Annotated in this window: 46 protein-coding genes and 3 pseudogenes (1 of these 49 cut by a window edge); 33 read left to right on the plus strand and 16 right to left on the minus strand. The window is 63.4% G+C overall.

All coding sequences use genetic code 11. The features are described from left to right. From ACEN2S_RS05990 to ACEN2S_RS06055, 14 genes and pseudogenes are all read left to right on the plus strand, one after another. Positions 1-91 (plus strand): annotated as a pseudogene (locus ACEN2S_RS05990) (hypothetical protein); its annotated part reaches 115 nt to the left of the window's first position; the annotation flags it as partial. A gap of 274 nt (positions 92-365) precedes the next feature. Further along, on the plus strand, positions 366-1,175 hold the full coding sequence (locus ACEN2S_RS05995) for an IclR family transcriptional regulator domain-containing protein (protein WP_441863676.1): 810 nt from the start codon (positions 366-368) through the stop codon (positions 1,173-1,175). Positions 1,176-1,268: 93 nt separating this feature from the next. Further along, complete coding sequence (locus ACEN2S_RS06000) at positions 1,269-2,078, plus strand: citryl-CoA lyase (RefSeq protein ID WP_441863678.1); 810 nt, start codon at positions 1,269-1,271, stop codon at positions 2,076-2,078. Beyond that, positions 2,075-3,229: a CaiB/BaiF CoA transferase family protein gene (locus tag ACEN2S_RS06005; protein WP_441863680.1), complete on the plus strand. Its 1,155-nt coding sequence runs from the start codon at positions 2,075-2,077 to the stop codon at positions 3,227-3,229. Before ACEN2S_RS06000 ends, ACEN2S_RS06005 begins: the two co-directional genes overlap by 4 nt. A 22-nt stretch (positions 3,230-3,251) precedes the next feature. Further along, positions 3,252-4,115, plus strand: coding sequence for a dioxygenase family protein (locus ACEN2S_RS06010; RefSeq protein WP_441863682.1), 864 nt, complete (start codon positions 3,252-3,254; stop codon positions 4,113-4,115). A 22-nt stretch (positions 4,116-4,137) separates the two neighbouring features. After that, a complete protein-coding gene (locus tag ACEN2S_RS06015; protein ID WP_441863685.1) occupies positions 4,138-5,265 on the plus strand; it encodes an iron-containing alcohol dehydrogenase in 1,128 nt (375 codons plus the stop codon). A 9-nt stretch (positions 5,266-5,274) separates the two neighbouring features. Beyond that, positions 5,275-5,886 (plus strand): 3-isopropylmalate dehydratase small subunit, encoded by a 612-nt coding sequence (gene leuD, locus ACEN2S_RS06020; protein WP_441863688.1) that lies wholly within the window; start codon positions 5,275-5,277, stop codon positions 5,884-5,886. Positions 5,887-5,895: 9 nt separating this feature from the next. Continuing rightward, positions 5,896-7,020 (plus strand): 3-isopropylmalate dehydrogenase, encoded by a 1,125-nt coding sequence (gene leuB, locus ACEN2S_RS06025; protein ID WP_441863690.1) that lies wholly within the window; start codon positions 5,896-5,898, stop codon positions 7,018-7,020. Then, positions 7,017-8,423 carry a 3-isopropylmalate dehydratase large subunit gene (leuC, locus tag ACEN2S_RS06030; RefSeq protein ID WP_441863693.1) on the plus strand — a complete coding sequence of 469 codons (1,407 nt, stop codon included), beginning with the start codon at positions 7,017-7,019 and terminating at the stop codon, positions 8,421-8,423. Before leuB ends, leuC begins: the two co-directional genes overlap by 4 nt. Then, positions 8,420-8,980 (plus strand): NADPH-dependent FMN reductase, encoded by a 561-nt coding sequence (locus ACEN2S_RS06035; RefSeq protein ID WP_441863695.1) that lies wholly within the window; start codon positions 8,420-8,422, stop codon positions 8,978-8,980. Before leuC ends, ACEN2S_RS06035 begins: the two co-directional genes overlap by 4 nt. Positions 8,981-9,031: 51 nt before the next feature. Further along, positions 9,032-10,147, plus strand: a complete 1,116-nt coding sequence (locus ACEN2S_RS06040) for a C4-dicarboxylate TRAP transporter substrate-binding protein (protein ID WP_441863697.1) — start codon at positions 9,032-9,034, stop codon at positions 10,145-10,147. Between the two features lie 89 nt (positions 10,148-10,236). Further along, positions 10,237-10,809 carry a TRAP transporter small permease subunit gene (locus ACEN2S_RS06045; protein WP_441863700.1) on the plus strand — a complete coding sequence of 191 codons (573 nt, stop codon included), beginning with the start codon at positions 10,237-10,239 and terminating at the stop codon, positions 10,807-10,809. Continuing rightward, the gene (locus ACEN2S_RS06050; protein WP_441863703.1) at positions 10,809-12,137 is read left to right on the plus strand and encodes a TRAP transporter large permease; all 1,329 of its coding nucleotides are present in this window, start codon (positions 10,809-10,811) and stop codon (positions 12,135-12,137) included. Before ACEN2S_RS06045 ends, ACEN2S_RS06050 begins: the two co-directional genes overlap by 1 nt. A gap of 25 nt (positions 12,138-12,162) precedes the next feature. Then, entirely contained in the window at positions 12,163-12,555 is a 393-nt protein-coding gene (locus tag ACEN2S_RS06055) for a YciI family protein (protein ID WP_441863705.1), read from the plus strand. A gap of 168 nt (positions 12,556-12,723) precedes the next feature. On the opposite strand, the pseudogene ACEN2S_RS06060 reads toward ACEN2S_RS06055, so the two are convergent. Beyond that, positions 12,724-12,858: pseudogene (locus ACEN2S_RS06060) on the minus strand (transposase domain-containing protein); the annotation flags it as partial. A 585-nt stretch (positions 12,859-13,443) separates the two neighbouring features. On the opposite strand from ACEN2S_RS06060, the gene ACEN2S_RS06065 reads away from it, so the two are divergent. Then, positions 13,444-13,761: a transposase gene (locus ACEN2S_RS06065; protein WP_441863806.1), complete on the plus strand. Its 318-nt coding sequence runs from the start codon at positions 13,444-13,446 to the stop codon at positions 13,759-13,761. 39 nt (positions 13,762-13,800) lie between these two features. After that, positions 13,801-13,971: pseudogene (locus ACEN2S_RS06070) on the plus strand (IS6 family transposase); the annotation flags it as partial. Positions 13,972-14,159: 188 nt separating this feature from the next. Here the strand turns inward: ACEN2S_RS06070 and ACEN2S_RS06075 are convergent. The 3 genes from ACEN2S_RS06075 to ACEN2S_RS06085 form a co-directional block, all read right to left on the minus strand. Then, on the minus strand, positions 14,160-15,266 hold the full coding sequence (locus ACEN2S_RS06075) for an autotransporter outer membrane beta-barrel domain-containing protein (RefSeq protein WP_441863708.1): 1,107 nt from the start codon (positions 15,264-15,266) through the stop codon (positions 14,160-14,162). A gap of 80 nt (positions 15,267-15,346) precedes the next feature. Then, positions 15,347-16,504: an MFS transporter gene (locus ACEN2S_RS06080; RefSeq protein ID WP_441863711.1), complete on the minus strand. Its 1,158-nt coding sequence runs from the start codon at positions 16,502-16,504 to the stop codon at positions 15,347-15,349. A gap of 430 nt (positions 16,505-16,934) precedes the next feature. Next, the gene (locus ACEN2S_RS06085) at positions 16,935-17,579 is read right to left on the minus strand and encodes a TetR/AcrR family transcriptional regulator (RefSeq protein ID WP_441863714.1); all 645 of its coding nucleotides are present in this window, start codon (positions 17,577-17,579) and stop codon (positions 16,935-16,937) included. 99 nt (positions 17,580-17,678) lie between these two features. Between ACEN2S_RS06085 and ACEN2S_RS06090 the strand changes: the two genes are divergently transcribed. The 9 genes from ACEN2S_RS06090 (at position 17,679) to ACEN2S_RS06130 (ending at position 28,360) form a co-directional block, all read left to right on the plus strand. Continuing rightward, complete coding sequence (locus ACEN2S_RS06090) at positions 17,679-19,169, plus strand: carotenoid oxygenase family protein (protein WP_441863717.1); 1,491 nt, start codon at positions 17,679-17,681, stop codon at positions 19,167-19,169. Between the two features lie 506 nt (positions 19,170-19,675). Next, positions 19,676-20,527, plus strand: a complete 852-nt coding sequence (locus ACEN2S_RS06095) for a VOC family protein (RefSeq protein WP_441863720.1) — start codon at positions 19,676-19,678, stop codon at positions 20,525-20,527. A gap of 10 nt (positions 20,528-20,537) precedes the next feature. Beyond that, positions 20,538-21,389 carry a fumarylacetoacetate hydrolase family protein gene (locus ACEN2S_RS06100; RefSeq protein ID WP_441863723.1) on the plus strand — a complete coding sequence of 284 codons (852 nt, stop codon included), beginning with the start codon at positions 20,538-20,540 and terminating at the stop codon, positions 21,387-21,389. Position 21,390: 1 nt separating this feature from the next. Further along, positions 21,391-23,037: a bifunctional 3-(3-hydroxy-phenyl)propionate/3-hydroxycinnamic acid hydroxylase gene (locus tag ACEN2S_RS06105; RefSeq protein ID WP_441863726.1), complete on the plus strand. Its 1,647-nt coding sequence runs from the start codon at positions 21,391-21,393 to the stop codon at positions 23,035-23,037. 58 nt (positions 23,038-23,095) lie between these two features. Then, positions 23,096-24,064, plus strand: a complete 969-nt coding sequence (locus ACEN2S_RS06110; protein ID WP_441863729.1) for a TRAP transporter substrate-binding protein — start codon at positions 23,096-23,098, stop codon at positions 24,062-24,064. A 57-nt stretch (positions 24,065-24,121) separates the two neighbouring features. Beyond that, positions 24,122-24,619, plus strand: a complete 498-nt coding sequence (locus tag ACEN2S_RS06115) for a TRAP transporter small permease (protein WP_441863732.1) — start codon at positions 24,122-24,124, stop codon at positions 24,617-24,619. Further along, positions 24,616-25,887 (plus strand): TRAP transporter large permease, encoded by a 1,272-nt coding sequence (locus ACEN2S_RS06120; RefSeq protein ID WP_441863735.1) that lies wholly within the window; start codon positions 24,616-24,618, stop codon positions 25,885-25,887. The genes ACEN2S_RS06115 and ACEN2S_RS06120 overlap by 4 nt, the downstream gene beginning before the upstream one ends. Positions 25,888-25,903: 16 nt before the next feature. Beyond that, complete coding sequence (locus ACEN2S_RS06125; protein WP_441863737.1) at positions 25,904-27,367, plus strand: aldehyde dehydrogenase family protein; 1,464 nt, start codon at positions 25,904-25,906, stop codon at positions 27,365-27,367. A gap of 240 nt (positions 27,368-27,607) precedes the next feature. Next, a complete protein-coding gene (locus ACEN2S_RS06130) occupies positions 27,608-28,360 on the plus strand; it encodes an IclR family transcriptional regulator (protein WP_441863740.1) in 753 nt (250 codons plus the stop codon). A 52-nt stretch (positions 28,361-28,412) separates the two neighbouring features. Here ACEN2S_RS06130 and ACEN2S_RS06135 read toward each other — a convergent pair whose 3' ends face one another. Both ACEN2S_RS06135 and ACEN2S_RS06140 read right to left on the minus strand, forming a co-directional pair. Then, complete coding sequence (locus ACEN2S_RS06135) at positions 28,413-30,107, minus strand: FAD-dependent oxidoreductase (RefSeq protein ID WP_441863743.1); 1,695 nt, start codon at positions 30,105-30,107, stop codon at positions 28,413-28,415. Positions 30,108-30,282: 175 nt separating this feature from the next. Next, entirely contained in the window at positions 30,283-31,056 is a 774-nt protein-coding gene (locus ACEN2S_RS06140) for an SDR family NAD(P)-dependent oxidoreductase (protein WP_441863746.1), read from the minus strand. A gap of 179 nt (positions 31,057-31,235) precedes the next feature. Here ACEN2S_RS06140 and ACEN2S_RS06145 point away from each other — a divergent pair, with 179 nt between their 5' ends. Next, a complete protein-coding gene (locus ACEN2S_RS06145) occupies positions 31,236-31,991 on the plus strand; it encodes an SDR family NAD(P)-dependent oxidoreductase (RefSeq protein WP_441863749.1) in 756 nt (251 codons plus the stop codon). Here the strand turns inward: ACEN2S_RS06145 and ACEN2S_RS06150 are convergent. Together ACEN2S_RS06150 and ACEN2S_RS06155 are read right to left on the minus strand one after the other, a co-directional pair. Then, the gene (locus ACEN2S_RS06150; protein WP_441863752.1) at positions 31,988-32,554 is read right to left on the minus strand and encodes an NIPSNAP family protein; all 567 of its coding nucleotides are present in this window, start codon (positions 32,552-32,554) and stop codon (positions 31,988-31,990) included. The two genes, ACEN2S_RS06145 and ACEN2S_RS06150, sit on opposite strands and share 4 nt — an antisense overlap. 81 nt (positions 32,555-32,635) lie before the next feature. After that, positions 32,636-33,541 carry a helix-turn-helix domain-containing protein gene (locus tag ACEN2S_RS06155; protein ID WP_441863755.1) on the minus strand — a complete coding sequence of 302 codons (906 nt, stop codon included), beginning with the start codon at positions 33,539-33,541 and terminating at the stop codon, positions 32,636-32,638. 155 nt (positions 33,542-33,696) lie between these two features. Between ACEN2S_RS06155 and ACEN2S_RS06160 the strand changes: the two genes are divergently transcribed. Both ACEN2S_RS06160 and ACEN2S_RS06165 read left to right on the plus strand, forming a co-directional pair. Beyond that, positions 33,697-35,388, plus strand: a complete 1,692-nt coding sequence (locus tag ACEN2S_RS06160) for an FAD-dependent oxidoreductase (protein ID WP_441863758.1) — start codon at positions 33,697-33,699, stop codon at positions 35,386-35,388. Beyond that, on the plus strand, positions 35,389-36,165 hold the full coding sequence (locus ACEN2S_RS06165; RefSeq protein WP_441863761.1) for an SDR family NAD(P)-dependent oxidoreductase: 777 nt from the start codon (positions 35,389-35,391) through the stop codon (positions 36,163-36,165). Positions 36,166-36,186: 21 nt separating this feature from the next. Here the strand turns inward: ACEN2S_RS06165 and ACEN2S_RS06170 are convergent, their stop codons facing one another. From ACEN2S_RS06170 to ACEN2S_RS06205, 8 genes are all read right to left on the minus strand, one after another. Next, a complete protein-coding gene (locus tag ACEN2S_RS06170; RefSeq protein ID WP_441863763.1) occupies positions 36,187-36,918 on the minus strand; it encodes an ABC transporter ATP-binding protein in 732 nt (243 codons plus the stop codon). Position 36,919: 1 nt separating this feature from the next. After that, positions 36,920-37,669 carry an ABC transporter ATP-binding protein gene (locus ACEN2S_RS06175; protein WP_441863766.1) on the minus strand — a complete coding sequence of 250 codons (750 nt, stop codon included), beginning with the start codon at positions 37,667-37,669 and terminating at the stop codon, positions 36,920-36,922. Then, entirely contained in the window at positions 37,669-38,640 is a 972-nt protein-coding gene (locus ACEN2S_RS06180) for a branched-chain amino acid ABC transporter permease (RefSeq protein ID WP_441863768.1), read from the minus strand. The genes ACEN2S_RS06175 and ACEN2S_RS06180 overlap by 1 nt, the downstream gene beginning before the upstream one ends. Then, complete coding sequence (locus tag ACEN2S_RS06185; RefSeq protein WP_441863771.1) at positions 38,637-39,515, minus strand: branched-chain amino acid ABC transporter permease; 879 nt, start codon at positions 39,513-39,515, stop codon at positions 38,637-38,639. The genes ACEN2S_RS06180 and ACEN2S_RS06185 overlap by 4 nt, the downstream gene beginning before the upstream one ends. Positions 39,516-39,744: 229 nt before the next feature. Continuing rightward, on the minus strand, positions 39,745-40,872 hold the full coding sequence (locus ACEN2S_RS06190; RefSeq protein WP_441863774.1) for an ABC transporter substrate-binding protein: 1,128 nt from the start codon (positions 40,870-40,872) through the stop codon (positions 39,745-39,747). A gap of 48 nt (positions 40,873-40,920) precedes the next feature. Then, entirely contained in the window at positions 40,921-41,727 is an 807-nt protein-coding gene (locus ACEN2S_RS06195; protein WP_441863777.1) for a shikimate dehydrogenase family protein, read from the minus strand. A gap of 138 nt (positions 41,728-41,865) precedes the next feature. Continuing rightward, the gene (locus ACEN2S_RS06200; RefSeq protein ID WP_441863780.1) at positions 41,866-42,795 is read right to left on the minus strand and encodes an NAD-dependent epimerase/dehydratase family protein; all 930 of its coding nucleotides are present in this window, start codon (positions 42,793-42,795) and stop codon (positions 41,866-41,868) included. After that, entirely contained in the window at positions 42,792-44,552 is a 1,761-nt protein-coding gene (locus tag ACEN2S_RS06205; RefSeq protein ID WP_441863783.1) for an FAD-dependent oxidoreductase, read from the minus strand. Before ACEN2S_RS06205 ends, ACEN2S_RS06200 begins: the two co-directional genes overlap by 4 nt. Positions 44,553-44,739: 187 nt before the next feature. Between ACEN2S_RS06205 and ACEN2S_RS06210 the strand changes: the two genes are divergently transcribed. From ACEN2S_RS06210 to ACEN2S_RS06230, 5 genes are all read left to right on the plus strand, one after another. Beyond that, complete coding sequence (locus ACEN2S_RS06210; protein ID WP_441863786.1) at positions 44,740-45,822, plus strand: Gfo/Idh/MocA family protein; 1,083 nt, start codon at positions 44,740-44,742, stop codon at positions 45,820-45,822. Between the two features lie 3 nt (positions 45,823-45,825). Next, complete coding sequence (locus ACEN2S_RS06215; protein WP_441863788.1) at positions 45,826-46,653, plus strand: IclR family transcriptional regulator; 828 nt, start codon at positions 45,826-45,828, stop codon at positions 46,651-46,653. A 95-nt stretch (positions 46,654-46,748) separates the two neighbouring features. Beyond that, positions 46,749-48,602 carry an FAD-dependent oxidoreductase gene (locus ACEN2S_RS06220; protein WP_441863790.1) on the plus strand — a complete coding sequence of 618 codons (1,854 nt, stop codon included), beginning with the start codon at positions 46,749-46,751 and terminating at the stop codon, positions 48,600-48,602. 1 nt (position 48,603) lies between these two features. Next, positions 48,604-49,215 (plus strand): NIPSNAP family protein, encoded by a 612-nt coding sequence (locus ACEN2S_RS06225; protein WP_441863793.1) that lies wholly within the window; start codon positions 48,604-48,606, stop codon positions 49,213-49,215. Positions 49,216-49,220: 5 nt separating this feature from the next. Beyond that, positions 49,221-50,042 (plus strand): sugar phosphate isomerase/epimerase family protein, encoded by an 822-nt coding sequence (locus tag ACEN2S_RS06230; protein WP_441863795.1) that lies wholly within the window; start codon positions 49,221-49,223, stop codon positions 50,040-50,042. The last annotated feature ends 312 nt before the right edge of the window (positions 50,043-50,354 follow it).

The following is a 50,354-nucleotide window of genomic DNA, read 5'->3' on the forward strand; positions in this document are numbered from 1 at the left end:
CGACATACAGTCCGCTGAAATCCACGTCCGCTGCGCACCCATGAACCGCTTTAACGCCCTCGGCACCGACGGGATCATCCGCATGCCATGACGTCAGCGGGGTAACGGGCCGTCACGCCTCAAGCGCCAGTTACGCAACAACGCCTTTCCCCTGCGGCATCCGGAACGCTGCAGATCCCCACCCGTTGCAACAGGGCGAAGATTGTCGGTCCCGCGCCATTGCTCGTGCCGGTGTGATGGTTGGTGATCAAAAGGGCGTCCCCCAAAAGAAACCAGACAAATAGAGGCCCGCGTGTGCCGCTCCTCTGGCTACTCAACCCAGGAATTTGCTAAAGCTGTCGCCTGGGTAAGCGAAAGGGACTGGCATGAGTGGCAAGCAGGAGCGGAATCCGGATTTCGTGGAGGCCTTGGCACGCGGGCTGGAGGTGATACAGGCCTTCACCGAAGAGATGCCGGAAATGACCCTGTCCGAGATTGCCACGCAGACGGGACTAAGTCCGGCCACGGCGCGTCGGTCGCTGATCACCCTGCATGAGCTTGGCTATGTCGCGATGAACGGGAAACGCTTCATGTTGCGGGCCAAGATCCTGTCTCTGGGGGCGGCCTTTCTGAATTCGATGAATCTCAAGGACGTGGCCGATACCTATCTTGAGGACGTGGCGAAACAGTTCAAGGACGCATCCTCGCTGGCGGTGATGGAGGGCATGGATTCGCTCTATGTGTCGCATGTTGCGATTGAGCGTGATATCCGATTCAAAGCCCGGGTGGGCTACCGTTTGCCGCTTTATGCCACCTCTCTGGGGCGCGTGTTGCTTGCGTGGTGTGCTGCGCCGCAGCGTGATGCCTATCTCGCAAAGGCGCCGTTTGTTCGGTACACGCCGCGCACCCTTGTCGAGAATGTCGAGCTTCTGAGCGAGTTGGAAAAAACCCGGGAGCGCGGCTACGCTACGGCCCGCGATCAACTGGAATATGGGGTTATTTCCATCGCTGTGCCGGTGCGTGCTCCGGACGGCCAGGTGGTCGCCGCGATCAACTGTTCCAATCAGGTTTCCAGCGTTGACGAGGCGGATTTCGTGCCCAGCCGCCTGCCTGTGCTGAGCGATGCCGCCACGCGGATATCTGCTGCGATGCAGCAATATCCAGCCCTTCTGCACTCGATCACCAACAACCGCTGAGGCTCTGCAATTTTTACGAATTGACAGCGTTGCCGTCTCATGTTTATTTCGCTCTACGCATAAAATTTCGTACAGCGAAAAACGGAGAACGGGATGACAACCGCAAAAGCGTCGCCTCAGAGCGAAATCGCCATTGCAGAGCGGGCACGCGTCGTCGTGCGCGGCGCTGACCTTTGCAGGGATCTCATCGGGAAAGAGAGCTTTACGGCCTACTTTTTGCGTCTGTTGGGGGTGGAGGCCACGCCGAAACTCGTGGCGGTGGTGGATGCCACGCTGATGGCCATCGCCGAACACGGGCTGGTGCCCTCGGTGCAGGCGGCGCGGATGACATACGCGGCGGCCCCCGACGCGTTGCAAGGTGCTGTGGCGGCGGGCCTGCTCGGCTGCGGCTCGGTTGTGCTGGGGGCCTCGGAGGAGGCCGGATACTTCCTCGCGGGCATCATCGCTGCCGCAGGTGAAGATGGCGACTATCATGCCGCCGCGCTCGACGCCGTCTCTACGCGACGCGCTGAGCGCCGTGCGCTGCCCGGTTTTGGCCATCCTGTTCACCGCGACGGCGACCCCCGTGCCGAAAGACTGCTTGAACTGGCCGAGGAGCTGGAAGTTTCCGGGGCGCATGTCAGAGCACTGAATGCTGTGCGTTCGGTCGTGCCCGAGGTCTATGGCCGCGTGCTGCCGATGAATGTCTCGGCGGCCATCCCGGCACTGCTTTTGGATGCGGGCTATCCGATTGGCGCGCTCAAGGGCGTTCCCTTGGTTGCCCGCACCGCCGGACTGATTGCGCATCTGCTCGAAGAGCAGGCCAATCCCATCGGCTTCCGTCTGTCCGATGCGGCGGCCGAGGCTGTGGCCTATACCGGTGGCTATCCCGATGCGGAAGACACGGCGGGGGCCGCAGCATGAGCGGGATGCTGGAAGGCCTGCGCGTCATCGACCACGGCACCTTCATCACCGGCTCTTTCGCCACGATGCTGCTGGCGGATATGGGCGCCGAGGTCATCAAGGTTGAGCGCAAGGGCACGGGCGATCCCTATCGTAGCTTTGCAGGCGGGCTCTATGCGCCGCATTTTCAGGCCAACAACCGCAACAAGCAAAGTATCGCCATCGACCCGAAAGACCCCGAGGATCAGGCAGTGCTGATGGCGCTTCTCGACAGCGCGGACGTCTATGTACAGAACTTCCGTCCCGGCGTGGCAGAGAAGCTGGGTCTGGGTGCCGAGGTGCTGCAGGCCCGCAATCCCAAACTGATTTACTGCTCGATCTCGGGTTTTGGCGCACAGGGGCCGCTCTCGGGCCGGGCCACCTATGACACGGTGGCTCAGGCGATGTCGGGCCTGCTCAGCATGTATGTGGGTGGCGATAAACCCCGCGTTGTGGGCCCGGCCATCGCCGACACCTTGACCGGGCTTTATGCTGCCTATGGGATCCTTGGTGCGGTGGCCGGACGTGCCCGAACCGGCAAGGCGTCCAAGGTTGAGCTGTCGATGCTGGAAGCGATCATGCATTTCTCGGGCGAGCCTTTTGCCAACTTCTTCAATGACGGAAAGCCCTGGGGCCCCTATGACCGTGCGCGGATCTCGCAATCCTTTTCGCTGGAATGCGCGAGCGGCGATCTGATCGCGCTGCATCTGTCCTCGCCCGAAAAGTTCTGGACGGGGCTTCTGGATGCCACGGGGCGCGCGGATCTTGCCATTGATCCGCGGTTTGACACGCGAATGAAGCGGGTCGAGAACCAAGAAGCGCTGATCGAAGAGCTGCGTGCAGTTTTTCGCGGGCGGACTCGTGACGAATGGTCTGTCCTGCTCACAAAGCACGATGTGCCTTTTGCCCCGATCTACTCGTTGCCCGAAGCGCTGGAGGATGAACAGGCCCGCTTTCTCGAAATTGAGCAGACCGTCACCCATGGGGAGATGGGCGAGGTCCGGATGATCCGCAACCCGATCACCTTCGATGGCGACCGGCGGTTTGTGGCAGCACCGCCGCCGGTGCTGGATGAGCATGGGGCCGCGATCCGAAAACAGCTGAACGACATACGCGGCGCGGCCAAAGCCTGAGACGTTTCAGGGAGGAAAAGAAGTGACAACTGAGACCAGAACCAAGACCACGCCGGACCATGGCATTCCGCCGAACCGTCAGCTGCCCGCCGTGCTGGCCGCCATGTCTGCCGACAAACCCGGTGCCGATCCGGTCATGCAGCGCAAAATGGCTGTCGTCATCAAGCATTTGCACGCGATGATGGACGAATTGGCAGTGACTGAAACCGAGTTGCTGCAGGTGTATGAGTTCCTGGATCGCGTCGGCGCGAACAAGGACATGATGCTTTTGGGCGATCATCTGGGCCTGTCGGTGCGCGCGAATGACATTGAGAATTATCACCCCATCGGCACACCGCCGAATGTGATCGGTCCGCTCTACCGTGAAGAAGCACCCTTTATGGAGAACCCCGGTGCCATGGTCACTGAGGAAGAGCCGGGCCGTCATGTGATCGTGAAGGGGCAGGTGCGTGATGCGGAAACCGGGGCGCCGCTGGCGGATGCGCTGCTGGATTTCTGGCAATCCAATGCGGTTGGCTTCTATGAAGACCAGGACCCGGACATGCCGGATTACCATTTCCGCCGCCGCATCCGCACCGACGCCGAGGGGCGTTATGCGTTCCGTACCATCGTGCCGGGCGGTTACTACATCGCCAACCGCGACACGCCCATTGTCCCGCTGATGACCGCGCTTGGTCTGCACAGCTTCCGGCCGCCGCACATCCATCTGATGGCCGAACATGAAAACTACCGGCATCTGACGACGCTCATTTATTTCGAAGGCGAGCCGAGCAACGACTCTGACTGCATCTTCTCCTGCCGTCCCGAAAACATGGCGCGCATCGAACCCGGCGCACCCGGCAGTCTGGACCTGTGTGTCTATGACATCGAACTCGTCCGCACCTGAACCATAACAAAGGCTCCGCCCGATGGCACAATTTTCCTATCTGACCACTATCGAATTCGAGGCCGGTGCACTGCGCCGCTTGCCCGAGATGATCGCGGGACTGGGCCTCAAACGTCCGCTGCTGGTCAGCGACCGAGGGCTTGAAGCGACGGGCCTGGTCGCGAGGGTGGCGGGGCTTTGCCCTGCCGAAACCACCGTCTTTCTCGAAGTTCCCAGCAACCCGACCGAAGCGGCCACTCTCGAAGCGCTGAACGCCTATCGTGCGGGCCAATGCGACGGGGTGATCGCCTTGGGCGGTGGGTCTCCGATTGATCTGGCCAAGGGCGTGGCGCTGCTTGCGACCCATCCCGAGCCCCTGGCTCAGTATGCCGTGATCGCGGGAGGGCTGGCGCGCATCACCGCGAATGTGGCGCCTGTGATGGCGATCCCGACCACCGCAGGCACCGGGGCCGAGGTGGGCCGTGCTGCGCTGATCACCCTGAACGATGGCCGCAAGCTGGGTTTTATCAGCCCGTCGCTCTTCCCCAAACTGGCGCTGTGCGACCCTGAGCTGACGCTGGGCCTGCCGAAATGGCTGACCGCCGCCACGGGCCTTGATGCGCTGTCGCATTGCATCGAAACATTCCTGTCGCCCCGTTTTAACCCCGTGGCTGATGCCATTGCGCTGGATGGTGCGGGCCGGATCTGGAGCAACCTTGAAAGAGTCATGGCCGATGGCAGCGACCTCGCGGGCCGGTCTGAGCTGATGCTGGGCTCGCTCATGGGCGGGTTGACCTTCCAAAAGGGGTTGGGTGCCATTCACGCGCTCTCGCATGCGTTGGGCGGACTGAAAGAGCCGGCCCTGCATCATGGCACGCTCAATGCAGTCCTGTTGCCGGTGGTTGTGCGTTTCAACAATGTTATCGTGCCGGAAAAGGTAAGCCGTCTGAAAACCGCCATGGGTCTCGCCCCGGATGCCGATCTGGCGGAGGCGCTTGACGCTTTGAACCGCCGTCTTGGCATCCCGGCCGGTTTGAGGACACTGGGCCTGCGCGAAGAGCAGTTCGACCATGTCATCGAGCGGGCGCTGGCCGATCACAGCCATGCCACCAATCCGCGTGCGGCGACGGCAGAGGAATACCGCGCCATGCTCAATGCGGTCTGGATCTGAGGCAAGCCCATGCAACCTTTGCGCACCGTCACCGGCATTTCGGCTCCGCTGCGGCTGATCAACATCGACACAGACATGATCAGCCCGAAACAATACCTCAAAAAGGTCAGCCGCGAGGGGCTTGCCGAGGGCTTCATGCTCGAGCGCCGCTTCGATAAGAATGGCCGCCCCGACCCCGAGTTTTCGCTGAACCAGCCCCGCTATCAGGGGGCTTCGGTCCTGATCGCGGGCGATAACTTCGGCTGCGGCTCGTCGCGCGAACAGGCTCCCTGGGCTTTGCTCGATGCAGGCTATCGCTGTGTGATCTCGACCAGTTTCGGCGACATCTTCCACAACAATTGCTTCAAGAACGCGCTTTTGCCGGTGCGGGTCACGCCTGAGCAGTTGGAGCTTCTTTTTACCCATGCCGAAACCGCCGCAGATCCCCGCCTGACGATCGATCTCGAGGCGCAGGAAATCCGCCTTGCGGGCCATCCCGCGATTTCCTTCACCGTCGACGCCTATCAGCGGCGCCTGCTGCTGCAAGGGCTTGATGAAGTCTCGCTGACCGAACAGCGCAGCGCTTTGATCGATAACTTCGAAATTCGCCGGAGGGCCGCGTGCCCCTGGATCTTTGCCTGAGAGAAAGACATGAAAACTCATAAGATTCTGACACTCGCCGGCGATGGTATCGGGCCGGAGGTTCTGGCCGAGGCAGTGCGCTTCCTCAAGCGTCTTGAGGCACTCGGCCTGGCCCGGTTCGAATTCGAAGACGATCTGGCCGGAGGGGCTTCGATCGATGCGCGGGGCGTGCCGCTTTCGCCGGAAACACTCGCCCGCGCCAAGCTTGCCGATGCGGTGCTGTTCGGCGCGGTTGGCGGGCCGAAGTGGGACGGGAAAGGGCCGTATCACCTGCGCCCCGAGCAAGGCATTCTTGGCCTGCGCCAAGGTCTTGGCCTCTACGCCAACCTGCGGCCCGCGCGCTGCTATGCGCCGCTTGCGGCCGCCAGCTCGCTGAAGCAAGAGTTGGTCGAAGGGCTGGACATCCTGATCGTCCGGGAACTGACAGGCGGCGTCTATTTCGGTCAACCGAAAGAGATCGTCACCCTTGAAGACGGTCAGCGCCGCGCGACCGACACACAAGTCTACACCACCAGCGAGATTGAGCGGATTGCCCGCGTCGCCTTTGAGCTGGCGCGCAGCCGGGGCAACTTTGTTCACTCGGCCGAGAAGAACAATGTGATGCGCACGGGCTCGCTCTGGAAAGAAACCGTGACGGAGCTGCATGCGGCGGAATATGCCGATGTGACGCTGCACCATATTCTCGCGGACAATTGCGGCATGCAGTTGGTGCGCAGGCCCAAGCAATTCGATGTCATGGTGATGGACAACCTCTTCGGTGACATTCTGTCGGACGTGGCCGCGATGCTCACGGGCAGCCTTGGGATGCTGCCCTCGGCTTCGCTTGGCGCGGTGAGCCCTGCGACGGGCAAGCGCGCCGCGCTCTATGAACCGATCCATGGCACTGCACCCGACATTGCAGGCCAGAACAAGGCCAATCCTCTCGCCATGCTGGCCTCAACCGAGATGATGCTGCGCTATTCGCTGGATGAGGCGCCGCTGGCCGATGCGTTGTCTTCGGCCATCGAAGCGGTGCTGGCGCGCGGCCTGCGCACGCCTGACATTGCCGCTCCCGGCACCACCGTGGTTGGGACCGCCGAAATGGGCGCCGCCGTTGCGGAAGAGGTCGCCAATATTCTGGAGGTCGCCGCATGAGACAGCCGCAGACGCTTTTTGACAAGATCTGGGCAGATCACCTGATTGACATGCAGCCCGATGGCACAGCACTCATCTACATCGACCGGCATCTCGTGCACGAGGTCTCGTCCCCGCAGGCCTTCGAGGCGCTCCGGATGGCGGGCCGCTCGGTCCGGGCGCCGCGCAACACTCTTGCGGTGGCCGACCACAACATCCCCACCCTGAACCGTGCTGCGGGTATCGCAGATGAGGCCAGCCGCGTTCAGGTCGAGACGTTGGAGCGCAATGCAGCGCAGAATGGGATCGACTTCTTTGGCACCGATGATGCCCGCCAGGGCGTGGTCCATGTGATCGGGCCTGAGCAGGGATTTACCTTGCCGGGCACCACCATCGTTTGCGGCGACAGCCATACATCAACGCATGGTGCTTTCGGTGCTTTTGCGATGGGGATCGGCACCTCTGAGATTGAACATGTGCTGGCCACTCAGACCCTGGTGCAGCGCAAATCGAAGAACATGCGCATCCGCGTTGACGGCACCCTTCCCAAGGATGTCAGCCCCAAGGATATTATTCTGGCGATCATCGGCCAGATCGGCACTGGCGGCGCGACAGGCCATGTCATCGAATATTGCGGCACGGCCATCGAGGCTCTTTCGATGGAAGGCAGAATGACGGTCTGCAACATGTCGATCGAGGCGGGCGCCCGCGCCGGTCTGATCGCTCCGGACGACAAGACCTTTGCCTATCTCAAAGGCCGCCCGCGCAGCCCGCAGGGTGCCGAATGGGATCAGGCGGTCGCCGCTTGGGCGCACCTGCACTCGGACGAAGGGGCGGTGTTCGACTGCGAATTTTCCCTCGATGCCGCCGCCTTACCCCCCGTGGTGACCTGGGGCACCAGCCCTGAGGATGTGGTTGCGGTGACCGGCAGGGTTCCTGATCCCGCCGAGATTGCCGAGGTGACGAAGCGCCGGTCCAAAGAGCAAGCCCTGTCGTATATGGGGCTCACGGCGGGTCAGGCCATCACCGATATCGCGCTCGACAGGGTTTTCATCGGTTCGTGCACCAATGGCCGGATTGAGGATCTGCGCGCCGCTGCCGACATCGTGCGCGGTCGGCAGGTGGCTGCGCGGGTCTCGGCAATGGTTGTGCCAGGCTCCGGACTGGTGCGCGCGCAGGCCGAGGCCGAAGGGCTTGACCGGGTATTCATCGATGCGGGGTTTGAGTGGCGCGAAGCGGGTTGCTCGATGTGTCTGGCGATGAACCCTGATCAGTTGGCCCCGGGCGAGCGCTGCGCCTCAACCTCGAACCGCAATTTCGAAGGGCGGCAGGGCTATCAGGGCCGAACCCATCTCGTGTCGCCCCGGATGGCCGCCGCCGCCGCGATCGCCGGACATTTCGTCGACATCCGGTCCTGGCCATGATGCGCGTCGCCGGTCTCTGTGGCAGCCTGCGTCGGGGCTCCTATAACCGCTATCTTCTGCAGGCCTGTGCCGATGCGCTGCCCGCAGGCGCGCAGTACAACCCGCTGGGCTATGACGACCTTCCGGCATTCGATGCCGATCTGCTGGAGGCGCCGAGGCCCGAAACGGCGAGAGTTCTGGCCGACGGGCTGGCCGCCGCCGATGCGATCATCATTGCCTCGCCCGAATACAACTATTCGGTTCCCGGTGCGCTGAAGAACGCGATCGACTGGGTCTCGCGCGATCCGCGCAAACCCTTTGCGGGCAAACCGGTGCTGCTGTTGTCGGCCTCCACCTCAATGTTGGGGGGCGTGCGGATGCAGTATCACCTGCGCCAGATTCTGGTGTTTCTGGAAGCGCATCCGCTGAACCGCCCCGAAATCTTCATCTCGCAGGCCGCATTGCGCTTCGATGATACGGGCCAGCTGACCGACCCTGTTGCGCTGGACTTGCTGGTGCAGGCGGGCGCTGCGCTGGGGGAACTGCATCAAAAACTATCATCGGTGAAGAGCGGCTGACAGCTGCCGGACCGATGCCCGCCTGACTTTTACATTCCAGGGAGGAAGACCATGAAAGTTGACATCCAAAATCTGCTTCGGGCGACCGCGCTTGCGGGCTTTTGCCTTATCCCCGGCCTTGCCGGTGCCGAAACGATCCACGCAACCATCGGCGCCAGCCATCCCCCCGCGGTGCCGTGGGTGGGTCAGATCAGCAAGTCCTTCGTTCCCGGCGTCAATGCCAAGCTCGAAGCCGCTGGCAGCGAATACCGCCTTGATTTCACCGAGGCCTATTCCGGCCAGCTATATAAGGCGAACGAGACGGTGACCGCGCTTTCCGACGGTCTTGCCGATATCGGCTGGGTTTTCAGTCTGGTGGAATCCAGCCGCCTGCCGCTCACCCAGGTTACAGGTTACACGCCGGGCGTGTTGAGCGATCCGGTCAAGCTGATCAAGATCTTCAACGATCTCAATGAATCGGTCCCCGCGCTCAAAGATGAATGGACGGCGCAGAATTTGGTCTTTCTCTCAGCCACCGCCGGAGACTCCCACCAGCTCTTCACCAACTTCCCGGTTAAGTCGCTGGCGGATCTGAATGGGCGCAAGCTCTCGGCCCCCGGCACAGTGGGCAACTGGTTGCAAGGAACCGGCGCCATCCCGGTCGATGGCACCGCCGCCAGCTTTTACACGGATGCGGCAACCGGGCTGACCGAAGGTGCCACCACGGTGCTGACGGTTGCAGAAGGTATCAAATACACCGAGGTCGCACCCTACGTGACGATCACCAACCTCGGCTCGACCTATTTCGGCGGGCTGGTGGCGAATATGGATTTCTGGAATGGCCTGCCGGAAGAGGTCCAGATCGCCATTCGCGATGCCGCTCATGATTATTCGGTCGCCGTCGGCGAGGAAGTCCTTCAACGCGAGGCTGCTTTTCTTGAGAAGTTGCGCACCGAAGGTCCGACGATGTCGCCGCCGGTTACCGTGACCGAAATGTCGGCGGAGGACCTGAAAACCTGGTTCGCCGCGATGCCCAACGTCCCTGCAGCCTGGGTTGAGGCAAGCGAGGCGCGTGGTCTGGCGGCTGGGGAGTTGCTGCAGACCTACATGAAGGCCGCCCGCGACGTGAGTGCCACGCCGCTTCGTGACTGGGATGTCGAGATGCGTGAGGCGCAGGCTGCCAAATAAGGCCGCTGTCACCGGCTCGGGCCGCCCGGAAAGGTTCGGGCAGCTCAGGCGGCACCATGAAGTAAGCTCGCGCTACGGGAGGAAATCGGATGGCGGAGATACAATATACGAAGAGACCAGGCGCCTTGCGCATGTGGAATTATCTGACCGACGCATCCAACGCATTGGGCGCAAGCCTGATCTGCCTGATCATGGTCCTGATGTGCTTCGACGTCGCGTCGCGCAATCTGGCGAACAAACCTTTGCCGGGCGTGGCGGATATCGTGTCATCGACAATCGTGGCTGCCGTATTCCTTGGGCTGCCGAACGCAATCCGCAGCGGTCGCCTGACCAGGGCCGAGCTGTTCTTCAGCCCATTCGCCAACGCCTGTCCCAAAGCCGCACGTGTCCTTGAAACCCTGTTCATGCTGATCGGCGTTGCCGCCTGCCTTGCCATCGCATTCTGGACATGGCCGCGTCTGCAAAAGGCCTGGTCCACATCGGAATTCGTCGGGATAGTCGGTATTCTCACCTTTCCGAGCTGGCCCGTGCGGGCCATCGTTTTTGCCGGGTCAATGCTCGCAGCACTCCAATATGTGGTGAATGCTGCCCGCACAATCATGGGGCTTGATCCCTTGGGTGGAACTCCGGGCGACATGCCCAAGATTGAAAGCGAGATCTGATGGACATCTCAATTGGGGTCACCATCGTCGGCCTGCTCATTTTTCTCGTGCTTCTGGGCATGCCCGTCGCATTGTCGCTGCTGACCTCCTCCTTTATCGGCATCGCAATCCTGCGCTCGCCTGAGTTGGCAGGCCGCTTTCTGGCGGCGGCGGCGAATGATGCGCTGAACGATTATCTCTACGGGGTCATTCCGCTCTTCGTGCTGATGGGGCTGGTGGTCTGTCAGTCGGGCATCGGGCGCGATACGTTTGACGTGTTCGAGTGGATGCTGCGGCGCATTCGCGGCGGGCTCGGCATTGCCACGGTCGCCGCCAATATGGTCTTCGCCGCGATCACCGGCGTCAGCATCGCTTCGGCGGCCGTGTTTTCGCGCATCGCCGTGCCTGAAATGCGCCGTCACGGCTATTCCGCCGAACTCGCCGTTGGTGCAGTCGCCGGGTCGTCTGTGTTGGGGATGCTGATCCCGCCGAGCCTGCTGCTGATCGTCTATGGTGTCATCGCTGAACAATCCGTGGGCAAGCTCTTTGTCGCGGGATTGCTGCCGGGCTTGCTGTTGGCGCTGATTTTCGCCGGGATCATCGTGCTGATTGCCTATTGGCGCCCGAAGAATGTGGGGATCAACGCCGCTGTCGAGGCCGGGCAAGTCTCGCCGGATACCCATCAGGGCCGCAACTTAACCCGCCGACAGGCCGTCGGCCTGCTGCTTCCGATCTTTTTGCTGATCATGCTGGTTCTGGGCGGCATCTATTCGGGTCTGTTCAGCCCGACCGAGGCAGGGGCTGTGGGCGCCGCAGGGGCCATTCTGATCGCTGTATTGCGGCGTACGCTGTCGGGCCGCGACTTCTGGCAAGTGCTGATGGAGACCGGGAACATCAATGTTTCGATCCTGTTCCTGATCATTGCCGCCATGCTCTACAGCCGTGTCTTGACGCTGAGCGGGTTGCCGGGCGATGTGGCCGAGATGATTGCTGCCATGCAGCTCGGCTATGTCCAGTTCATGCTGCTCTATGTCGCGATCCTGGTTGTGATGGGCTGTTTCATCGACTCGGTATCGATCTTGCTGATCGTGGTGCCGATTGTGCTTCCGGTTGCCAAAACCATGGGGCTTGATCCGATCTGGTTCGGCGTGGTGTCGATCATCGCGATCGAGATCGGGCTTCTGACACCACCTTTCGGGATGTCGGCCTTTGTGGTCAAAGCCAGTCTGCATGACCAGGGCATCAGTCTGGCGACGGTTTTCCGAGGTGCGGTGCCCTTCATCGGCGGAATGCTTTTGCTGATCGTATTGCTCACCCTCTTCCCCCAAATCGCGCTGCTGCTTGTATAGCCGTACCGCAAAAGGAGCCGTTTGCATGGCGTACACCATCGATGTGAAAGACCTTGAGGCGAAATGTGCACCGTTCCTGCGGGCGCGGTGGTACGTTGTCGTCTCACGCCCAACCGATAAGGCCGAAGCGCTGCTGAACACGGTGACGCCAGAGCATCTGGCCCATCAGATCCAAACCGAGCAAAACGGTCATATGGTTGCGGCGGGCCCGTTGCTGAGTGAGGACGGGCAGCGTTTTGACGGGACGGGCATGTTCGTGTTGAACTGCGGCAGCATTGAGGAGGCCCGCGACATCTGCGATCGTGACCCGATGCACATATCTGGCGCGCGCACCTACACCGTCCGCCCTTGGATGGTGAACGAGGGCGGTTTGACCCTGCGCATCACGTTTTCGGATCAAAAAATGCAGATCGTCTGAGGCCCCTCAGGTTGGCGCAGGTCGTCTGCCCGGTCCTCAAGGATCGGTTTAGCGCCAATGACCGGCGTCTGTTCCCACGGTTCGGTGCGTGGGGATGGAATGCTCCCACTGCGGCGGTCCACCTTTTGGGATAGGACCATCCCACCTTCGCAAGCAGCGTCCCGACCATAGGTTGGCGGCACAGGTCCACGAAAGCAGGTCGCCGATCTGACTTTGTTTGTTGCCTTTCACGGTGGCGACGAGCGTTGCTGCCAGCCAAACATGCGGATCCACGCCGTTCAGTTTGCAGGTCTCGATCAGCGTGAGCTCCTCCCCGAAAATCCGACAGTGACGGAAGCTATGATCTGGCGTCTGCTGGTCTCCAAGAACGAGGAGCTGGCCGTGGCAAACGATTTTTTGTCATGAAAGCTCAAGCCCTGGACCGGCAAGTGAGGCGTGGGGTGATCGAGACGAACCACCCGCGCCTGTCAGTCGGGGAGCAATGCTGTCTGCTGTCGATCTCGCGATCGTCGTTCTACTGCGATCCGAAGGGCGAGGAGGCGATGAACCTCGCCCTGATGCGACTGATGCGCCTAATGCCGATCTACCAGAAGCCCGACACCAGCAGGCCTGCAAAGGGGCACAAGATCTATCCCTATCTGCTCGGCGGGCTGCGGGTTGATCGGCGCAACCAGGCCTGGCGCGCCGACATCATCTATCTGCCGATGCGCAAAGGCTTCCTCTATCTGGTCGCCATAGTGGATTGGTTCGCCCGCAAGGTCTTGGCCCGGCGTATCTCGAACATCGAGCCATGGGCCGCCAGTGGTTCGAGGGCCATGGCGAGGGGAAGCCGACTTCTGCATCGAAGCGCTGAACGAGGCGATCCACAAGTTCGGCCCGCCCGAGATCATGAACACGGATCAAGGCAGCCAGTTCACGTCCTTCGCCTGGACCGACCGGCTGAAACGGGTCCGCACCCGAATCTCGATGGACGGCAAGGGGCGCTGTCTCGACAACATCGTCATCGAGCGCCTCTGGCAATCCCTGAAGTATGAATGCTTCTATCTGCACGCTTGGGAGACCGGCTCTCAGGCCAAGGCTGGTGTCAGTCGCTGGATCACCTTCTACAACCACCTGCGGCCCCACGCCGCCCATGGCGGACAGCCGCCCGCCGTGGTCAACTTGAACAGCATAGAAACCGATCAGCAGGCACAGGCAGTAGCTTAAATCCGCCGAAAATCTGTCCAAAGATCGGGGAGGAGCTCACAGGATCATCGTTTTATCAGGCGCATCACAACCGCACTGCTCGGCTTCAAGGCCTTCCAGTCTGCGGTTGCAAGGATCGCCGGGATCGAGGCCGCACAGATGATCCGAAGGGGACAGTTCGGCACCAACGGCTTGTCGGCCTTCAAGCAATTCGCTCTGCGCGCAGCATAGCCATGTCCGCTGGTTCAGCTCTCTGCATCTCGCCCGAAAGTCGCGACAGAGCCCTTTTTTCCGGTCTGACCGTCGCCGCCGCCCTCTGCATGCTCTGGCACAACGGGACCGCCGCCTGAAAGACGCTCCATGGGAGTAGCGGCCCGCCGGAGCTGGCCGCTGACCTTCAGGACAAGATTGCACCGCCCTCAGAAGGTGGTGGCGAGTGACACCACCAGATCGGCGTTGCTCCGGCTGGAATCAAAAGCCTGATGACGGGTGTAGCGCGCGGTGAAGCGGGTGTTCGGCGAGATCTGTTGCGACAGACCCAGACCGATGATCGCAAAATTGCGGCTGGTCGTCAGTGCGCTCAGATCATTTTGATATTCATGCTCAATGCCCAGCGTCACACTCGGTGCCCATTGGCCCATGCCTGCTTCCTTTTCCAGGGTCGCCGTGGCCCAGACCGTGCCGTAGTTTTCAGTATCGCCGACCACCCCGGAGGATACGGCCCCGAAATTATCGGCCGTCGCCTCCAGCGTGTTATGGGCAAAGTTGGCGCCCAGGACCGGGCGCAGCACCCATTGCTCGGGGATCACGGACCAGTCGGCAGTGCGGTATTGCCCCTTGAACACCGCCGAGATGTAGAAACGGTCATCGCCCTGCGATTGCGTCAGATCCACCCCCGGCCCAAGCGGCGGCGGCGGCAGGGGCACGCGGCGGTCAGACTGGCCCCAGGAGTACTGCGCGCGCCCCGCAAAGCCCCAATGATCCGAAAATTTGTGAAGCAGATCCGCCCGCAGCCCATAGGTGCTGTAGTCGATTGCGCCATCCGATGACACCATGTCGACCTGCGCCTGTTCATAGAACATGCCAAAGGACAGCATCGTATTGGCATTCAGGAACCGGGCATATTGCACCGTCAGGTTCTGCACCTTCTCATCATTCTCGACGATATTCGCCTTGTCGTTCTCAAAGACGCCCGTCAGCGAAAATTTGAGAAAGGCATTCTGCTGCGGCAGCGCATATTGCAGATGCAGCGGCAGGATGAGGGCGGTGCCGTCATTCTTGTAACCCGATGTCGGGGTGCCGGGCGCGGCCAGGCCCGCCAACTCGGTGCGCGCACGGGTGATCCGGAAATTTGACGTCGCAATCGCATTGTCCGAATAATATTCGTCCAGCAATCCGGCCTGCCCGAGCGTCATTTGCCCCTGCACCATCAGCGGCAGCTGATCCATCGGCGGCGGACCCTCCTGCGCGGCCAGCGGTGTGGCCAGCGCCCAGATCCCGGCGGCGCAGATCATCCCTCGTTTCATTTGGTATCTCCCTGATGACATATTGATTTCATTGAGGTTCAGGACGGGGACCTGCCTTCCCCGAAGGGGGTGCAGCCCTGTCAGGCGCCATGCGGCGCTTCGGCCAGAGCGGCGGGGGCATCCCGCTCTGCTAGGCGGAACAGAATGGCCGAGATGAGCCCGATGCAGATGGCGGCCGCGCCGATCGCGGCAAATCCCGCCATTTCGACCAAGGCACCGCCGATGAAGGGTGCCACCGCCGACCCCGCCATGATCATCGCGGGCGTGGCCGCTGTGGCCCGCCCCGACGCATCGTTGCGCGCCAAAAAGCCAAAGACGAAAGTGTGGGTGAAAACCTGAATGGCCGGGAAAAGGATCGCGGCAATCCCATAGGCCGGGAAGAGCGCCACCATCATGATCACACTGGCACAGGCCGCCTGTGCCAGCGGCGCCATTTTGGCGACATTCATCGCCTTGAGGCGCTTTTCAAGCAGCGCCGCAGCCATACCGGGCAGGAGATTGACCACCCCCAACACCACGAGCATCAGCTGAAGTTGGCCCGCGGCAAAGCCATGTGCGCTGCCTGCCTGCACCAGAAAGGAAAACACCATCGCCTGAATGAGCGACATGAGCGTGAACCCTGCGATGGCCAGACGCACCCGGCGCGACAGGCGTGCGGGCGACTGAACTTCGGCCCGGCGCTCGGCCACGACCGAGGGCATGAACAACAAGGTCATGCCGGCCGCGACCCCGAAAACAGCCGCAATCGCATAAAAGAAGGCATTCGGACCGAAAGCCTGCGTCAGCTGGGGCACCCCGCCGAGGAAGATCAGCGAAAAGACACCAAACCCCACATAGGCATGGGCAAAGGTGCGGTGCGGATTGGCGGTTTTGCCCATCGTACCATGCACCAGCGACAGCGACACGCCGATGCAGATCCCCGCGACCAGGTGCAGCGCGAGGCGCAGTTGCACCAGCTCAACCACTGGCACCGCCAGCATTGAGACCGCCGCGACGGCATAGCCCAAGGGCGCCAGCCGCCGTCCGTTGGCTCCGCCAAACCGCTGCGCGATCAGCACGGAGGCCGCCACCGCCCCCAGCAAAAACACCGAAGGCAAAGCGCCGGCCACCAGCGGCCGATAGCCATAGCCGGAAATCAGCGTGTCGACCCATACCGGCAAAGCAGACAGATCGACCATCCCCGCGATATGCCCGATGATGAGCGCCAGGCGCGCAGCCCGCGTCGTAGACTGTGTCATTGTGTAATACCTCATCCTGCGGTGCCTGCGCCCGCGCAGGTCCGTTTGCGGCGATGTCGCCGATGTAAACATTCAGATGTTGGGCAGCGGCGCTGGCCGCAGCCCCTGTCACGGCGCTTTGGCCCGCGTTAACGCGGCGCGCCCGCCCGCCTTACCGGCATGGTCCTGCTGCGTTCATCATCCTGAAAACTCTCATCCCTGACGGCCCCACGCCTCCCTGCGTGCCTCCGGGCCGAATCCCATCTGACATACATAATTATCTCAAATCAAGCATTATTATCACTAAGATGTGTAATATTATCGTTTTACGGAATTATGATGCTCGAAAATGGCTTCAGTGCCGGGTGGGTGCCGTTGAATTTCCTTGAAAAGGCAGCGCGCTTCTCGTCCTGCGTGACCGGGGATGTCCGACAGGACCCGCGCCGGTATCTCAGGCGGAGGGGCCCGTCGGCGCAGGCGCTGACATCGCGGCCATGGCCTTGAGGACCTGCAAAAAGAGCGGAATCGCACTCTGCAAATGCGCTTCAATGGCCTCCGGCCCCGGCGCATCCCGAAAACCCCACAGGCTGCGCTCATAGAGCCGCAATTCACATTGCGCCTTGAAATGCCAGGCTGCACGGCGGGTGTCGGCGGCGTCGATCCAGCCTTTTGCGACCATATCTGCCAGTGCCCGCTCGAGAAAATCGATCACCTTGCGGGGGCCGTTTTCGAAATAGATCTCGGTCAGTTGCGGGAAACGCTCGGCTTCGCCGATCACCAGCCGGTTCACCGCGACGATCGGAGGCGAGAGCAACAACGCCAGATACCGCCGCCCCAGCGCGCGCAAGCTGGCCTCGGCTGTCGGCTCCAGCGGGAATCTTTCGGCCAGCAGCTGCGCATGATGCGCGCCCGCGCGCTCGACATAGGCTGCGAAAATCTCTTCCTTGGATTGGAAATAGCGATAGAGCGTCGCCTTGGAGGCCTGCGCCTCGGCCGCGATCATCGCGATGGTCGCCACGCCAAACCCATGCGCCAGAAAGATCCTTCCGGCGGCATCGGTGATCTCGTCCCGTTTCTTGTCCGTCAGCACCCGCATGCGTCCGACATGCGCGATTTCCGCCGCCGGGTCAACTTGACAGAACGGGGTGAGTCGCCATATCGAAACCATATGGTATCGTTTTGGAGGAGAGAACCGATGACCACCCCCTTCCCGAAAACCCCGGAATTTACCGGCTCGCTCTATCGGCCCGCCCGTTTCGAGGGAAAAGTGTATGATCTCGAGGTTGAGGGGACGGTCCCCCGTGAGATCTCCGGCACTTTCTTTCAGGTGGCGCCCGACCCGCAGTATCCGCCGATGCTGGGTGGCGACATTTTTTTCAACGGTGATGGCGCGATCCACGCCTTTCGGTTCAACGCGGGCAGCGTGGATTTTCAGCGCCGCTATGTGATGACCGAGCGTCTCAAGCGGCAGCGCCAAGAGCGCGAGGGGCTTTTTGGCATTTACCGTAACAGCTTCACCGACGATGCCCGCGCCAAAGGCGTCAACAGCAGCACCGCCAACACCAATGTCATCCTCCACAACGGCAAGCTTTTGGCGCTCAAGGAAGACAGCCCGCCCTATGCGCTCGACCCGATCACGCTCGAGACCGAGGGCCTGTATGATTTTGGCGGCCAGCTCACCAGTCCGACCTTTACCGCGCATCCCAAATTCGACCCGCAGACCGGGGCCATGATGTGTTTTGGCTATGAGGCCAAAGGCGAGGCAAGCCCCGACATCGTCTATTATGAGATCGACAAGAACGGCCGCAAGACGCGCGAAGTCTGGGTCCGTGCGCCCTATGCGGCGATGATCCACGACTTTGCCGTCACCGAGAATTATGTGATTTTTCCCCTGATGCCGCTGACCGCGGACATCGACCGCATCAAGGCGGGGGGCAATCACTTCGAATGGCAACCGCAGCTTGAGCAGCTCTTCGGGGTTCTGCCCCGCGATGGCGAGGGCAAAGACTTGCGCTGGTTCACCGCGCCCAATGGCTTTCAGGGCCATACGCTCAACGCGTTCGACGATGGCAAAGGCAAGATCTACGTCGATATGCCGGTTACCGATGGCAATATCTTCTACTTCTTCCCGCAGGCCGATGGTTTCGTGCCGCCGCCCGAAACGCTGTCGTCGCGGATGATGCGCTGGACCTTTGACATGAAGGCGCCGGGCAATGGACTCACGGTGGCGCCGCTCTCGGATTTCACCTGCGAATTCCCGAAAAGTGACGATCGCTATTCCGGCCAACCCTACCGGCATGGCTTTGTGATCTCGATGGACATGCAAAGGCCCTATAACTTCGAGAAGCTCGGGCCGCCGCCCTTCCAGTTCTTCAACATGCTGTCGCATATCGATGTGAGCACCCAAAAGGCCAGGCACTGGTGGGCAGATGACCAGACCTGCTTCCAGGAGCCGGTGTTCGTGCCGAAATCACCCGATGCGCCGGAAGGGGTGGGCTATGTGATGGCGCTGGCGAACCGCTTGCTGGATCAGACGACCGACCTAGTCATTCTGGATGCCGAGCGGATGGATGAGGGCCCGGTTGCGACCGTGCATTTGCCTGTACGTCTGCGGATGTCGCTGCACGGCAGCTGGGTGCCCAGCCAAAGCGCGCCCTCTGACCAGAGCTTTCCGGAAAACGCCTGAGCCAGCCCTGCCTGCGGACTCTCTCTCCGCAGGCAGCCCCCTGTTTTGAAACACAACGGTGTGCCTGCGCGCCCCCGGCGGCGGCTGACTGCGCACCATGTGCCTGTCGCCGTCGCCCCTCCGCGTGCCCCCAGATACTTGCCCCCATTTGCTCGCTCCAATTGCTGACCCTTCGGCGGTATTTCAGGGGGCCAGCGTCCTGTAACACGGCATTTCAACCCGACATTTCGATGCCTTTGATCACCCGCACCGGTCTGTAACTGGTCGCGGTGCGCCACCACGCGCCTGCTGCCGCCCGCGATGAGGCGTCTGACGCCAGCGCGCTCTTTCCATTGGAGGATTGCGTCCCCACGGAGGCCCAAAACCGGGTGGAATCCCCGGACGTCGCCGCGCGCACCCTCCAATTTACTGACAATAATTTCCGTATAACGATAAAAAAGATACTTTACGGAAATCAAATTACTGATAAACGAGCATTTGAAGCATACATCCATTGGGAGGAATCAATGAGCGACCACCCCGTCCAGGCCTGCGCCTATCTCCACCATGTGGCCTTCGAGAGCGCCGACCCCGAGCGTCTGGCCCGCTTTTATGCAGACAACATGGACATGGTTCTGACCAAAGTGTCGGCGGATGAATACCGTTGCGAAGGTCCGCTGCGCCGCTTTGTCGCCGTGAAAGGCGAAGACAAAAAGCTGGCCTATGGCGGTCTCGCCTGCCGCTCGGAACGTGATCTTGAGACCTATCGCCGCCGCGCCGAAGCGCATGGTGTCGAGGTTCTGGAAAGCCCCAGCCCTTATTTCCGCGACGGTGCCTTCGCCCTGCGCGACCATGACGGCAACCTGGTCTGCTTTGGCATGGCGAAAGAGGAAACGGTCGCCTACAAGCCCGGCGTCGAGGGCATCCATGCACCGACCCAGCATTTGACCTTTGCCACGCAAAACCTGCCCGGTTTCAAAGAGTTCTACGTCGACAAGCTCGGGTTTTTTCTCTCCGACCGCGTGTTGCATGACGATGGTGATCTGGCCACGGTCTTTACCTCGACCAACCACGAGCACCACACCATCGCCTGCTTCAAATCGAACCGCACCGGCGTTGATCACCATTCTTATGAAGCGGGGTCGATGGATAACATCAAGAAATTCTGTGACCGCTTCGCCGCCAATGGCGTGCTGCTGACCTGGGGGCCGGGTCGCCATGGTCCGGGCAACAACCTGTTCGTTTTCTACACCGACCCCGACGGTAACTGGATCGAAATCTCGGGCGAGCTTGAGACGATCTATGACCGCGAGGTCATCGACTGGCCGCACCACCCGCGCACGCTGAACAAATGGGGCAACGCGATCTTGCGTTCATAAGGAGAGTGCCATGAAACTTCTGAGTTTTCTGCGCGAGGGGCGTACCGGATTTGGCGCGGTGGTCGCGGGGGGCGTGGTCGATCTGACCGGCTTTGGCGGCGCGAGATCGTTGAAAGAGGCGCTGGCCGCAGGCCTGTTGGGCAAGATGGCGCAAGAGATTGACGGACGCGGTCCGGGGCTGTCGATGTCCGACATCACCTTTCTTCCGGTCATTCCGGATGCGGGCAAGATCCTCTGCATCGGCCTGAACTACCTCAAGCACAAACAGGAGACCGGGCGTCCGGATGTCGAACACCCGACGGTGTTCACCCGCTATGCCGACAGCCAGGTCGGCCATTTGCAGCCCTTGGTGAAACCTGCCGTCTCCGAGCGTTTTGATTATGAAGGCGAGATGGCTGTCATCATCGGCAGACCGGGCCGCAACATCCCCGAGGAACGCGCACTGGAGCATGTGGCGGGCTATGCCTGCTACAACGACGGCAGTGTCCGCGACTGGCAGCGTCACACGATGCAGTTCACACCGGGCAAAACCTTCCCCGGCACCGGCGCTTTCGGCCCCTGGATGGTCACGGCCGATGAGGTGGGCGATTACCGCAATCTGCCGATCCAGACCCGCCTGAACGGCCAGGTGATGCAGGATGCGACACTGTCGGATCTGTTGTTCCCGCTGGAACGCCTGATCGCCTATTGCTCCACCTTCACCCCGCTGGCGCCGGGCGATGTCATCGTCTCGGGCACGCCGGGCGGCGTCGGCGACAAACGCAATCCGCCCGTCTACATGGTCCCCGGCGACAGGGTCGAGGTTGAGATCGGGATGCTCGGCACATTGGTCAATCCGGTCGTCGCGGAAGGTGGCCTGTAACATGCCAGGTCCCTTCTCTGACACAGACATTCTCGTTGTTGGGGCCGGGCCAACGGGTCTTTTGCTGACCAACCTGCTCGGCGGCATGGGGGTGCGCACCACGATCGTGGAGCGCAACCCCTCCACCGTGCAAGAGCCGCGCGCAGTCTCCATCGACGATGAATCCATGCGCGCGCTGCAAGCGGCGGGACTGGCCGAAGATGTGGCGCAGTTCACGGTGAAGGGCTATGGGTCGATCTACCGTGGCCCCTCCGGCAAGGTCTTTGCCGAGGTCAAACCGCACATCAAGGAATATGGCTTCGACAAACGGAATGCGTTCGAGCAGCCGGTGTTTGAGGACTGCCTGCGCAGGGCGCTGTCGCGGCACGGTTCGGTAACCGCGCACTTCGACACCACGCTGGAAACCGTGGCGCAGGACAGCGCGGGCGTCACCGCACAGGTGAGCGGGCCTGCCGGGCCACTGCAGATCCGCGCCCGTTATATGGTGGCCTGCGATGGCGGCCGCTCGCTCACCCGCAAGCTGCTCGACATCGCGCTCGAAGGCTCAACCTTCACAGAGCCTTGGCTGATCGTCGACCTGCATTCGACGCGCAACAGCTGCTTTCACACCGAGGTGTTTTGCAACCCCGGGCGCTCGGCGATCAGCCTGCCCGGTCCCGATGGCATCCGCCGCTATGAATTCAAGCTGAACGACGGCGAGACGGTGGCCGAGGCTGAAAGCGAGGGCTTTGCCCGGCGGCTGCTGGCAGAGGTGGGCCCGGACGCGCAAGAGCCGATCCGGCGGCAGCAGGTCTATACCTTCCACGCGCGCACGGCGGAGCGGTGGCGCGAGGGGCGGATTTTTCTGGCGGGCGATGCGGCCCATCTGACCCCGCCTTTCGCGGGACAGGGAATGAACAGCGGCCTGCGCGACGCCCATAACCTGGCGTGGAAACTCGACGAGGCACTGCGGCTCGCCGATCCCGAACCCGTGCTCGACAGCTATGAGGTCGAGCGCAAACCCCATGCCCGGGAGATGATCAATCTGGCCCTGACCATGGGCAAGGTGATGATCCCCTCCTCACCGCTGGCGGGGTTTTTCATCCGGACGGGCATGTCCCTGCTCGGCCTCTATGGCCCTGCGAAAACCTACATGGTCCAGATGAAATACAAGCCGCGCCCGCGATTTGCCGCCGGGCTGCTGCGTCCGGACGGCAGGCCGACCAAGGCAACGGGCGTCGGGCGGATGATCCCGCAGCCGCTGGTGGTCACCCCGCGCCGCGAGGAATGCCTGCTCGATGCGCTCCTGCCGGACACACCTGTCGCCCTGATATTCGACGAAAATCCGCAAGAGGTGCTCGCGCCCGAGATGCAGGCCCGGTTCGAGGCCGCCGGTGCCACGGTGATCGGGTTGACGCCGGAATGGGTCAATCCGCGCAACGGCACCTTCACCATCGTGCGGGACCGCTCGCGCTTTTTCTCGGAGGCGCCTTTCGCGGGGTACCTCGGTCAGGTGCTTTTGCTGCGCCGTGACCGCTATGTGGCCGGTGCCGCGCCGGTCGCGCGCGCCGAAGACCTTTTGCCATTGTTGCACAGCATGCGGGCCGCACCGTCGGGGGAGACGGAGGCAGTCGCGCCATTTCACAGGGGGGTTGGCCGCAGGGCCTGAGTTCAAGACCGCACATCATGAGGGGCCCCACAGGTCCCGACATCAGGGAGGAGATACCATGAAGATCCGGAACACGTTTCTCGCGGCCATCAGCGCCGTGGCAATGGGCGGCACGCTCGCAACCCCGGTCGCGGCGAAAGAGCTGCGCCTGAGCACGCCGACACCCGAACCCCATATCATGACGAAATCGGCGCATCACATGGCAGAGGCCTTTGCCGCCTCGGGTGCCACTGACACGATCGCCGTCTTCCCGGGCAACAAGCTCGGCGATGTGCCCACCGTCCTGTCGCTGTTGCAAAGCGGTGCGGTGGAAATGGCCATTGTGCCGGTGGGCGATCTGGCCAACCGGGAACCTGCTTTCCTGGGCTGGTTCCTGCCCTATCAGTTCGACAGCCTCGCCGCAGCGGGCGCGGCCGCCAACAGCGCCCCCGCGAGAGAGATGCTGGCGAAACTCGACGCGCAGGGCATCAAAGGGCTGGGCTATGTTTTCCCGGGCCAGCGGCATGTCCTGTCGAAAGCGCCGATCAGCACCATCGATGATTTTGCCGGGTTGAAGATCCGCGCCTTTCCCAATGACATTTTCAATGCCTGGTGGCGTCAGGTCGGAGCAGCTCCCACAGCCTTGCCGCTGCCCGAAATCATGCCCTCGCTGGTCACCGGCGTCATCGATGCGGTCGATGTCGATCTGGACATTGTGATGGGCCTGCAAATGTACCAGCAGGCCCCGCATCTGGTGCTCACCAACCACATGGCATTTCCGGCGGCCATCCTTGCCTCGCAGCGCTGGTGGGACGGTCTCACGCCGCAAGAGCAGGAAGCCCTGACCGCCATTGTGGCTGAAACGCAGGGATGGGCGCTTGAGACCCAGACCGCGTCGGAAGACACCCTGTTGAAAGTACTCGCGGAAAAGGGTGCCATCGTGTCCCGGATGGACCCCGCGCCGCTGGCCGCTGCCGGGGCTGAGGTCAGCGCGGCTTTTGTCGACCGCGATCCGCTGATCCGCGCCTTTCATGACGCCAACCAATAAGCGCCCTCCGGCCCGCGCCCCGCGCGTGCCGGTTCCTTGGATGGATGCGAGGTCCAGATGAAAATTCCAAAAGCCATAGACCGGGCGCTGATGCGGCTGGAACTGATCGTGGCGCTTGCGGCGATGACGGGTGTCGTCTTGCTGCTGTCAGCTCAGGTGTTTTGCCGCTACCTTCTCCAATCGCCCCTGTTTTTCGCCGAAGAGGTGGCGCTGTTGCTGCTCATCATCGCCACGTTCATCGGGCTGAGCCTTCTGGTGGCCGAGGACAAGCTGATCGGCATCGATCTTCTGGGCAGCATCATGTCGCCCCGGGGCCATGCCTGGGTTGCCTGGGCCATGCGGGCCGCGGTTGCCCTGCTGGCGGGTTCTCTTGCCTTTTACGCTCTGCGCTATGTCTCGACCCCCTGGGTCTGGAACGAGCGTTTCGCCACCGTGCCGCTGCCGCGCGCCGGGCTCTATGCGATCGTCGCCTTTGAGCTTTGCGTCATGGTCTTTCACCAGCTGATGCGCCTGTGCGACAGCTTCCCCCCTGCCCGCCGGGAGGATATCAGATGATCACCCTGGGCATCTTCTTTGTCTTTCTCTGCCTCGGCCTGCCGATCATCTTTCTGCTGCTGCTGGCCGCCTTCGCCTTTGGCATGGAGAGCAATGCCATGGTGCTGTTCGACAGCTTCCTTGTGCAATCGGTGAAAGGGATCGAGGCCACCGGCTTTCTGGCCATCCCGCTCTACATTCTGGTGGGCGAGGTGATGAACCGCGGTGGCATCACCGACCGGCTGATCCGCTCGGCCATGCGTCTCGTCGGCGGCTTTCGCGGCGGGCTGGCCTTTGTCAATGTGCTGACCAATGCCTTTTGCGCGGCCATCCTCGGCTCGGCCACCGCGCAGATCGCCATCATGACGCGCGCAATGGTGCCGCAGATGGTCAAACAGGGCTATGACCGCGGCTTTGCCACTGGTCTGACTGTCGCCACCGGCCTGCTGGGGCCGATCATCCCGCCCTCGATGCTGATGATCATCTATGGCGTGCTGTCCTATCAATCGGTGGCGGCGCTGTTTGTTGCGGGCGTCTTGCCGGGGCTGCTGGTCACGGCCAGCTTCTTTGCCACCATCGCGGTCTCGCGCAAGCAACTCCCCCCGGTCTCCGCCGCGCCGGAAGAGCGGGCCAGCCTTGGCGCGGTGATCATGGATGCATTGCCGGGCCTGATCCCGCTGACCATCATCGCGGGCGTGGTGACGGGGGTGATGACCCCGACCGAAGCCGGCGCATTGGCGGCGCTTGTCGGAATCGCGCTGTCGGCCCTGATCTACCGCAGCCTCACCATTGCCGATTTCGGGCCGGTGATGAAAGCGGTGGTGATGTCGTCGGCCTCGATCATCGCCCTGATCGGCTTTGCCACGCTGCTCGGCTGGGTTCTGGCCTATCAGGCGGTGCCCGATCAGCTGGCCAATGCCATCGCGGCGGCCTCGGTCGGACCCATCAGCTTTTTGCTGCTGGTCTGTCTGGTGGTGTTCTTGCTGGGCATGTTCCTGGACGGCATCGGCGTGCTGATCGTGATCGTGCCCGTCCTGCTGCCCCTGGCGGCGGCGTTCAAGATCGACCCGATCCATTTCGGCGTCGTGCTCAGTGTCGCCACGCTGACCGGCCTCGTCTCACCGCCGGTTGGCCCGGGCCTCTATATCGCCATGGATGCGACCGGGCTGGGCATGATGCGGGTCTTCCGCGCCGCTCTGCCCTTCCTCGTGGCTTTCATTCTCTCTCTGCTGATCATCATTTTCCTGCCATCCCTCTCGACATGGCTGCCCTCGGCCCTCGGCCTTTGACCAAAAGGAACGCGCTATGAACCAACACAGCTTTGCCAAACCCGCCTACAGCGGCTTTACCGGCCAATTCATCGGTGGCCGTTGGGTCGACGGCACCGCAGGCCGCATGGCGAAAGACATCAACCCCTACAACGACGCGGTGCTGACCGAGATCAGCCTCGCCTCGGCGGCGGATCTGGAGCAGGCCTATGCAGCCGCCAGCCGCGCGCAAACCGACTGGGCACGAACCCTGCCCGGTCAGCGCGCCGCGATCTTCGAGCGCGCGGTCGAGATCCTCACCGCGCGCCGCGAAGAGGTGATTGACTGGCTGATCGCGGAATCCGGCTCGACCCGGATGAAAGCCGGGATTGAATTCGACGCGGTGAAAGCAGGCATGAAAGAAGCCGCCTCGATGCCCTATCTGGTGCATGGCATGATCATGCCGGTCGACCGCCCGGGCAAGGAGGCGCGCGTGTACCGCAAGCCTTTGGGCGTGATCGGCGTCATCAGCCCGTGGAATTTTCCGCTGCATCTGTCGAACCGTTCCGTGGCGCCCGCGCTGGCCCTCGGGAATGCGGTGGTGCTGAAACCGTCATCGGACACGCCGGTGACGGGCGGGCTGCTGCTGGCAAAGATCTATGAGGAGGCGGGGCTTCCCGCAGGGTTGCTCAACGTGGTGGTCGGTGCGGGCAGCGACATTGGCGATGCGTTTTCCGCCAGCCCGGTGCCGCGCCTGATCAGCTTTACCGGTTCCACCGCAGTCGGCCTGCGCATCGCCCAGGTGGCCGCCGCCTCAACCCGCCTGAAGCGCCTCGGGCTTGAGCTGGGCGGCAATGCGCCTCTGGTCATTCTGGACGATGCCGATCTGGGCAAAGCGGTCCAGGCCGCGATCATTGGCCGCTTCATGCACCAGGGTCAGATCTGCATGAGCACCAACCGCATCATCGTCGAAGACAGCCTCTATGACGATTTCGTCGAGGCCTATTGTGCCGCCGCCGCTGGCCTCACCTATGGTGACCCCGCGCGGGCCGACACCTTTGTCGGGCCGGTGTGCAATGACGCGCAGGTCAAAAGCGTCACTTCTCTGATCGCGGCGGGGCAGGCGGCAGGCTTTGATCTGCGCGTCTCCAACACGATCGAGGGACGCGTGATCCCGCCGCATGTCTTTGCCGGTGTGACCAACACCTCTGAGCTGGCGCAAAACGAGATCTTCGGCCCCGTCGCGCCGATCATCCGCGCCGCCAATGAGGCCGAAGCGCTGCGCATGGCCAATGACACCGAATACGGTCTGTCGAGTGCGGTCTTCTCGGGCAATGAAACACGCGCGGTGAATTTCGCGTTGCAGGTCGAGGCGGGGATGACCCATGTGAATGACATCACCATCCACGATTACCCGCATGTGATGTTCGGCGGCGAGAAGAACTCGGGCATCGGGCGTTTCAATGGTCATTGGATCATCGAGGAATTCACCACCGATCATCTGGTGACCATCCAGCGCTGAGGCACGCCGTTCCGACGCCGGAAGGGCGGGAATATCACGGGGCTTTGCGGGTGATGCCGCAAAGCCCCGCTGGCTTCACACAGATGGCGCAGGCAGGTGATCCCCTCCGGCGCCTGCGCCATCTTGCGCAGTGCGGCGTGCCGGTCCTGCAATCGGCCTCTCGCTTTTGCCGCCGATACACTTTATGAAGCGCGGGAAACTTCGCCATCGGCGAAGCCAAATTTATCGGAAAAGAATAAAATGATCGGAATCCGTCGCTATACGAGGATCTTGTCACTGTTTGATCCGGAACACCCGGAATGGACCATTGCCGAGCTGTCAAAGGCGCTCGACACCTCGGCCAGCACGCTCTACCGGCTGGTGCGCGAAATGGTCGAAGAGGGCATTCTCGAAAGCACCGTCGAATCCCGCTATCGTCTTGGCGCGTTTTTCATTGAGTTCTACCGCCGCATCCGGCTGAACGATCCGCTGATCCGCTCGGGCGCCAAATTTCTCACGCCGCTTGTCACGCAGGTGGGTGTGCCCTGTGCGGTGATCCTGGCGCGGCTCTATGGCAATGCGGTGATGTGCGTGGCCGAAAGCCGGGCACCGGGCGCACAGTTCGAGACGAGCTATCAGCTGGGCCGGCCGATGCCCATTCTGCGGGGCGCGACCTCCAAGGCCGTGCTTTCGACGATGACGCCCCGCAATGCCCGGAGCTTTCTGAAGAAGGAAGCGGCACTCGGGGCAGAGGATCTCGCACGGCTGGAAGAGGATCTGGCCGCGTTGCGCAAACGCGGGCATTGCGAGACCCATGGCGAGGTGGACAAGGGCCTCGTGGGCATTGCCATTCCGGTGCGCAACGATCAGCTCGGCATCAACGCGTCACTGAGCCTGATTCTGGAAAGCAGCACATTGACCGACGACATCCGCCCCATGCTGTTCACCGGCCTGTCGACCACGGGAAAGCTGATCGAACGGTTCATGGCCGACACGCTCACCCCCCAAAGCTGATGCGGGCCGGAGGATGGCCTGAGGGCACAGCGCCCGGGCCCGTGTCGCAGGCTCAGCCCGCCGCACGGGCTGCGTGGCGCCCTGCCACAAAGCCGAAGGTCATCGCCGGGCCAAGGTTGATCCCGCCCGCCGGGTAGAACCCGCCAAAGACATTGGCATTGTCGGTTCCCGCCGCATAGAGGCCCGCAATCACCCCCCCCTGCGCGTCAAGCACGCGGGCAGAGCCATCGGTGCGGAGCCCGGCAAAGGTGCCAAAACTGCCGGGCACCACCTCTACCGCATAAAACGGCGCCCGGATAATGGGGGCGACATTGGGATTGGGGCACTGATCGGGGTCGCCCTGCAGCCGCATATAGGCGGTAGTCCCCCGCCCGAAGGCCGGATCTTCACCGCGCTGCGCGCCCTCGTTCCAAGCCGAGACCGTCGCCATCAACCCTGCCGGATCAATACCGCAGTGGGCGGCGAGGGCGGCGATGGTCTTGCCGGTCTTGAGGTAACCCGCGCCAACCCAATAGCCAAAGGGCACTGGCGCGGGCCGCACGATCCCCAGACCATAGCGCCGCAGAAAGCGGTGATCACAGATCAGCCAGGACCGGGCCGGCGCCTCCGGCCCCACCGCGCGGATCAGATGCGTGACATAATCATGATAGCCCAGCCCCTCGTTGCAAAAGCGCCGCCCATCCGCGAGCACACCGATCACGCCCGGTTTGCCACGGTCGATGATATGCGGAAAATGGCCAGTGCCACCATCGGGCCACACCACATGCGACACGGGGCAATAGGCCACAGGTCCCGCCAGATCCTGATCCAGCGCCGCCCCGACCCCTTCGCCAAGCCGCAGCCCATCGCCCGTTGCCGAGGGCACGGCGAGGGTCCGGTTTTCATCATCCCGCTCAAAGGTCTCCGCCCGCCGCGCAAGGTCATGCCCATAGCCGCCGCAGGCCAGCACGACACCACGTCTGCTGGCGATCACCTGCCCATCGGCAAAACGCACCCCGCAAATGCGGCCCTCCGCCTCCACCAGTTCGGCCACCGATTGCGAAACCCGTAGGTCCACCCCGGCATCCAGCGCCGATTTCAGCAGCCTTCCGATCAGGGCGGCGCCATTGCGCAGATCCATCCCCCGCCGATACAGCGCCAGATCCCGGAAATGCCGCAGCACCCGCCGGGTCACATAGGCAAAGGACCCAAGCGAGCGCGTCATGCTCATGAAGGCCTTCAGATCCGGGCCGGATTGGATTGTCATCCCCTTGAAAGAGGTCTCCCGCAGGGGTTTGCGCAAGAGGGTCACCGCTTTGCCCAGCGCGCGGGCATCGAATGGCTTGGCAATCACCGAGCGCCCGCCGAGGCCTGCCCCCGGCTGATGGCCATAGGTGTCGGGTATCACCAGACCGCCGTCAAATTGCAGCGCGGTGTTCTCTTCGAAGAACGACACCATCTCGGGGGCGGCCTGCAAAAAAGCCTCCACCTTTTCATCCTTGTAATAGTTGCCGGTGACGGCCCGAAGATAGCGGCGCGGCGCCTCCACATCCTCGATGATGCCCGCGCGCACGGCGACGGGATTGCGCGGCGCAAAGATCCAGCCGCCCGACCAGGCCGAGGTGCCCCCGATCTCGGCGGTTTTCTCAAGCACGAGGACCGAGCATCCCATTCGGGCCGCGGTAACGGCAGCGCTGAGGCCGCCCGCACCAGAGCCTATCACGATCAGATCGAAGCATTCCCGCGTCGGGGATATCTGGGCGCCCACCTAAGAAACCTCAATATTGGAATATCTTTTCATAATTGCACACCTTTCTGAGATACGCCACCAGCTTCGTGCAAATGCCCCCCGCTGCGGCGCGGATGCGCGGGGCGCCCAAAGGGAAACGCCGGACGCCGGGGCGGCGGGGGCGCGACAGGCCCGCCGCCACCCGCGCCGCCGCTCAACTGGGCAAATTGTTCAGCCCCGTTGCCGAAACACCGCCATCGGCAAGGATGGTCTGCCCGGTGATATAGGCCGCGCCATCCGATGCCAAAAATGCGATGATGCGCGCGATATCAGCCGGCAGCCCGACCCGGCCGAGCGGCACCCGCGCGGCACGGGCTTCCTCCAGCCCCTCTTTGGCATAGATCGCCGCGGTCAACGGAGTGCGGATCATCCCCGGCGCCACGGCATTCACCCGAATGCCATCCGGCGCCCATTCCATCGCCAGGTTTTCCACCAGCGAAATCACCGCCGCCTTGGCGGGCGCATAGGCCGCCTGCCCAAGATGCGCCTGCATTCCCGACATTGAGGCCACCACAACGATCGTCCCCTTGGCGGCCCGCAGCGCAGGGTAAAAGGCCTGCGCCAGCACAAAGGTCGAGCGGACATTGAGGTTGAACATCCGGTCCCAGTCCGCCAGCGGTTGCGTCGCCAGAGGCGCGGGTTTGCCCGCCCCCGCATTGGACACGAACACATCAAGCCCGCCCAGAAACGCCAGCGCCTTTGCCGCGATATCGCGCGCGACCTCGGCGTCACCCAAATCCCCGGTCAGAAACAAGACCTCGGCACCATAGCCCTCCAGATCCGCCATCAGCGCCGCCGGTATCGGGTTGCGGCCGGAAGCCGTGGTGACAATTTTCGCGGGCCTGCCCGCCGCCTGTGCCGCCTGTGCCATCAGCCGCAATGTCGCGCCGCCAATCCCCTCGCTCCCGCCCGTCAGCATGATCCGCATGAACGTCCTCCCTCTGATGCGTCAGGCGGCAGAGTTTCAGCGCATCCTGCGGGCAACAATGGACATTTCCGTAGCCGACTTAAACCTTTCGTCATTGTCCAAGATTTTTCAGCCCCCGTGCATCCCCTCTCCCCCGCAAAGGCCGCAGCATCGCCGCGCCACAAGGAGGGGCAGAGGAAATGACCTTTACAGGCAAGACGGTTCTGATCACCGGGGGTGCGGCGGGAATCGGATGGGCCACCGCCGAAATCTTTGCCGCGCGGGGCGCCCGGCTGGCCCTGCTGGATCTGGACGGCGATCTGGCGCGCGACAGAGCGGCCACGCTTGGCGCAGAGCATCTGGGTCTGGCCGCCGATGTGACCGATGAAGCCGAGGTGGGCGCTGCCCTCGCCGAGATCGGCCCGGTCGATGTTCTGGTGAACAATGCCGGTCTGGGCGATGTCAACAAACCCACGGTCGAGCAAACACTGGCGCATGTGCGCCGCCTGCTCGACATCCATCTGGCGGGGAGTTTCCTGATGAGCCGCGAGGTCGCGTGCGGGATGATCGGGCGCGGCACCGGCGGCGCCATCGTAAACCTCGCCTCGATCGCCGCCCTGACCGGCCTGCCGCGGCGCAATGCCTATGGCGCGGCCAAGGCGGGTCTGGTGGCGATGACAAAATCCATGGCCGCCGAATGGGGGCGGCAGGGCATCCGCGTCAATGCCGTGGCGCCGGGATATGTGGCCACCGACCTGGTGCGCGGCCTGATCCGCGACGGGCTTTTGGCCGAGGACAAGATCCTTCGCCGCACGCCGCTCGGGCGGATGATCGCCCCTGCCGAGATTGGCGAAGCGATTGCCTTTCTGGCCTCGCAGGCGGCCTCGGCCATCACGGGTACGGTGCTGTCGGTGGATGCGGGCTGGATGGCCTATGGTGCGGCAGATGATCTTTAGCGCAGCGGCGACTGCGCGAGGGGGCGCAGGATCTCATGCCGTCGCGCGCCCTGCGCGGTCGCCAGCGGATCGCCGCCCCAGAGCGCCACGATGTCGCCCGGCATCTCGCCCGACAGGACCTGCCAGCGCCCGATACAGGGCTGATCGCTGTGCGCCCCGGCGCCGAAGGTCAGGCTGAGCAAACCCGGCGCAAAGAGCGGGCCCGCCGTGTCATTCGCCAGACGCGTCTTGCGCCCGGCCTCGGCGGCCTCCAGCATCGCACTGCCGCCAAGCCGCGCCATCAGCATGTTGCGCTGCGCGACGATCAGCGGAAAGGCCACCGGCACGAAATCCTCGACCCATTCCCGGTTTGCCGCAAAGCCCAGCCGCGCCTCCGCCCGCTCTGCCAGGCTCTCATAGATCCACAGATGATAGAGCCGGTTGAGCGCACCGGTATCGGTCAGCCAATAGCCCGCCATCGGCAGATGCGTGGTCAGGGCGCGCATCCCCCGGCGCCGCAACAGCGTAAGGTATTCCGGCCCCGTGCCGGGTCGGAGATCGTAGACCCGCAATTCGTAAATCATGCCATCCTCCCGCCTGCGGTTGGACAATTCCATGCGCGGGGGCGGCACAACATGCAGTCAGCGCGGTTTGCCTTGGACAATTCAGCGCTTTTGCCGCTCGCCCTGCGCGGTATCGCGATAGGCGCCGGGCGGCACGCCCACCCGCTGCGAAAAGAAGCGCGAGAAATAGGCCGGGTCGTCAAACCCCAGATCATAACCGACCTCGGCCACCGTCATCGTGCGGTAAATCAGGCAGCGCTTGGCCTCGATCACCACCCGCTCATGCAGCAATTGCGAGGCCGTTTTGCCCGCCCGCGCCTTACAGGCCAGATTGAGCCTTTGCAGCGAGACGCCGAGTTGCGCGGCGTAGAACTCCAGCCCTTTCTGGCTTTTGAAATGCGCCTCGAGCATCTCGCGGTAGCGGCACAACAGCTCATAATCGCGGTCGACCCGCTGGGCCTCTTCAACGCCTGCCGCGAGGCGCAACCGCATCAGCGCGACCAGAATGCGCTCAAACTGCGCCTTGATCGCCAGACGCCGCCCCGGCGCGTTCCAGGCATATTCGCGGCGCATCCAGTCAAAACTCTCGCGCAGGGTGCCGCAATTGGGGTCTTCCTCACTCAGGGCATAGGCGGCCGGATGCTCCAGCGCTTCGGAAAAGCGCGTGTCGCCTTGAGTGATCGTCTTGGCATAGGTGCACGCGGCGGTGATCACAAAGCCATCGGTCCCCGGCAGGAAATGGATTTCATGCACCATCGCCACCGGGATCACCACCATGGCCGGCACCGGCATCGTATAGGTACGGCTTTCGATCCGGATCTCGCCACCGCCGCGTTCCACGAACAAAAGCTGGATGTGGTCCGGATGCGCATGGGCACGAATTGTCCAATCATTTGCCCCGGAGCGATCGCGGATCGGCTCCACATGAACAAAGTCCAACTCCACCTCTTCATGGGTGTCACCATACAGATAATAATGCGGAATTGGCTGTTCTGGCGGGATCAGCATGATTTCTCTCCCTTGTTCCTTCCCCAAACCGCTCTGGGGAGCATCTGCAAATTGTGCAACGAAATTCGGCGTCCGTCCATTCGCGCGCGGCATCGGCTTTGTCATATCTCGCCCATGGGAGGCGGCCTGTCCGCGCCACAAAAGGAGGAGAAATCATGCAAACGCGGCTCCGCGAGAGCACCGAATGCGATGTGCTGGTCATCGGCTCGGGGGCGGGCGGCATGGCCACCGCCATCACCGCCGCCAAACAGGGCCTGGATGTCATCATCATTGAAAAGGCCCCGGTCTTTGGCGGCACCACCGCTTTTTCCGGCGGCGTGGTCTGGATTCCCGGCAACCGTCATTGCCCGCCGGGCGACGTCGCCCGCGCGCGCGACTATCTCAAACATGAGACCGGCAATTTCTACGACGAGCGCGCGGTGAATGCCTATCTCGACACCGGCGCCGAGATGCTGGCCTTTTTTGAGCGCGAAACCGAGGTGAAATTCAGCCCGTCGCTCTATCCCGACTATCACCCCGATGCGCCGGGCGGGGCGGATCTTGGTCGCTCGGTCACGGCGACGCCCTTTGACACCAGCGCGCTGGGGGCCAATCTCAAGCGTCTTCGCCCCCCACTCTCGACCATCACCTTCATGGGGATGATGTTCAATTCCTCGAACGCCGACATCAAGCATTTCTTCAATGCAACCAAGAGCGTAACCTCCTTCGCCTATGTGACCAGGCGGCTGGCGGCCCATGCGATTGAGGTGCTCCGATATGGTCGCGGGACGCATGTGACCTCGGGCAATGCGCTGGCGGCGCGGCTGGCCAAAAGCTGCTTTGATCTGAACATCCCGATCTACACCGACAGCCCCGCGCGCGAGCTTCTGACCGAAAACGGCGCGGTCATCGGTGTGAAAGTGGCGGGGCAGGGCGGCGATGTGGTGATCCGGGCGCGCAAAGGCGTGGTGCTGGCGGCGGGCGGCTTTGCGCATGACATCGCGAAGATCCGCGCGGCCTATCCGCATCTCAAGCGCGGCGGCGAGCATCTCTCGCCGGTGCCAGATGAGAATACCGGCGACGGGATCGATCTGGGCCGGGCCGTGGGCGGGCAATTCGAGATGCGGTTCCCGCAGACTTCCGCCTGGATGCCGGTGTCGAAAGTGCCGACGAAAACCGGGTTCAAGCCGTTCCCGCATCTGATCGACCGTTACAAGCCGGGGATCATCGGCGTGTTGCAATCCGGCAAGCGGTTCACCAATGAAAGCGCGAGCTATCACGATGTCGGCGCCGCGATGATCAAGGCCTGCGAGGGCCAGACCGAGACCGCCTGCTGGCTGATCGCGGACCGTCCGACGATCCGCAAATACGGGCTTGGCTATGCCAAACCCGCCCCGGTGCCGCTCGCGCCCTATCTGCGCAATGGCTATCTTGTCGCGGGCAAGACGCTGGCGGATCTGGCGCGCAAGGCGGGCATCGATGCCAAGGGGCTCACCGAGACGGTCGCGGCCTACAACCGCGATGCGGCGCGCGGCGAGGATCCGGAGTTTGGGCGTGGGGCGACCAGTTTCAACCGCTATCTCGCCGATCCCGACGTGCGTCCGAACCCCTGCGTTGCGCCGATTTCCCAAGGGCCGTTTTACGCGCTCAAGATCGTCATGGGCGATCTGGGCACGTTTGAAGGGCTGGCGACCACGGTCGAGGGGCAGGTGCTCGATACGCAAGGCAGGCCGATTGCCGGGCTCTATGCGGTGGGCAATGACCGCGCGTCGATCATGGGCGGCAATTACCCCGGTGCCGGGATCACGCTCGGGCCTGCGCTGACCTTTGGCTATATCACCGGGCGGCATCTGGCAGGAGTGGCGTGAATGGGCTGGGTTGATTTTCAAGACAAAGTCGTTGTGGTCACCGGGGCTTCGGGCGGGATCGGCCGCGCCATGCTGGCGGCGTTCAGCGCCTTGGAGGCCAGGGTTGTTGCCCTCGATTACCGCGCCGGGGATGCCGAGGCGGCGGCCCATGCGGTTGGCGGATATGGTTTTGGCTGCGACGTCTCCGACGCCGTATCGGTGGCTGCGGCGGCAGCGCAGGTCGCCCGGCTGGGCGGGGCGGATGTGCTGGTGAACAATGCCGGTATCCTGCGCCCCGGGCCGCTGGAGGATCTGGCGCTGGCGGATTGGCAAGCGATGCTCCGGGTCAATCTGGACGGCTGTTTCCTGACCGCCCAAAGCTTTGGCAAACAGATGATCGCCAAGGGGGCGGGCGCGCTGGTGCATATCGCCTCGATCTCGGCCAGTCAGCCGCAGCCATTCTCGGGGGCCTATTCGCCCGGCAAGGCGGGGGTTGCGATGCTGTCGCGGGCACTGGCCTATGAATGGGGGCCAAAGGGGCTGCGCTCGAATGTCGTGTCGCCAGGGTTGGTGCTGACCCCGATGTCCGAACCGTTCTATGCCAATCACGAGGTCAAAGCCGCACGCGAACGGCGGGTGCCCGTGGGCCGGATCGGCAGCGCCGAGGACATGGCCAATGCGGCTGTCTTCCTCGCATCGGCGCGCGCCGGCTATATCAACGGTCAGGAGATCGTGGTGGACGGAGGGCTGAGCCAGACCCTGATGGGCAGCGTCCCCCGTCCGGGATATACCGAATAGCACCAAATTTGGGGGTGGCGGTTACGCCACCTCCTCCATATGCCCGCCGAGGAACAGCTGGCCGACCTTGGGATCATTGAGCAGGACCTCCGCCCGCTCATGCATCCGCATCTGCCCCAGCTCCAGCACGATCCCGTCATCCGACATCGCCAGCGCCGCTTTGGCATTTTGCTCGACCATGAGGATCGTCACACCGTCGTCGCGCAGGGTTTTCAGCGTTGCAAACACCTCCTGCACCAGATTGGGCGACAGGCCGATCGACGGCTCGTCAATCAGCACGAGCTTGGGGTCAAGGAGCAGCGAGCGCGCAATCTCGAGCTGCTTTTGCTGCCCGCCCGAAAGTTCGATCGCCTTGCGGTCCTTGAATTTCCGCAGCATCGGAAACTGATCCATGACCAGCTCCATCCGCCGCTTCACGCTCGGCTGATCGGTCGAGGTGATCCCGCCCATTTCCAGATTGTGCCAGACCGAGAGCTGCGGAATGACATTGCGGCCTTGGGGGACATAGGTCACGCCATGGCCGATCATCTGTTTCGGGGTGGAGCGGGTCACATCCTCGCCGTCAAAGATGATCTGCCCCGATTGAATATCGAGCATTCCGAAGATCGCCTTGAACACCGTCGATTTCCCCGCCCCGTTCGGACCGATCACCGTGGTGATCGTGCCGCGCGGGATCGAAAACGTGGTGCCGTTGAGAATGGTGATCTTGCCATAGCCTCCGTAGAGGTTTTTCAGTTCCAGCATCGCCGACATGTCAGCCTCCCAGATAGGCGTCAATGACGCTTTGGTTTGCGCGGATCTCCTCGGGGGCGCCTTCGGCAATGATCCGGCCTTCGGCCAGAACGATGATCCGCGTGCAGAGCGACATGACGAATTCCATATTGTGCTCAATGACCACAAAGGTGGTGCCATGTTCGCGGTTATAGGTGATCAGCCGCTCTTTGAGATACTGCAGCATGGTCAGATTGACCCCGCCCGCAGGCTCATCGAGCAGCACGAGGCCCGGCCCGGCCATGAAGGCCATGGCGGCATCGAGGAGCTTTTGCTGGCCATAGGACAGGGCCCCCGCCATCTCGTCGCGCAGATGCCCGAGACGGAAGAAATCAATCATATCCTCGGCGGCCCCCGTCAGCCCCGCATCCGATGTGCCAAACAGGCGCGTCAGCATAGTGCCATGATGCTCCTGCCCCGCCATGATGATGTTCTCGATCACCGACATCTGCGGAAAGACGGAAAGCTGCTGGAAGGTGCGCCCGACGCCAAGCCGGCTCAGCTCATGCGCCTGCGCGCCCGCGACGGGTTTGCCGTTGATCTGCACGCTCCCCGAGCTGGGCGTGAGCTGCCCGAGGATACAGTTGAACAGCGTCGATTTTCCCGAGCCATTCGGGCCGATCAGCCCGAGGATCTCGCCCTTTTTGACCTCGAAGCTGACGCCATTGACAGCTTTGATCGGCCCGAAATGTTTGGTCATGTCGCGGACGGACAGAACGGTATCCGTGTGCATCACAGCTGTGCCCCCTGTTTCAGATCGCCGCGCTCCTTGCGGGGTTTCATCGCGGTCACAAGCTTGCGCCCCAGCCCCAAAAGCCCCTGCGGCGAGAAGATCATCACCACAAGCACCAGCAGCGCATAGATGATGAGGTAATAGCCATCGGTGAAGCGGAGCATCTCTGGCAACAGCACCACCAGGCCCGCGCCCAGTATGGGCCCGAAGAAATAGCCGGAGCCGCCCACGATCACCATCAGCAGGATTTTCAGCGACAGGATAAGCGTGAAGGACCCCGGCTCGATGAACTGCACCAGGGGTGCCTGAAGCGCGCCCGCAAGCCCCGCCATCGAGGAACCGATGGCAAAGGCCAGGAGGGTCATCCGCGTGGTGTTCAGGCCGAGGGAATTCGCCCGGATCGGGTTTTCCCGCAGGGCCTTGAACGCCCGGCCCCAGGGGGAATGCAGCATCCAGGCCATCGCGCCCGCCGTGACCATGAAACAGATGACCGTGAAGTAATAGAACGGCAGTTGCTTCATCGTGTCGAACGCGCCGAAGACAGGACGCGGAATGCCCACCAGGCCGAGCGAGCCGCCGGTGAGCCAGTCTTCATTGCGCAGGACCAGAAAAACCAGGGCGTTGAAAGCAAGCGTCACGAAGGCGAGGAAATGGTGCTGCACCCGCAGCGCCGGATAGCCCAGAGCCAGCCCGATGACGAAAGTCGCCGAGATCGAGCAGCCGACCGCCGCGATCCAATGCACCCCCGCCATGGTCAGCAGCGCCGTGGTATAGGCACCGATCCCCATGAAGGCCGCCTGCGCGAGGCTGATCTGCCCCGCATAGCCGAGTGTCAGGTTCAACCCCATGGCGGCAATCGAAAAGATCAGCCAGGAGCAGAGGGTATAGATGATGTAGCTGCCCTGCCCCATCGGCGCAAAGATCAGCGCCAGCCCGAAAGCGAGCAGGAAAAGAATGCGAAAAGCGGTCATACGGTCCTTCCTTCGGACGTGCCCATGATGCCCTGCGGCCGCACCATGATGATGAGGATGAGAAGGATCAGCGGGATCGCGGAGCGATATTCGGCCGAGATGTAGACGGCCGCCATATTGTCCAGGACGCCGATCAAAAGGCCACCGACAAGCGCGCCCCGGATCTGGTTGAAGCCGCCGACAATCGCCGCGATGAAGGCGATCATGCCCAGCGTTTCGCCGTTCGAGAATTTCGCCAGATAGACCGGTGAAATCAGGATCGAGGCAATGGCCGCCAGCGCGGCGTTGATCAGGAACGTGTACATGACCATCCGCTTCACATCGACGCCCAGAATCTCGGCAACACGGGGGTCTTGTGCCGTCGCCTGCATAGCGCGGCCCGTGCGGGTGCGCTGCAAGAACATCTGCAAGGCGATGATCGCGGCAAAGGCCACGGCAAGGTTGCACAGATCCTGCACCGAGACCGATGCCCCGAAAACATGGATTACATGCTGCGGAAACAGCGGCGGAAACGGCTGCCCCTGCGCCGAGTAGAACTCTTTGACGCTTTCCTTCATCAGCAGGCCCAGCGCGATGGTGGCAATCACCAGCGGCATCGAGCCATGCGGCAGCATCGGTTCGACCACCAGTTTCTTGAACATGACCCCGAGGATCAGGACCGACAGCACAAAGGCCGTCAGGATCGCCGCCCAGAGCGGCAACCCCAGAACGGTCATACCCGCGAGCACGAAAAACGCGGGCAGCATGACAAACTCTCCCTGCGCGAAATTGATGGTTTGCGAGGCCTGCCACAACAGGGTGAACCCCACGGCGGCCAAGGCATAGATCGCACCGGACGCCAGGCCGGATATGAGAATTTGCAGGAGTTCGGCCATCGCCATTCCTTCCCCTTGTGATGTTGAACGACCCCCTGCCCCCGGGGGCAGAGGCAGCGAAGGCAGATGCCCCGGTTTCGCGCCCGCATTCTGGTGCCGCCCGGCGGCGCGGAGAGAGCACCCCCCCGTTGCGGCACCGGACAGTCCCGGCAGGCCACGCGGCATGGTCATCCCGCCGGATCAGGGCGCGCGGTCCACGGCCCGCCGAAAACGTGCCGCGCGCCGCGGCTCAGTTCGGCGGCAAGACGATGGTGATGTCCTGCGCCCCGTTCTTGACCTCGACCATGAAGCTCTCGCGCGCGACTTCGCCGGCATCATCCCAGCAGATGTCCATCAAGAGGCCCGGATGGGTGGCGGCATCCAGGCATGTGCCATGCAGCGTATCGGCCAGTTTCTGGCTGTCGGCAGCCCCGGCAATTTCGGTGCCGTATTTGATCGCATAGGCGCCGATATAGCCCTTGATCGCATTGTGATCGGGGCGGTAGCCAAAGCGCGCGGTGAATTTCGCGCTCATCTCCTGCACGAGCGGCACCGGCGCATCAGCCGAGAGCGCCACATGGCTCAGCGCACCTTCGGCGGCGCCCCCGGCCAGATCGATCACCTTCTGCGAGGCGAGCACCGTATCGCCCAGCATCGGAATCGCCAGCCCCTGCTTTTTGGCCTCAATCAAAAACCGCGCGCTTTCCTCTTCCGTCAGATAGATAAAGACCGCTTCGGCACCGCTGTTCTTGATTTTCAGCACATCGGCCGAGAAATCAGCCTGCCCTTGTTCAGAGGGCACATCCGCGATCACCTCAAGCCCCGTGTCTTTCGCCACTGCGGTAAAGGCATCATGCCCGCCCTTGCCGTATTCGGTATTGGCCCAGGCGATGGCCACTTTGCTCACCCCCAGATCGTTCTTCAGATAGGCCCCGATCTTCGGCATCCCCTTTTGCGCGCCAAAGGTGGTGCGGAAAATATAGGGGTTGCCCTTTTCGGTGATCGAAGGCGCCTCGGAGCCGGTGAATTGCGGGATGCCGTTTTGCTGGGCCACCAGCATGTTGACCACGGTCGAGGAGGAATAGACCGTCCCCAACAGCGCGAAAGCACCTTCATCAATGGCTTTTTGCACGAGGGCACGGCTTTGCAGCGGATCGGTCTGGCTGTCATATTCGGCCATTTCAACCTGCATGCCCAGGATGCCGCCGTTCTGGTTGATCTCGTCAATCGCCAGATGCACCCCATCGGCCCAGACCGAGCCCGCCGCGGCCCCGGCCCCGGACAGTTCGGCGATATTGGCGATTTTGACGGTGTCTGCCTGTGCGGCACATCCGAGAGCGGCAGCAAGCGCCGTCCCGGTCAACAGTGATTTCAGCATGTTATCCTCCCTGATTGATGCTGGTTCGGTCCGGCGGGGCGCGGGGGTTTATCCCTCCGCGCGCGCGCCGGTCATGGCGTCCACCAAAAGATCGGCTTGTGCGTTGAACATGCCCAGCCCGGACATGGTGGCGCAGCCCTTGGCCCGCGCGATGGCAAGCTGCGGGGTGATCTCGGGCTGGGTGATGCACTCGGCCACGAATTGATGGCGCTCATATTTCTCTGCCTCGATGGGCAGCGGATCGCCCGCGCGCATGCCGACGGGCGTGGCATTGCCGATAAAATCATAGCCGGTCGGATCGGCCGATCCCGCGCTGACCTTGCCGGGAAAGCGCGCGTCCAGCCGCGCGATCGCCGCCTCCCGGCGCGCGGTATCGGCATCATGCAGCGCCAGATGGGCGGCACCGCGCGCCAGAATTTCATAAGCAATGGCCGCCCCGGCGCCCCCAACCCCGACAAGCAGCGCGCGCTTGCCCGCGACGCTGTAGCCGCAGGCGGCAACGCCGTTCAGATAGCCCTGACCGTCGGTATTGTCGCCGACCCAGGCGCCATCCGCGCGCCGGTGCATCACATTGACCGATCCGGCGAACCGGGCGCGTTCCGTGGGAAAATCACACAGGGCGAGCGTCGCCTGTTTATGCGGGACGGTGGCGATCAGGCCGCGCACATTCTGCGTGGCCTTCATCGCGGCCACAAAGGCCGGATACTCCGCCGCCGGGACATGCGCGGGCATGACGATCCCGTTGACCCCACGCTCCACCAGAATCCGGGTCAGCAGCTCCGGCGATTTCACCTGCGCAATCGGGTCCCCTGCAATCGGAAACAACAGGGTTTCCCCGGTGAGTGTCACGTCCATCCCTTCATCCTCCCTGACGCGTTGGTCCCGCGCCCCCTCTCGGCTAAATTTGCAATCTCTGTCCGGTTTAAGAATGGACGCCGCGCCATATAACTTGGACAATTCACCAGGGCGCGGCGGCGGCGTTTCCGGCCGCCCTCAGGCCTGCGGCAGGGGCCCTGCGGCCCCCGCCCAATGGGCAAGTGTTTGCGAAATGCCCGCCTCCAACGCGGTGACAGGCAAAGCGTCAAACCAGTCCGGGCGATCCCCGCCCTGCAAGAGCACAGGCGTTTTCAGCCGGGGTCCGTCGACGGTGATCTCGGCCCCCGGCACCGCCCGCTTCAACGTTGCGACAAAGCCTTCGACCGTGGCCGAGACGCCATGCAGATCATAAATGCGCGCGCCCTCATCGGCGTGAAACAGACCCGCCACCAGCGCCCGCGCCACGTCTGAGACATGGACAAATCCCACAGGACCGGAGAAGTGGATTCTGGCGGATTGTCCAAGCACCGCGGCGCGCAGGGCGATGGATGGCCCTGCCGCGATGCCCCGGCTCTCGCCCGGGCCATAGACGATGTAGGGCCGGAACCCGGCACTCGGCAGGCCATGCTCCTGCCAGGCGCAGCGGGCCATGCCCTCGACCGCCAGCTTGTGCACGCCATAGAGCGTCTCGGGCTGTGGCAGGAGGCCCGCACCCGATCCATAGACCGCAGCACTGGAGGCATAGGCCAGACGCGCCACCCCCGCAGCGCAGGCCATATTGATCACCCGCTGACTGCCAACCAGATTGACCATCGCCGCCCGCACCGGGTCGGCCTGACACTCGACCGTCATCACCCCGGCCAGATGCACAACCGCGCCACAGCCCGCGAGCGCCGGGGCCAGATCCGCCTCGCGGGTCACATCCCCCGCCCATAAGGTGACCGCCCGCGACAGGCCCGGGGCCACGAAATCCAACACAGCAGCATCAGGGGACCGGTCAAGGAGGCGCGGATGCAGGCCCCGCGCCGCGAGGTTGCGTGCCACAAAAGCGCCCAGAAAGCCGGTGCCGCCGGTGACCAGAACCGGCCTGTCCTGCCAGCGGGTCACGAGGCGATCCGCGCGCCCGCGCCCTCAGCCCCGGCCAGGGGGCGCCGCGCCGCATCGATCGCCGCGATCGCCCCGAAAACGATGCCGGGGCCGATGGTGATGCCGGGCCCGGGATAGACCCCGCCCATGATCGAATTCATGTCGGCACCCGCGGCATAGAGCCCCTCGATCACCCGGCCATCAGCCGCCAGCAGCCGTGCATTCTCATCGGTCACCAGACCCGTCGCGGCCCCAATGTCACCCGGGTACAGTTTGACCGCGTAGTAGGGCCCTTGGCCCAGCGGGCGCAGCGTCGGGTTCGGCCCGTCATGGCTGGCATCGCCATTCGCGCGCTCATAGACCGTTTCGCCCCGATGGAAATCCGCATCCACGCCCCGCGCGGCCATTTCGTTGAAGCGGGCGACGGTGATGCCCAGCTGCATGCCGTCAATCCCGAGCTGCCGCGCCAGATCCGCCAGATCCTGCCCCTCGGTCAGATAGCCCTCGGCAATGAAGGGCCGCAGATTGGTGGTGCCGGGATGGATCATCCCCATGCCATATCTGCGCATCGCCTGCGCATCCGCGATCAGGAAGGTCGGCACATGCGAGCCGTCCCGGTTGGCGGCATACATCGCCGAGACAAACTCGTGATAGCTGCGGCTTTCATTGACAAATCTCTTGCCATCGCGCCCCACGGAGATGATCCCCGGCTTTGAGCGGTCGAGCACGAAATGCGGGAATGCCGCTTCGGACCCGTCCGCGCGGCGGCGGATCGAGACCGGCGCCCAATAGCACGGCTGCGCCGCGCCTTCGGCGTACTGCGCGCCCAGCCCGAGCACGATGTCATGCAGCTCTCCGGTATGCCCCGGCGCCGCGGGCGAGACGCGCGGCGCCGGGGCGGGCAACATGGCCCTGCGCTTGTCCGGATGCCGGGCAAATCCGCCAGAGGCGAGCACAACGCCCTTGCTGGCGATCACCTCACGGATCTGCCCGCCCTGCTCCAGCCCGAGGCGGTAGGCACCGCCCCCGAGCGGGGTGAGATGGGTGGTTTTCGTCTGAGTGGCAATGGTGACACCGCGCTTGCGCGCCTCGTAGAGAAAGCGTCCGACGAGGGCATTGCCCATCAACAGGCGCGTGTCGCGGCCATGCGCCCATTTGCGCAGGTAATAGCGCGCGACAATCCGCAGCGAATAGGCCAGAGACCGCAGGCTTTTCTTCATCCGGAGCAGATGCGGAATGTCATCACGGTCGATCTGCATCCCGCCCAGAATGGTGAATTCCGGGATCGGCGGGCGCACCAGCTTGAGGTCGTCGCCCAAAAGCGCACCGTCAAAGGGCTGCGGCTCCAGCGCGCGGCCAAAGGCCGTCGCGCCCTCCAGCTCATAAAGGTAGTCGGGGTGGAAGGGCCGCCCGCGAAACCGCACATTGGTCTCATCCTCCAGCCGGTGGATCATCTCCGGGCCACGCCGCACAAAAGCCTCGCGCAGGCTGCGGGGCGCGCGGTTGCCCACCGCCCGGTCGAGAAAGCCCAAGACCTTGTCCGCGCTGTCCTCTGCTCCCAGCTGATCGCGGAAGCGGGTGTTGGGCACCCAGGTCGTGGCGGCCGAGAGCGCCGAGGTGCCACCGAGATATTCCGTGCGCTCCACGAGCAGCACCCGCGCGCCTTCCAGCGCGGCAAAGACCGCCGCCGACAGGCCCGCCGCCCCCGCCCCCAGAACGACCACATCATAGGTTGCGCCCGCAGATAGCACTGCGCCGCCGCGCGATTCTTGTGACATTCAATCCTCCCTGAGCATCCAAGCATATGAAATCAATAGTATTTCGAATCGGTACGCTCATTTCTCGGCCTCAACATGTCGTAAATTGAAATGTCTTTCAACTTTTAAATCTTGTTTTGATTTTTGTTTTGCGCGATAGAGATGTACGAAGGGCAGACGCCCGAGCGGCGACCCGGAGGAGAAAACCATGACCGATACAAGACTGGCGATTGTCGGCGGCGGCATCATCGGACGTACCCATGCCGAGGCCATCGGCGCCTGCGCGGCGGCCGAGCTTGTCGCCATTGTCGATCCGTTCGAAAGCGGAAAGTCCCTGGCCGCTGCGCAGGGCTGCGCCCATCTTGAGACGCTGGAGGCGCTGATGGATCTGCGCCCGGACGGTGTGATCATTGCCACACCCAATGCGCTGCATGTGCCTCAGGCGATGCAGCTGATCCGGGCGGGCATTCCGGTTCTGGTGGAAAAGCCGCTGGGCGACACGGCGCAGAGTTGCGCCGCGCTCGTGGAGCTGGCGGCGGGCGCGCGCGTTCCCGGGCTGGTCGGCCATCACCGCCGCCACAATCCCATCGTGCGCGCGGCCAAAGCTGCCCTCAGCGGCGGGCATTTCGGCACGCTGGTCTCCGGCACCATCTCGTCCACCCTGTACAAGGATGCGCCCTATTTTGACGTGGCCTGGCGGCGCGAACCCGGATCCGGCGGGCCGCTCCTGATCAATCTGATTCATGAAATCGACCTGGTGCGGCATCTTTTTGGCGAGATCAGTGAGGTCAGCGCCCTGACCGCGCACCACCAGCGCGGCTTGGCGGTCGAGGATACGGCGGCGGTGATCCTGCGTCTGGAGACCGGCGGCCTGATCACCATCGCGCTGACCGATGCCGGGGTGGGCCCCTGGTGCTGGGACACAACCGCGGGGGAAAATCCCGCGCGTTTTCCCGCCATGCCCGCCAGCTCGCATATGTTTGCGGGGTCCAAGGCCGGGATGAGCCTGCCCGATCTGAGCTTCTGGACCCATGAGGGCCCGCCCGACTGGACCCTGCCGCAGGTGAACCGCCCGCTCGAAGCGCTCGCGGGTGACAGCTATATCGAGCAGATCCGCCATTTCACCGCAGTGATCGCGGGCCGGGAAAGCCCGCGGATCACCCTGGCGGATGGCGCACGCAATCTTGCGGTGATCGAGGCAATCCGCCTCTCGGTCGCGCAAAGGCAGGCTGTTCCCCTGCCCGCGCAGAGGCTAAACTTGTCGGCAGAGCCAAATGCGATGATGGAGTGAGCGATGTCCGGCGTGATGGAGAGAACCCTTGCGATTCTTGAACTGCTGGGCAGGCACCCGGAGGGCGTTCAGGTCAGCGCGATTGCGACGGCGCTGGACATGCCCGCCTCAGCCGCGCATCGGCTGCTGAAAGAACTGTCGCAATTCGGCTATGTGCGGCAATTGCGCAATCAGGGCGACTACGCCCTGACCATCAAACTCGCGGGGATCGGTCTGGCGTTTCTCGCCCGCACCGGCGTGCCCGACATTGCCCAACCCATCCTCGACCGGCTGGCCGCAGACACGCGCGAGCTGGTGCGCCTCTCGGTGATTGATGGCGAGGATCTGGTCTGGGTCGGCGTGGCCCAAGGCGCGGTTGCCGGTCTGCGCTATGATCCGGGCCGCGAACAGGGGATCAAGGTGCATCTGGCGGCCTCGGCGGGGGGCCATGCCTGGCTGGCCACCATGACGGATGAAGAAGCGCTTGAACGCATTGGCGCGCAGGGGCTGCGGCCGGATTTCCCCTTGGGGCCGGGCGCGCCTGCCTCGATCCCTGAGGTGCTGGCCTGCCTCGCCGAGACGCGCGGGCGCGGCTATGCCATCCTGTCCAACGGCTATCACGCGGGCATGACGGCGATGGCGGTTCCCATATTCCGCAGCGAAGACGGTGCCGCGATCGGCTGTCTGTCCATTGCCGGCCCAGAGGTGCGGATCACGCCCGACTGGATGGAGCAGTTCCACCCGCTCCTGCGCGTCGCGGCCGATGAGATCGGCGGCGCTTCCGAAGCCTCGTTTTTCTTCAACCGCAACCGGGCACTGACCGCCGAGGCGGAAACCCGTCGGGCTGGCTGAGCGAAAGGCCCTCCGCCCTGACCTGAACGCCCCGACCTGAACGCCCCGACTTGAACGCGCGGACGCTTTCCGCGCTGTGACACGAAAGCAGGACCATGGAGAGCACAGCGGCAGGCGTCATTGCCTGCGACGTTCTGATCGTCGGATCAGGCGCAGCGGGTCTGTGTGCCGCAATCACTGCGGCACGGGCGGGCCTCGAGGTTATTCTGGCGGAAAAGACCGATGTTTTCGGCGGCACGTCGGCCTGGTCCGGTGGCTGGCTCTGGATACCGCAAAACCATCTGGCGATCCGCGCCGGGATCACCGAGGCCGATGCCGCACCGCGCCGCTATCTGCGCCAGCTGCTGGGCCCCCGTGCCCGCGATCCGCGACTGGAGACGTTTTTGCAAAACGGCCCCGCCATGGTGCGCTTTCTCGAAGAGACGGGCGTCATGCGCTGGCTCGATGGCAACCGGATGCCGGATTTTTACGACCATGACGGCGCGGCGCAGGGGGGCCGTTCCGTCACCGCCGCGCCCTTTGACGGGCGCCGCCTTGGCCCGCTGATCGCACGGCTGCGGCCGCCGCTGGATCTGGTGTCGCTCTGGGGCATGGGCATTGGCGGCGGCGCGGATCTGGCACATTTCTTCAACGCGACGCGGTCGCCTGCCGCGCTGTGGCATGTCAGCAAACGGCTGGCCCGTCATCTGCGCGACTTGCTCTGCTACCGGCGCGGGATGCAGCTGGTGGGCGGCAATGCGCTCGTCGCGCAGCTTTTGAAGGGAGCGGCGGATGCCGGCGTGCAGCTTTGGCACGACAGCCCGGTGACGCGCCTGCAGATGGAGGCCGGGCGGGTGGTCGGCGCGCGCCTGATGCGGGCGGGTGCCGCCGTCGAGGTCACCGCGCGCCGGGGCGTCGTGTTGGCGGCGGGCGGCTATCCGCATGATCCCGCCCGCCAACAGGAGAGTTTTGCCCATACGTCCACCATCGCCCATGCCTCTGCCGCCCCCCCCAACAACACGGGCGACGGGCTCCGGCTGGCCGAAGACATCGGCGCCGCGCTCGACATGATGCTCGCAGCACCTGCCGCCTGGGCGCCCGTTTCCCGCGTGCCCGTCGCGCGCGCGCCGACCTCACGCGCCTCCGGTGGGCAGGGGGTGCCACGCCATTTTCCGCATCTGATCGACCGGGCCAAGCCCGGCTTTATCGCGGTGGATATGACCGGGCGGCGTTTTGTGAATGAGGCCAACAGCTATTACGACTTCATGAACGCTCTCTTTGCCGTCACCCCCAAGGGGCGCGCGCCCGAGGCCTGGCTGATCTGCGATCACCGCGCCCAGCGGCAGTTTGGCATGGGCTGGGCGAAACCCTTTCCCTTCCCGCTCTCACCCTATCTGCGGTCGGGCTATCTCAAACGCGGGCGGCGGATCAAGGATCTGGCGGCGCAATGCAATCTGCCCACCGAAGCCCTGGCCGAGACAATCGCGCGCTTCAACCAAGGCGCGCGGCAAGGTCATGACCCGGCGTTTCACCGGGGCGCCTCGCCCTATAACCGCGCACAGGGCTGGGCATTGGCCAAAGGCCCTAATCCCGCGCTGGGAACTTTGGAGCGGGGGCCGTTCTATGCGGTGAAGGTGGTGCCCGGCAGCCTGGGCACCTTCGCGGGGATCAAAACCGCCGCCGATGGACAGGTCCTGGCCGCGCATGGCGCGCCGATCCCAGGGCTCTACGCCATTGGCAACGATGCCGCCTCGATCATGGGCGGTCATTATCCCTCGGGCGGGATCACCCTCGGGCCGGGCATGACCTTTGGCTATGTCGTCGGGCGCCGCCTTGCGGGCCTGCCGGTCAATGGCCTGCCAATCGACGACCGCCCGCCCGAGGCCCCGCAGACCGATGGCGGGCCGGTCAATGGCGGGCAGGTCAATGGCCGCCCCGCCCCCTCTCCCCTTCACGCACAGGACGGATGACATGACCTATTATGAAATCGCAACGCTCAAGACGGTGATCTTTGGCGCCGCAAAGGCCTCGGACGGGCTGCAGGACTGGCTGGCGGCGGGCAAAGGTCGCCTGCTTGGTGCCTTTGGCACGGATATCGGCGCGCTGAACGAAGTCTATCTGCTGCGCGGCTTTGACAGCCTCGACGCGATGATGGCCGAGCGGGAACGCGCCATCATGTCGGCCAACCCCATGGGCTGCATGGAGCATTTGGTGGATCTGCGGTTTGACAGCTACAAACCCTTCGACTTTCTGGCCCCGGTCACGCCCGGCAGCTATGGTCCGGTCTATGAGTTCCGCACCTATAAGGCCAAGCTGAATGGTGTTGCCGTCACACAAGAGAAATGGCGCGCGGCCATGCCCGCTCGCGCCGCTTATTCACCGCTCACCATCGCCATGTGGGGCCTCGACGGTGCGCCCCGCATCACGCAGATCTGGCCCTATCCCTCCCTGGCCGCGCGCGCCGAGGCCCGCAGCCAGTCGGTGGCCGACGGGAACTGGCCCGCAAAGGGCGGCCCCGATTGGCTCACCCCCGAGATGACCAGCACCATCGCCTTCCCCCTGCCCTTTTCACCGCTGAAATGAACACCATGACCCATAAATTCTCTCTCGCCTTCCTGACCACCCATGAAGTGACCCCGCAAGAGGCGGTCCGCATCGCGGCCGCCACCGGCTATGACCTTGTGGGTCTGCGCTTTTTGCCCGCAGCCCCGACCGAGGCCTCTTATCCGATCCTCACCGATCGCGCGGTTGAGGCTGAGGTGAAAGCCGCGCTCGACGTCACGGGCATCGGCGTGGCCGATATCGAGATTGTCCGGCTGAAACCGGATACCCAGGTCGAGGCGTTCCGGCCGTTTCTGGCACTTGGTCAGAGGCTGGGAGCCAAAAACGTGCTGGTGGCGGGGGATGACGCCAACCACGCACGCCTGACCGAGACCTTTGCCGCCTTTTGCGATCTTGCGGCAGAGCATGGGTTAACGGGCGATCTGGAATTCATGCCCTGGACCAATGTCAAAACCCTGCCCGATGCGCAGCGGATCGTCGAGGACGCCGGGCGCGCCAATGGCGGGGTGTTGATCGACGCCCTCCATTGGGATCGCGCGGGCGGCACCGCCGCGCAGATCCGCGCCCTGCCGCCCGCCCGCATTCACTATGCGCAGCTTTGCGACGGGCCAAAGCCCTATGACCCCACGGATGCCGGGATGATCGAGGTGGCGCGCGGCGCGCGACTTTTGCCCGGCGATGGCGGGATTGACCTTGTGACCATGGTGCAGGCCCTGCCCCGTGATCTGGTGCTGAGCGTGGAAATCGCCCAGCTGGAAAAAGCCAGGACCGTCGATGCACAAACCCGCGCGGCCGAAGCGCTCCAGCGGTCGAAGGCGCTGGTGGCACAGGCGTGCCAGCCCAGTTGACGGCCCGCGCAGGCCCGCCCCCGGCGTGACGGCAACCGGGGGCGGGTCACGGCCGGTGCTGTGTCACCACGGACATCCCCACCCGCCAGGGAGCCTCGCGCGGGCCCCGGCGAGCGCCCCAGCTATGACGGGGGCCAGCGCGCGGGTGCAGCCGGGGCCTGCGGGATCTCGATCACGATCAACAGACCGCGGGGCAGACGGTTGCGCGCGGTGACCGTGCCGCCATGCGCATGCATGAGCTGCTGCCGGTTTCGTGGACAGCAGGTTAAGCTAGCATATCGCGGGCCTCGAACTCCATCGGGCTGAGGTAGC

Source organism: Phaeovulum sp. W22_SRMD_FR3 (genome assembly GCF_052113705.1).
GTDB lineage: Bacteria > Pseudomonadota > Alphaproteobacteria > Rhodobacterales > Rhodobacteraceae > JBGQOG01.

What these genes read in the sequence shown, in the direction of transcription:
- ACEN2S_RS06175 (WP_441863766.1), bottom strand. Translation starts at nt 37,669, where the DNA reads ATGCACACGGATACCGTTCTGTCCGTCCGCGACATGACCAAACATTTC.
- ACEN2S_RS06000 (WP_441863678.1), top strand. Translation starts at nt 1,269, where the DNA reads ATGACAACCGCAAAAGCGTCGCCTCAGAGCGAAATCGCCATTGCAGAG.
- ACEN2S_RS06075 (WP_441863708.1), bottom strand. Translation starts at nt 15,266, where the DNA reads ATGAAACGAGGGATGATCTGCGCCGCCGGGATCTGGGCGCTGGCCACA.
- leuC (WP_441863693.1), top strand. Translation starts at nt 7,017, where the DNA reads ATGAGACAGCCGCAGACGCTTTTTGACAAGATCTGGGCAGATCACCTG.
- ACEN2S_RS06215 (WP_441863788.1), top strand. Translation starts at nt 45,826, where the DNA reads ATGTCCGGCGTGATGGAGAGAACCCTTGCGATTCTTGAACTGCTGGGC.
- ACEN2S_RS06170 (WP_441863763.1), bottom strand. Translation starts at nt 36,918, where the DNA reads ATGTCGGCGATGCTGGAACTGAAAAACCTCTACGGAGGCTATGGCAAG.
- ACEN2S_RS06130 (WP_441863740.1), top strand. Translation starts at nt 27,608, where the DNA reads ATGATCGGAATCCGTCGCTATACGAGGATCTTGTCACTGTTTGATCCG.
- ACEN2S_RS06150 (WP_441863752.1), bottom strand. Translation starts at nt 32,554, where the DNA reads ATGATTTACGAATTGCGGGTCTACGATCTCCGACCCGGCACGGGGCCG.
- ACEN2S_RS06160 (WP_441863758.1), top strand. Translation starts at nt 33,697, where the DNA reads ATGCAAACGCGGCTCCGCGAGAGCACCGAATGCGATGTGCTGGTCATC.
- ACEN2S_RS06155 (WP_441863755.1), bottom strand. Translation starts at nt 33,541, where the DNA reads ATGCTGATCCCGCCAGAACAGCCAATTCCGCATTATTATCTGTATGGT.
- ACEN2S_RS06105 (WP_441863726.1), top strand. Translation starts at nt 21,391, where the DNA reads ATGCCAGGTCCCTTCTCTGACACAGACATTCTCGTTGTTGGGGCCGGG.
- ACEN2S_RS06195 (WP_441863777.1), bottom strand. Translation starts at nt 41,727, where the DNA reads ATGGACGTGACACTCACCGGGGAAACCCTGTTGTTTCCGATTGCAGGG.
- ACEN2S_RS06005 (WP_441863680.1), top strand. Translation starts at nt 2,075, where the DNA reads ATGAGCGGGATGCTGGAAGGCCTGCGCGTCATCGACCACGGCACCTTC.
- leuD (WP_441863688.1), top strand. Translation starts at nt 5,275, where the DNA reads ATGCAACCTTTGCGCACCGTCACCGGCATTTCGGCTCCGCTGCGGCTG.
- ACEN2S_RS06110 (WP_441863729.1), top strand. Translation starts at nt 23,096, where the DNA reads ATGAAGATCCGGAACACGTTTCTCGCGGCCATCAGCGCCGTGGCAATG.
- ACEN2S_RS06055 (WP_441863705.1), top strand. Translation starts at nt 12,163, where the DNA reads ATGGCGTACACCATCGATGTGAAAGACCTTGAGGCGAAATGTGCACCG.
- ACEN2S_RS06045 (WP_441863700.1), top strand. Translation starts at nt 10,237, where the DNA reads ATGGCGGAGATACAATATACGAAGAGACCAGGCGCCTTGCGCATGTGG.
- ACEN2S_RS05995 (WP_441863676.1), top strand. Translation starts at nt 366, where the DNA reads ATGAGTGGCAAGCAGGAGCGGAATCCGGATTTCGTGGAGGCCTTGGCA.
- ACEN2S_RS06165 (WP_441863761.1), top strand. Translation starts at nt 35,389, where the DNA reads ATGGGCTGGGTTGATTTTCAAGACAAAGTCGTTGTGGTCACCGGGGCT.
- ACEN2S_RS06090 (WP_441863717.1), top strand. Translation starts at nt 17,679, where the DNA reads ATGACCACCCCCTTCCCGAAAACCCCGGAATTTACCGGCTCGCTCTAT.
- ACEN2S_RS06100 (WP_441863723.1), top strand. Translation starts at nt 20,538, where the DNA reads ATGAAACTTCTGAGTTTTCTGCGCGAGGGGCGTACCGGATTTGGCGCG.
- ACEN2S_RS06185 (WP_441863771.1), bottom strand. Translation starts at nt 39,515, where the DNA reads ATGGCCGAACTCCTGCAAATTCTCATATCCGGCCTGGCGTCCGGTGCG.
- ACEN2S_RS06050 (WP_441863703.1), top strand. Translation starts at nt 10,809, where the DNA reads ATGGACATCTCAATTGGGGTCACCATCGTCGGCCTGCTCATTTTTCTC.
- ACEN2S_RS06065 (WP_441863806.1), top strand. Translation starts at nt 13,444, where the DNA reads ATGAACACGGATCAAGGCAGCCAGTTCACGTCCTTCGCCTGGACCGAC.
- ACEN2S_RS06115 (WP_441863732.1), top strand. Translation starts at nt 24,122, where the DNA reads ATGAAAATTCCAAAAGCCATAGACCGGGCGCTGATGCGGCTGGAACTG.
- leuB (WP_441863690.1), top strand. Translation starts at nt 5,896, where the DNA reads ATGAAAACTCATAAGATTCTGACACTCGCCGGCGATGGTATCGGGCCG.
- ACEN2S_RS06080 (WP_441863711.1), bottom strand. Translation starts at nt 16,504, where the DNA reads ATGACACAGTCTACGACGCGGGCTGCGCGCCTGGCGCTCATCATCGGG.
- ACEN2S_RS06220 (WP_441863790.1), top strand. Translation starts at nt 46,749, where the DNA reads ATGGAGAGCACAGCGGCAGGCGTCATTGCCTGCGACGTTCTGATCGTC.
- ACEN2S_RS06140 (WP_441863746.1), bottom strand. Translation starts at nt 31,056, where the DNA reads ATGCGGATCATGCTGACGGGCGGGAGCGAGGGGATTGGCGGCGCGACA.
- ACEN2S_RS06230 (WP_441863795.1), top strand. Translation starts at nt 49,221, where the DNA reads ATGACCCATAAATTCTCTCTCGCCTTCCTGACCACCCATGAAGTGACC.
- ACEN2S_RS06015 (WP_441863685.1), top strand. Translation starts at nt 4,138, where the DNA reads ATGGCACAATTTTCCTATCTGACCACTATCGAATTCGAGGCCGGTGCA.
- ACEN2S_RS06205 (WP_441863783.1), bottom strand. Translation starts at nt 44,552, where the DNA reads ATGTCACAAGAATCGCGCGGCGGCGCAGTGCTATCTGCGGGCGCAACC.
- ACEN2S_RS06095 (WP_441863720.1), top strand. Translation starts at nt 19,676, where the DNA reads ATGAGCGACCACCCCGTCCAGGCCTGCGCCTATCTCCACCATGTGGCC.
- ACEN2S_RS06210 (WP_441863786.1), top strand. Translation starts at nt 44,740, where the DNA reads ATGACCGATACAAGACTGGCGATTGTCGGCGGCGGCATCATCGGACGT.
- ACEN2S_RS06120 (WP_441863735.1), top strand. Translation starts at nt 24,616, where the DNA reads ATGATCACCCTGGGCATCTTCTTTGTCTTTCTCTGCCTCGGCCTGCCG.
- ACEN2S_RS06225 (WP_441863793.1), top strand. Translation starts at nt 48,604, where the DNA reads ATGACCTATTATGAAATCGCAACGCTCAAGACGGTGATCTTTGGCGCC.
- ACEN2S_RS06190 (WP_441863774.1), bottom strand. Translation starts at nt 40,872, where the DNA reads ATGCTGAAATCACTGTTGACCGGGACGGCGCTTGCTGCCGCTCTCGGA.
- ACEN2S_RS06145 (WP_441863749.1), top strand. Translation starts at nt 31,236, where the DNA reads ATGACCTTTACAGGCAAGACGGTTCTGATCACCGGGGGTGCGGCGGGA.
- ACEN2S_RS06040 (WP_441863697.1), top strand. Translation starts at nt 9,032, where the DNA reads ATGAAAGTTGACATCCAAAATCTGCTTCGGGCGACCGCGCTTGCGGGC.
- ACEN2S_RS06035 (WP_441863695.1), top strand. Translation starts at nt 8,420, where the DNA reads ATGATGCGCGTCGCCGGTCTCTGTGGCAGCCTGCGTCGGGGCTCCTAT.
- ACEN2S_RS06125 (WP_441863737.1), top strand. Translation starts at nt 25,904, where the DNA reads ATGAACCAACACAGCTTTGCCAAACCCGCCTACAGCGGCTTTACCGGC.
- ACEN2S_RS06180 (WP_441863768.1), bottom strand. Translation starts at nt 38,640, where the DNA reads ATGACCGCTTTTCGCATTCTTTTCCTGCTCGCTTTCGGGCTGGCGCTG.
- ACEN2S_RS06085 (WP_441863714.1), bottom strand. Translation starts at nt 17,579, where the DNA reads ATGCGGGTGCTGACGGACAAGAAACGGGACGAGATCACCGATGCCGCC.